Origin of the sequence: Variovorax sp. S12S4 (assembly GCF_023195515.1) — a bacterium.
Lineage (GTDB): Bacteria > Pseudomonadota > Gammaproteobacteria > Burkholderiales > Burkholderiaceae_C > Variovorax.
The window spans coordinates 4,305,145-4,361,773 of the sequence record NZ_JALPKR020000002.1; the positions used below are offsets into that span (position 1 = coordinate 4,305,145).

The following is a 56,629-nucleotide window of genomic DNA, read 5'->3' on the forward strand; positions in this document are numbered from 1 at the left end:
GGCGAGCCTTTCCTGCGCAAGATGGTCGAGGCGGCGGTGGAGATGTACCCGGAGATCCCCATCGTGATGCACCAGGACCATGGCGCCAGCCCTTCGATGTGCATGCAGGCCATTCGTTCGGGCTTTACCAGCGTGATGATGGACGGCTCGCTGATGGAAGACGCCAAGACCCCGGCAAGCTACGACTACAACGTGGGCGTGACTCGCCGCGTGGTCGAAATGGCGCATGCGGTCGGCGTCTCGGTGGAGGGCGAGCTGGGCTGCCTGGGGTCGCTCGAGTCAGGCATGGCGGGCGAGGAAGACGGCAGCGGCGCCGAGGGCGTGCTCTCGCACGACCAGCTGCTGACCGACCCGCAGCAGGCGGCCGACTTCGTGTCGCGCACCGGCGTGGATGCATTGGCCATTGCCATCGGCACCTCGCACGGCGCCTACAAGTTCAGCCGCAAGCCTACCGGCGACATTCTTGCAATCGACCGCATCAAGGACATTCACGCGCGCATTCCGAAGACGCACCTGGTGATGCACGGCTCTTCTTCGGTGCCGCAGGAATGGCTGGCCGTGATCCGCGAATACGGCGGCGAGATCAAGGAAACCTACGGCGTGCCGGTGGAAGAAATACAGGAAGGCATTCGCCACGGCGTGCGCAAGGTCAACATCGACACCGACATCCGCCTGGCCATGACGGGCGCCATGCGCCGGGCCATGGGCAGCGACCGCAGCGAATTCGATCCGCGCAAGTTCCTGAAAGAAGCGACCGCGGCCGCGCGCGACCTGTGCATCGACCGGTTCCAGGCCTTCGGTACCGCCGGCATGGCGAGCAGGATCAGGCCGGCGGCACTGTAGCGTTGCTGCCTACTGGCAGGCGAAGCTCGAGGCCGATTCGAGGGGACCGCCCAGGTAGACCGCGGTCTTCGGGTAAGGGCACAGTGGCCGCGTGCGGGTGGGCGACCAGCTGGCGGGCAGCTCGGCGTTGACCACATTGGCGCCCGCTCCGCGAGCCCTGGCGATCACGGTGGCCGGTGCCTTGCCCTGTTCGACCCACGCTACCAGCGGCGTCAGCATGTCGAACTGGTCCGTGGCCGGACCGCCGCCGCAATGGTTCATGCCGGGCACGGGAAAGAAGCGCGCAAAGCCCGACGCGTCGCCGCCGTTGGCCGCGCGCAGTTGCTCGTACCAGCGGGTGGTGTCGTCCGACGAAAACACCGCATCGCTGGTGCCGTGATAGACCATGAGCTTGCTGCCGCGATCGCGAAGCGCCGCCAGGTTGGCGGGGTCGGGCGGCGTCATGAACGACATTGCCGATTCGGTGTAGACCGCATTGCTCGCGAAGATGGTCGGCGCGTCGGCGTCCATGCTGAACCCGAGCGCGAAATCGATCCCGAAGGGGCGGCTCGGCGCCAGCGGCGGCGTGCTGAAGACGAAGCCGAGCGCGGCGGTGTCGAGGTTCTGCGAGTTGGAGAACTCCCACTGGCGCCAGTCGGCCCCCTTGATGCCGGCGTCGAACGGAAAGCTGCTGTAGAGCGCGGTGGCCGCGCTGTTTCGCGCGCCGGCAAAGATGTTGCCGAGCACGTCCTTCTGCGTGGCCGTGAGGCAGCTGCCGGTGCGCGCGCCGCTGCACGAGGGCACGTCGTTGGCGAGGTTGAAGGCCTGCTTGCACGCCTGCACATCCGCAACGATGCCGTCGGCCGCGCCGTCCAGCGCATCGCAGCGCGCAAGCACCGCCTCGGCCACGGTGCTCATTTCCGCGGGCGTGAAGGCGGTCTGGAGGTCGGGCTTGCCGGCCGGTGTGTTGGCGGTGGTGACCCGGGCGTATTGCTGTACCCCGTAAAGCTGGGCCACCGCGGCCTTCGGCAGGTTGAAGCCGGGGTTGCCGGCCAGGATGCCGTCGTACTGGCCGGCAAACCTTGCCGCGGCCACCATCGCGTGGCGGCCGCCATTCGAGCAGCCTCCGAAGTAGGAGCGGTCGGCTTCGCGGCCGTAGGCCTTGGCGATGAGGTTCTTGGCCATGGGCGTGAGCTGCGCAACGGCGTTGTAGCCGTAGTCCAGCCGCGCCTGCGGGTCGATGCCGAAGGTCGGTATCTGCGCGCCCGAGTGCCCCGCGTCGGAACTGATGACCGCAAACCCCATGTGCAGCGCCGTGGTGGTGGGCGCACCGCCGCCCACGCTGCCCGTGGCCCGCGCCACGTTGCCGTCGAGCCCGCCGTTGGCCTGGTAGAAGAACCGGCCGTTCCAGTTGACCGGCAGGCGCATCTCGAAGCCGATGGCGTAGGTCTTGCCGTCGACGCTGCTGGTGCGCTGGTTCATCTGGCCCTGCACGAGGCAGTGCTCCGGCGCGGGCGTGCTCGCGCCGGCCACGGTGAGCGCGCCCGCGGCCACTGAAGTCACGCTGGTGTACACGGTGCTGCCGAACGCCGCCTTGCCGGCGAGATCGGTGCACGACTGAAGCGTGCCCGGGCGCGCTTGCGAAGGGGCGGGGCCGCCGGGAGAGGGCGCCGGCGGAACGAACGGAAAGCCACCCCCGCCGCCCCCGCCACCACCTCCGCCGCAGGCCGCCAGCAGGGACGCCGCGGCAAGAGCCGCCCATGCCGGGCGGTACGAAGAGAACACGGATTGAACCATCGCTGTCTCCTTTCGCCGGGGCGGCCCGGCTCATCAATAAAGTTATTTCACGTAATCAATATAGTTTTGTTTGATAACTAAAAAATAGGGCAAACCCTTGCGGGGAAATCGGGCATGGCAGACTTCAGGACATTCCCAACCTTCTTGGCGGCGCTGCCGCGGCGAAAGAACCCCGATGCTTGAACTCCTGACGGATCCCCAGGTCTGGATTGCCTTTGCCACCTTGACCGCGCTCGAGCTCGTGCTGGGCATCGACAACATCATCTTCATCTCCATCCTGGTCGACAAACTGCCGCCCGAAAGGCGCGAGTTCGCACGGCGGGTGGGGCTGTTCATGGCCATGTTCATGCGCATCGGGCTGCTGCTGGTGCTTGCGTGGATCGTGGGCCTGGTCAACCCGCTTTTCTCGGTGCTGGGCAAGGGCATTTCGGGGCGCGACCTGATCCTGATCCTGGGCGGGCTGTTCCTGATCTGGAAAAGCACGAGCGAGGTTCACCAGTCGCTGGAGGGCGGGCACGAGCAGAAATCGAGCGCGGTGAAGGCCACTTTTGCAGCGGTCATCCTGCAGATCATGATCATCGACCTGGTGTTCTCGCTCGACTCCATCATTACCGCGGTGGGCATGGTGGACGACGTGCGGGTGATGATCGCCGCGGTGATCGTGTCCGTGCTGCTCATGATGCTGTTCGCCAGCCCCATCGGCCGCTTCGTATCGAACCACCCCACCATCAAGATGCTGGCGCTGTCCTTCCTGGTGGTGGTGGGCGTGGTTCTCGTCGCGGAAGGTTTCGGGCACCACGTGCCCAAGGGCTACGTGTACTTCGCAATGGCCTTCTCGCTGGTCGTGGAAATGCTCAACATCAGGCTGCGCAAGAAGTCGGACAAGGCGGTGGAACTGCATCCGCCGCACATGCCCGGCGACTGAAGGCGCAAGCGCCCGGGGCCTAGTCTGTTCCCGCTTCGGGCAGCAACTGGGGGTTGTAGACGGCCTCCCACAGGTGGCCGTCGGGGTCGGTGAAATAGCCGGCGTAGCCGCCATAGAAAGTGTCGGCCGCCGCTTTCACCACGGCGGCGCCGGCCTTTGCGGCTTGCTGCATCACAGCATCGACTTCGGCCTTGGACAGCACGTTGTGCCCGAGGGTGAATTCGAGTGGCCCGCCTGCCCGCAGCGGAAGGCCGGTATCGGCCGCAATGCTCGAGCGCGGCCACAGCGCGAGCCTGAGCCCGTGCTGCAGGTCGAAGAAGGCGACGGCGCCGTTCTCGAACTCCTTGCCGATGATGCCGGCAGTGGAAAGTCCCAGCCCGTCGCGGTAGAACGCCACGGCTCTTTCCAGGTCTTCGACCCCCAGGGTGATGACGGTGACTCTTGGTTGCATGGACCGCCTCGCTACTCCAGCGTGAAGCCGATCTTCAGCGTGACCTGCCAGTGCGCGATCTTGCCGTCCACCACGTGGCCGCGCGTCTCGGTCACGGTAAACCACTGGATGTTGCGCACCGTCTGGTGCGCCTTGGTGATGGCGGTCTGCACCGCTTCCTCGATGCTGACAGGGGACGAGCCGGTGAGCTCCAGCGACTTGTAAACGTGATTCGACATGTCTCTGCTCCTGGTAGTGGTGGAAACATCGTAGTCATCGCCGGCTGCAAGGGCAAACGAAGCAGTCGTTGTTTCGACATGCGCGAATCTTCTTTGGCGCGCGAGGCCCAATCAGTCTGCGTACACGCCGGCCGCCTTGATGATGGGCGTCCACTTGGCGATTTCGTCCGCCACGAACTTCCGGTGGCCTTCAGGTTCGATGCGCCCGTCGGTGGCCACCACTGCGCCCAGCGCTTCTTCGCGCTTGATGAAGTCGGCATCGCGCAATGCGGCCTTCATGGCTTCGTTGAGCTTTTTCAGCACCGGTGCGGGCGTGCCCTTGGGGGCATACAGGCCATGCCAGATGGTGACCTGGAAGTTCTTCAGGCCCGATTCGTCGAGCGTGGGCAGGTCTTTCAGCAGCGGCGTTGTCAGCCGCTTGGGCGTGGTGACCGCGTAGGCCTTGACCTTCTTGGCCTCGATCTGCGGCGAAGTGTTGGTGGTCTGGTCGCACAACAGATCGATCTGCCCGCCGATCAGGTCGGTAATGGCCGGTGCGGTGCCCTTGTAGGGCACGGGCGTCATGTCGGTCTTGGTGGCGCTCTGGTAGAGCAGGCCGCACAGGTGCGAGGCCGAGCCCACGCCCGCGTTGCCGATGTTGATCTTGCCTTTGTTGGCCGCAATCCAGGCGGTCAGTTCCTTGTAGTTGGCGGCTTCGATGGCGGGTTTGGAGATGAGCGTCATCGGCACGTCGTTGACGATGCCCAGGTACTCGAAATCGCTCTCGACCTTGAACGGCAGGTTGCGCACCAGCGTCGGCACGGTGGCCATTGCGATGTGGTTCAGCAGCAGGGTGTAGCCGTCGGGCTTGGCGCGTGCCACCTTGGCCGCGCCGATGGAGCTGCCGGCACCGGGCACGTTGTCGATGATCACGCTCACACCGCCCAGGGGCTTGCGCAGTGCTTCGGCCAGGTCGCGCGCCACGCGGTCGGTGGGGCCGCCGGCTGCAAAGGGCACGACGATGGTCACCGGCTTTCCGGCGGGAAAGTCTTGGGCATGCGCACCCATGGCCAAGGCCAGCGCCGCAAGGGCGAACAGTTTTTTCATGGAAGTCTCCGTCAAGTAAAAAATGGAAATCAGGGGCTCGCGCCGGCACGCGGCTCTCGAGCGCGGGCGGCTGCCAATCGGGCTTGATGTGGCAGCCGTTCTTGCCGTCGGTGTCGTAGCGCGGCGCCAGCGATGCGCAGCGCTGCGCAAGGCTTTGCGGCGTGGGCTTTTCGCCCTTGTCGATCCAGTCGAGCAGGGCGGTGAAGAGCGCGGGGTATTCCGAATCGCTCAGGTAGCTGTGCTCGCGCTCCGCGCTGAAGCTCTGCACCAGCTGGCCGCCGGTGCCGGCCGCGTCGCGAATGCGGCGGTAGGCGTTCTCGAGTTCGACGAAAGCGGTCGGGTCGTCGATGGCATGCAGCGCCAGCGTGGGCAGCGCGGTGCGACCGGTCGGCTGGCTGTCGGCCGCCAGGGCGCCCTTGGCCTGCGGATCGGCGGCGTAGCGCAGCACGCCCGCATTGAGCGCCGCATCGTCGGCCGAGCCCTGGTAGACGACGCCGATGTTGCCGAACGGATTGCGGCCACCGAGGCGCTTTTGCACCAGGTCCTGGAACAGCCAGGTGGCCCAGTTCAGGTGGCCCAGCAGCGAGCGCTCCTCGATCTTCACGACCGAGAGAATGGTCTTGAGCCGCGCGGCCTGCTCAGGCGTGCGCTGCGCGGCGGGCATGCCGACCCCGGTGCAGTCCTTGACGCGCGCGGCCAGCTCGGGCCGCGTGAGTTTTGAATCGGCGGGCAGGCCCATCCACAGCGGGTATTGCGGCTCATCGGCACGCGGATGGTTGCGGCACACGTACTGGTACACCACGCGCAGGTCGAGCCGGAAGTCATAGGCGCTGTTGCCGCCGCCGAGCACGCCGCTGGTGAGCAGAAGGCCGTCGTAGGGCGACTTTGCACCGCCCACAGGCGCATAGAGCTCGGCCGCCTTTGCCGCGACGCCCGCGCCGTAGCTCTGGCCATGCAGCAGCGTGCGCTGTGGCTGGCCGAAATGGCGCACGAAAATCTGGCGCAGCCGCTCGGTGTCTTCCGCCGCCATCGTCACGCCGTAGCCGCCGCGCCGGTAGGTGGAGCCGGCCCAGGCGTAGCCGGCCTTCACGGTGATCGCCCATCGCTTCAGGTCTTCCTGGCTGCGCTCGAGCTTGGGCGGCCCCGTCTCCGGGCCGCCGTGCGCATGCATCACGAGCACGCCGCGGTTCCAGTCTTTCGGAATCGCGATCCAGTAGAAAGAACCGTTGCCGTCTTCGCCTGTGTAGCAGCGTGCGGCCTCAGGCACGGGTGCGGGGCAGGGCGTTGATGCAGGTGCCTGCTTGGATGCGGGCGAGGCCGCTTGCGCGGAGAGCGGCAGCGCGGTGCCCAGCAGCGCGAAAGCGGCCAGCGTGGAAAGTTGTTTTTTCAATGTCGTACTCCGAGTTCCAGCGCCGCGTTCGCTCCTGCCGTGGAAGCGAATCCGAGGACGCCGCTGTTGAAGATGAAATTGCCCGGCCGGCCCGCGTCGGCCTGCACCGCGCCGAGCACAGGCGTGTCGTAGCTGAGCGATGCAGAGGTGCCGCCCAGGTTGAAGCTGCTGCCCGCCACGGTGGCTTCGCGGTTCTGGCCCGTCACGGCGGCCATGGCGTAGCTGCCGTCCGCCGTGCCGGGCGTCAGCGTCTGCTGCAGGCCGAACATCCGCAGGCCGGCATTGGCGCTCGACTCGCGCACCAGGTGCAGCGGCACCGCGGCACCGTTCACGAGCCCGATCACCATCGACCCGGTGAGCGTGCCGCCGGTGGTCACGGCCCCGCCGGTCGGCGAGGTGGTGCGCAGGTCGAAGGCTCCGCGCGCGGTGTTGTAGGTGATGTAGCCCTTCTCCGTCTGCGTGCATGTGGCGTCGTAGGTCATGAACCCGCCCGTCACCGCATCGCGGCAATACTGGAAAGTGCCCGCATTGCGCAGCCGCACCGATGAGGCATGCGCCACCGCGGCGCCGGTGCCCTGTTGCACGCCGACCGCGTTGAAGATGTTGGCCACCGGGTTGAACACCGCCGGTGCGGCCGTGTTCTCGAAGGTGTTCTGGAAGGCGACGAGCGGTGCAAAGCCGCCGCCGCTCGGCGCGTTCACTCCGCCCAGCAGCACGCCGCCGGGCGCAAAGCTGAAGACAGCCGCGCTCTCGCCGCTCGCATAGCTGCAGCTGCCTTGCGCCACCAGGAGCCGCTGCGCTGGGTGCCGGCCGCGCGCTGCACGCTGGCGTCGATGGTCACGGTGTAGGCCATGGTGGCAGGATCGATGTCGACGCGCAGTTCTTCGCCGAAGCTGTTGCCGCCCTTGTAGCTGGCAGGGGTGGCCGGCAGGTTGGGGCAGGCCAGCGGATCGCCGACCTCGGTCACGCAGCTGTAGTTGACTGCCGCATCGAGGCTGCCGCTGCCGCGGTACTTGGGCCATGCCGGAAACTGGCACAGCGGGCGCGTGCGGCCGTAAGTGCCTGCCACCGCATCGACGGCTACGCCTGTGGCAGGTGCCAGGCCCGCCTCCACCCAGCCCTCGAGCGCCGCAAGCGAGTCCCAATTCGGAATGAAGCTGCCCGTGCCATGGCCCATGCCCGGCACGGTATAGAAGCGCACGTGCTCGTCCACCGCAGCTTGGCCCACGGTGGCGATGAGCTGCTTGTAGTAGTCGATGGTCGAGTTGGGGCTGATCACCTCGTCGGCCAGGCCGTGCAGCATGATGACCCGGCCGCCGCGCGAAGAAGGGCGCGAGGTTCGGGTTGGTGGCATCGGTCAGCGCCGACACCTCGCTCACGCGCGAGGCATAGCTGCCGGGGTCCAGCGGGTCGAAGCCCAGCGAATCGAAGGTGTCGATGCGTGTGACGAAGTACTTCACCCACTGGTCGCCCGTGACATACATGTTGGCGTCGGCCGACGTGGCGGGATTGCCCGGCACCTTGCGCGTGCCCAGGTCGCGCGTGGTGAAGGGGCCCGCCACCAAGGTGCCTTCGAGGATGTTGTAGCCGCCTGCGCGCTTTACGCCGTTGGCCAGCGAGTAGGTGCTGAACTCGAGCGGCGATTCGATGGTGCGCACGGTGGCAAGCTGCGCGTCCGAAAGGCAGGTATCGCCGTTGTCCGTGCCGCCGCTGCAGCGCAGCGACGCAAGGATCTGCGTGTTCAGCAGCCGGCAGCTTTCCACGTTGCTCACGATGTTGTCTGCCGCGCCGTCGAGCTTGTCGCAGGCCTGCATTGCCGCCTTCTGCACCAGCAGCGTCTTGGCCACGTTCATCCAGCCGGCGCCGCCGTTGCTGTAGAGCGCGCGGCCCACCGCTACGTTCGACAGCCGCGTGCCGGTGTAGTTGAGCGCGGGCTCGTTGGCGATCACGCCGTCGTAGTCCTGCGGCCAGCGCTGGATGTAGCTGAGCGCATCGCGCCCGCCGGTGGAGGTGCCCAGAAAGTAGGCGTAGGCGGGCTCGATGCCGTAGCGCGCGAGCACCAGCGCCTGCGCCACGTCGCGCGTTTTCTTGAGCGAATTGCCGCCGTAGTTGGCAAGCTGCTCGTCGTTGGCGGCAAAGCGCCCGTCGGTGATGCTGCTGGACTGGTGGCCTGAATCGTCGCCGTAGGTTGCATACCCCAGCGCAAGCGGCGCGGGCTTGCCGGCGGGGCCGAAGCGGATGACCTCGGTGCCGTCGATCAGCACGCCGTCGAAGCCGCCGCCGCCGAAGTGAATGGTCTTGCGGTTCCACTTTTCGGGCAGGTTGACCGCGAAGTTGATGGCCTGCGAAGCAGGGTCCATCGGCTGGATGGTGCCGCGCACGCGGCAGTAGTCACCGAGCCGGTTGCCGGCGTCGCTTGCCGCCACCGGCACGGCGCTGGTCACGGTTGCGCCCTGGGTGGGCAGGCTGATGAGCGAGGCGGGCAGGCTCTTGCCGGCGAGATCCGCGCAAGCGACCACCGGCTGCAAGGGCGGGGGCGGCGGGTTGTCGGGTGGATCGGTGTCGGGCGCGCCGCCATGGGACGGCGGCGACGGCGGCGCGGGCGATCCGATGGGAAAGAACCCGGCACCGGCGCTGCCACCACCGCCGCCACCACCGCAGGCGGCAAGAACCAGCGAAATACCAATAGCGGCAACGAACGAACGGCAGGCGCGAAAGGGCGCATCAGGCAGTGCAGAAAGGCGCGAGTTGCGCATGGACTTGTCTCCGGAATGCGGCCTCGATGGGCCGCTTTTTTGAATGAGCGGCTGGACGATAGGTGCACGGTGACCTAGGGTCAAATAAAATAAAGAGGCACTTCCGATATCAAAAAAATATGGAGATAAGACCGCTTCGCTACTTCGTGGCCGTCGCCGAGACCGGCCACATGACGCGGGCCGCCGAACAGCTGGGCATTCAGCAGCCGCCGTTGAGCCAGGCCATCAAGGCGCTCGAACGCGAGTTGGGGGTGCTGTTGTTCCGGCGGCATCCGCGCGGCGTGGCGCTCACCGATGCGGGCCGGCTGTTCCAGGTGGAGGCGCTGCGCATGCTGCAGGACATGGCGGCCATGAAGCAGCGCATGGCGCGCGTGGCCAAAGGGCAGGCCGGCACGCTGGCGGTCGGCTTCACCAGCTCGGCCGCGGCGCACCGCTTCGTGCCCGAGGCGTTGCGTGCTTTTCGCCGCGCGCATCCGGACGTGGAGCTGCAGCTGCGCGAGGACAACGCGGCCGAACTCACCGAGGCGCTCGACGCCGGCCGCCTGCACTGCGGCCTGCTGCGCGTGCCGGTGGCGCGGCCCGAAGGCCTGCGCTTCGAAACGCTGCTGCGCGAACCTGTGCTGGTGGCAATGCCCAGCGATCACCGCTTTGCCCTCGCGCGCAGCAAGGCCTCGCGGCCGCTGCCGCTTGCGAAGCTGTGCGAGGAAGGCATCATCCTCGTGCGCCGTCCGGGCGCGCCGGGCCTCTACGCCGAGTTGCTGGCCATGTGCCATGCCAAAGGCCTGCGGCCGCGCGTGGTGGCCGAGGTGGACCGCATGATGACCAACCTGAATCTCGTCGCCGCGGGCGTCGGCCTGTCGGTGGTGCCGGCCTCGATGACGGGTGTGCATGCGCATGCCATTGCCTACACCCGGCTCGCCGACGGCGGCCAGCTCGACGCACCGCTCACGCTGGTCTCGCGCGTGGAAGAAGACAACCTGCCCGCCCAGCACTTTGCCGCGCTGCTGCGCAGGCATGCGAGCGAGAACCCCGGCTCATGAGTTTTTCGCCGCGCCGCCGCCGGCTGGTGCGTGACACCGGCATTGCGCTTGCCGCCGCCTGCGCCGTGCCGCAGTTGCTGCGGGCTGCGCCATCGCCTTCGCCTTCGACTCAATGGCCGAACAGGCCGATTCGCTTGATCGTGGTCTACCCGCCGGGCGGCGTGAGCGACGGCATGGCCCGCGTGCTGGCCGAGCCGCTGGCCCAATCGCTCGGCGTTCCGGTGCTCGTCGAAAACCGTGCCGGCGCGGGCGGCAGCATCGGCATGGATGCGCTGGCGCGTGCCATGCCCGACGGCTGCACGCTCGCGTTTTCGGCCATCAGCCCGATCACGTTGCATCCGCTGGTTGCCCGCGTGCCCTACGACCCGTTGCGCGCCTTTGCCCCGGTGGCAAGCGTGATGCGCACGCCCGTGCTCGTGGTCGGCACGCCGGCCTTTGCGGGCCGCGGCTTCCAGGAGCTGATTGCGCTTGCGCGCAGCCAGCCCGGCGCGGTGCGGTGGGCCACGTCAGGCGTGGCCACCATCGGCCACATGGTGCTTGCGCAGGTGCGCATGCAAAGCCGCACCGCCATCACGCACATTCCCTACGCGGGCGGCGGCCCGCAGCTCAACGATGCACTCGGCGGGCAGTTCGAGGTGCTGTCGACCAACGTTGCCGCGCAGCAGCTGCAGTACATAGGCGAAGGGCGGCTGCAGGCGCTCGCGGTGGGTTCAGCCGCGCGCATCGAGGCCTTGCCCGCGGTGCCGACGCTTGCCGAACTGGGCTACGAGCGGGCCAATCGCGATTCGCTCTTCGGCATCTTCGCGCCGGCCCGCACGCCCCCGGCGGTGCTGCAGCGGCTCAATGCGCAGATCAACCGGGTGCTGCGCAGCGACACCGTGCGCGCGCGGCTGCGTGGTGCGTACAACCTGCCGGTGGGCGGCGCCATCGAAGACCTTGCGCAGGAGATTGCCGTCGACCGCCGGCGCAACCGCGAGCTGGTGTCCGGAGACCGGTCGCAGTTCGACTAGCCGCACGGCATTTTCGGTTGGCTTCCGGCTGACACGCGCATAGGTACAAACCTACGCTGGAAACCAAAGTCTTCACCTTCAATGGCGCCGACGTCGAAAGGAGACTGAGGCGTGCGGTGCGTCTCGTCCTCGGCGGATCAGGAGACAGCCATGCGCACGCAGAACGAGAAGAAGAACGACGAGGCAAGCCAGACCGGCGATGACGGCGGCGGCACAGATCCCCAGCAAGCCCTGACGGGCACCACCCGACGCTCGCTCATACGCAACGCCGTACTGTTTGCGATGTTCTCGGCCAGCGGGGTGAGCCTGACAGGTTGCGGAGGCGGAGGCGGGGGAGGTGGCGGAGGCATAGGAGGGGGCATTGGCGGAGGCGGAGGCAGCCCGCCCGTGAGCACCGGCCCGGTGTTCAAGCACGGCGTTGCCAGCGGCGACCCGTTGTCGGACCGGGTGATTCTGTGGACCCGGGTGACGGCGCCCGCACCGGGCACCCTGAACGTCGAATGGCAACTTGCAAGCGACGAGCGTTTTGGCGTGATTGTTGCGCGCGGCACGGTGAGCACCGGCCCCGAGCGCGACTACACGGTGAAGGTGGACGCCACGGGGCTCCAGCCGGCCAGCACCTATTTCTACCGCTTCGTGATGGGCAGCGAGGCCTCGCCCATCGGCCGCACAAAGACGCTGCCGGTGGGCGGTGTTTCGCAGGCCCGGCTGGCGGTGGTGTCCTGCTCCAACTTTCCCAGCGGCTACTTCAATGTGTATGCCGACATTGCCAAGCGCACCGACATCGACGTGGTGCTGCACCTGGGCGACTACATCTACGAATATGGCCGCGTGGGCTATGCGTCGCAGTTGGCCATTGCCATCGACCGCGTATCGACACCCGACCATGAGATCCTGACGCTTGCGGACTACCGCGAGCGCCATGCGCAATACCGCACCGACAGCGACCTGCGTGCGCTGCATGCGCGGTTTCCCATGATTGCCGTCTGGGACGACCATGACCTGGCCGACAACGCATGGGTGGGCGGCGCCGCCAACCACGACGAATCGAGCGAGGGCAGCTTTGCGGCGCGGCGCGCGGCCGCCGTGCAGGCCTACCACGAGTGGCTGCCGACGCGGCTGCCCGACCCGGCCAACCCGCTGCTGATCTACCGCTCGTTCGACTTCGGCACGCTGGCTTCGCTGCACATGCTCGACACCCGGCTGATCGGCCGCGAGCGGCAGCTCACGCTCGACCAATACCTGGCCGGCGAGGCGGCCGCCCCCACGCGGCAACTGCTGGGTCAGCCGCAGGTGGATTGGCTCTCCGCGCGCATGGCGGCCTCGGCCGGTACCTGGCAGGTGCTGGGCCAGCAGGTGCTGATGATGCGCATGGCCATTCCCCTGAGCATTGCGACCGACTTCAGCCCCGAGACGCTGGGCGCCTATGTGGCCGCGCAGGCGCTGCCGGACGCTGCTCGCAGCGACAGCCAGAGGGCCTTGCTCGCGCAGCAGAAGGTGCCCTACAACATGGACGCATGGGACGGCTACCCGGCCGCGCGCGACACCGTGCTTGCCATGGCGCGCAACCAGGGCAAGAACCTCGTCTCGCTGGCCGGCGACACGCACAACGCCTGGGCCGGCAACCTCACCGATGTTTCGGGGCAGCGGGTGGGGGTGGAATTCGGAACGTCGTCGGTGTCGTCGCCCGGCTTCGAGCGGGCGGTGCCGCTGATTGCCAACGACCTGCTGGCCGACGGCTTCCTGCGCATGGTGGACGACCTGCGCTACGCCGAAACCAGCAAGCGCGGCTATGCCGTGCTGACCCTGACACCCGGCGAAGCGCGCTGCGAATACATCGAGATCAGCACGGTGCTGAGCCGCGACTATTCGGTAAGAACGGCCGCCACGCTGCGCGCGCTGCCGGGCACCGGCAACCTGCAGGTGCTTGCGGCCTGAGGGTGGGTTGGGCCGACGCGGTGGCAGGCGCATTTCACGGCCTGCCTGAGATTCGCGGCATTTGTGAACCAAATAGCCAATACAATTGCGAACGATTCTCATCCGTTGCGTCAACGTCGGTTCTCCAGAATTTCGCTTCATGTCCGCGGCCGGCCCTCTTGTTCCACCCATCGAAGTTCTCTACAGCGACCACCATGGCTGGTTGCTGGGATGGCTGCGCCGCCGCCTGGGCGATGCCTGCGATGCGGCCGACCTGGCCCATGACACCTTCGTGCGGCTGATGGCGTCATCGCGCACCGCCAGCCTCGGCGATGAACCGCGCGCCTTCCTCACGCACGTGGCCAAAGGGCTGGTGGCCGACCACTGGCGCCGGCGCGAGGTGGAGCGGGCCTACCTGGAAGCAATTGCGCATCTTCCTGAACCCGAGGCGCCGTCGCCCGAGGCGCGGCTGCTCATCATCGAATCGCTGGTGCGCATCGAGGCGATGCTGGCCAGCCTTCCGGGCCGCACGCGGCAGATCTTCCTGCTGGCTCAATTCGATGAACTGACGCTCCAGCAAATCTCCGAGCGCATGGCCATGCCCGTGATCACGGTACGACGCCATATCCACAAGGCGCTGGTCGCCTGCATGTCGGTCGCGTGAGCGGCAGCGGGCCCAGTGCAATGAACAGACAGCAGCCGGCCACGGCAGGGGCCAGCCCCAGTCCCGCACTCCTGAGCGAAGCCGCCGACTGGATGATGACGCTGCGCTACGGCGACAACGCGCAGGCGGGACAAGAGGCGCAGGCGAACTTCGACCGCTGGCGCCAGCAAAGCCCCGCACATGCCGAGGCCTGGGCGCGGGCGGAGGCCCTGATGGGCGTGTTCGCGCAAGTGCCGACGGGCATCGGCAAGAACGCTTTCCACGCCTTGCAGCGGCCCAATCGCCGCCGCGGCATGGGCATGCTGGGTGCGTTGCTGGTTGCGGCGCCGGCCGGCTGGCTGGCGTGGCGGCACATGCCCTGGCGCGAGTGGACCGCCGACGTCGCAACGGCCACGGGCGAGCGCAAGTCGATGACGCTGGCGGACGGCTCGCGCCTGGTGCTCAACACCGCCAGCGCCGTGGACATCGTGTTCACCGCCGCGGAAAGACGTATCCGGCTGCAGGCCGGCGAGATTCTTGTGACCACGCATGCCGATCCCTCGCCCACCTATCGGCCCTTTCTGGTACAGACGCCGCAGGGCACTGTGCGTGCCATGGGCACGCGCTTCAGCGTGCGCCGCCTGGACGAAGGCACCACCCGGGTCGCGGTGTTCGAAGATGCCGTGGAGATACGGGCGGTGCAAGGTGCATCGCGTGTGCTGCGTGCCGGCGAGCAGATCGACTTCGAGGCCGGGCGCATCGGAGCGGAGCTTCCTGTGGAGGTCAGCGCCGCGCTCTGGGAGCAGGGCATGCTGCTCGCAAGAAACATGCGGCTGGCGGATGTCGTCGCCGAAATGAGCCGCTATCGCAGCGGCGTTTTGCGCTGCCACCCCGCGGTGGCTGATCTGCGGGTGTCGGGTGCCGTTTCTCTTGCCGACACCGATGCCGGACTCGCGCTGCTGGCGCACTCGCTGCCGCTGCGCATCGAGCAGACGACCCGGCATTGGGTGACGGTGGCGCCGCGTTAGCCGGTGGGCCTGCGCTTTTCGGCGGGGCAACACCGCTCGCGCAAAAAATTTTTCATCCCGAGGTGATCACTTTTTCCGTCTCGTCCGGTGTGAGAGGGAATGACGCGTCGACACCGATGCGCGCCACCACCCTCACAGCTATTCAAGGACGCAGATAAATGACATCGCAGCAGGCCCGCCGGCACAGGCGCATCGACAAGTTCGCGGTTGCGATCACCACCACGGCCATTCGCGCCGCGCTTGGCGGAGTTGGCGCCTTGGCATTGGGCGCGGCGCCCGTGTTCGCGGCCGAGGCGGCAGGCCCGAGCGCGCGCCAGTACGCGATTGCCGGCGGTACGCTGGCCGATGTGCTGGCGCAGTACGCGGCAGCCACCGGCGTGCAGCTGGTCTTCGAGCCGGGCATGCTCGCAGGGCTGCGAAGCGGCGGGCTGCGCGGGCGCTACACGGCGCAGGAAGGCTTCGAGCAGGTGCTGCGAGGCAGCGGCTATGAAGTCGTGGGGCAGGGCGCCGGTGCCTATTCGTTGCGCAAGGCCGGTGCTCCCGCGCGCAGCAGCACCGGCGACGCCGCCACGCTCGCGCCCGTGACGGTGACTGCCGCGACCGAGCGCGAAACACCCACCGGCCGCGTCAATGGCTATGTCGCCAGGCGCAGCGCCACCGCAACCAAGACGGACACGGCGCTGGTCGAGAACCCGCAGTCCGTCTCGGTCATCACGGCGGACGAAATCGGAGACCGCAAGGCAGAGTCGCTCGACGAGGCGCTGCGCTACACGGCAGGTGTCACGCCCAACCTGAAGCCGTGGGCAGTCGACGAGTTCTCGCTGTTGCGCGGCTTCGAGCTCGGCACCGCCGGTATCTTCATGGACGGGCTGCTGACCTCCGGCCGCTCCTATGCCGCGCCCATCGAGCCCTATGGACTCGAACGGCTCGAAGTTCTGCGCGGGCCCGCGTCCGTGCTCTATGGAAAGATGCCGCCCGGAGGCATGGTCAACGCGGTGAGCAAGCGGCCGACGGCAGACACGGTGCGCGAGATCGGCATCGAGTACGGCAGCTACAACCGCAAGCAGTTGAAGGCCGATCTTGCGGGCGCACTGGACAGCCGCAACGAATGGACCTATCGCCTCACGGTGCTGGGGCGCGATTCGGACACCCGCCTGGACCACGACCGCGACAACCGCCTCTACATTGCGCCGGCCCTCACGTGGCAGCCCAATGCCAGCACCAAGCTCACGCTGCTCGGGCGCTACCAGAAAGACAACCAGGCCTATGCCTGGCAGAACCAGCTGGAGCAGCCCGGCGTGTTCGGCCAGCCGAGCCCGCGCGTGAACATCGGCGGCTACGACAACCGCTGGCGGCGCGACAACAAGATGCTCGGCTACGAGTTCGAGCACAGCTTCGACGCCACGTGGTCGGTGCAGCAGAGCATGCGCTACAGCGAGCTCGATCGCTCCGAGACCAACGTGTTTCCCCGCGGCCTGCGCTCCGACGGCTACACGATGAACCGCAGCTTCTCGCCGCGCGAGACGCATTGGAAGGGCTTGCTGCTCGACACGCGCGTGCAGGCGCGCTTCAGCAGCGGCCCGCTGGCGCACACGCTGCTGGCGGGCGTGGACTATGCCAAGTCGCGCACCACCGACGAGTTTCCGTACGACCGGCCGCTCCTGGCGCCCCTGAACCTGCTCGCGCCGGTGTACACGCACCAGCCGCTCGCGCCGGCCGCCGATCCGTATGTCGACAGGGTGCCAACCAAGCAGGTCGGCCTCTACCTGCAAGACCAGGTGAAATGGGACCGCTGGGTTCTCACCGCCGGCGTGCGACACGACAAGGCGGATGCCACGGGCACCCGCACCTTCGGCAGGACCGGCGAGAGCAGCGAGATCTACGACACGTCGGCCAGCGCCACCACCGGCCGCGTGGGCGTGGTGTACCTGTTCGAGTCCGGATGGGCGCCCTATGTGAACTACGCAACCTCCTTCTCGCCGGAGATCGGCAAGGACTTGAACGGCGATCTGCTCAAGCCTTCGAAGGGCCGGCAGGTCGAGGCCGGCGTGCGCTACCAGCCGGTGGGAAGGAACGCCAGCTACACGGCCTCGGTGTTCGACATCGTTCGCAGCAACGTGACCACGGCGGCGCCGCAGGTGCCCGGAGAAGTCATCCAGACCGGTGAAGTGAAATCGCGCGGGCTCGAGCTCGAGGCCCGTGCCGACGTGACGGACAACATCAGCCTGATTGCCCAGTACACCTATCTGGACACCCGCATCACGCGCAGCAACGACGGCGATCTGGGCCTGCCGCAGATGAGCACGCCGGAGCACAGCGCGTCGGTATGGGGCAAGTACTCGTTCCCGCTGGGCGGCTCGACGCGCGCGTTTGCCGCCCTTGGCGTGCGCTACCTCGGCAAGGCCCGCTCGGCCTGGGACACGGGCAATGCCAACATCACCAACCCGAGCTTCACGCTGGTCGATCTTGCGCTGGGCTTCGACAGGGGACCCTGGCGCTTCTCGCTCAACGTCAACAACCTCTTGAACAAGCAGTCGCTGATGGATTGCAACGGAAGCATCTGCTACCGCAGCGCGGAGCGCACGGCCAACGTGAGCGCGCTCTACCGCTTCTGATGCGGCCGGCGCGTGGCGCTGTTCGGCGCTCCCCGGGGCCACTTGTGTCGCGTATCGCGGCAGCGCTGTTCGGCGGCTACGCGCTGGCGGCGCTGACCAGCGTTGCCGCGCTGGCGCTGCCCATGGGCACGGTGGAAGCGGTGCTCACAGGCATGCAGGCCAGCTTCGTGGTGTATGCCGTCGCCGCGATCTGGGTGTTTGCGGCAAAGAGCGCGGGCAGGGCGTGGCTGGGCTTGGCCGTGGCCGCGGTGCCGCTGCTGGCGGCGGCATGCTGGGTGTGGAGGGCGGCGGCATGACGGCCACGGCAAAGAGCCTGCGCCAGGCCATGGCCGGCCTTCACACCTGGACCGGCCTGCTGTTCGGCTGGCTTCTCTATGCAATGTTTCTCACCGGGGCAGTGAGCTATTTTCGCGAAGAGATCTCCCAATGGATGCGGCCCGAAGTGCCTGCGCTCGGGCAAGCGCCGGACGCGGCCGCAAGCACTGCATCGGCCATTGCAGGCTTGCAGCTGCTCGCACCGGGCGCATCCCAATGGGTGATCGACCTGGCCGACGAACGCAGGAACTTCATTGCCGCATCGTGGCGCCTCGGCGGCGGCCACGGCAGGGCCATGCTCGACCCGTTGACCGGCAAGGCCGTGCTTGCGCGCGAAACCACCGGCGGAGAGTTCTTCTACTACTTCCATTTTTCGCTCCACTACCTGCCGCGCGCCCCGGCACGATGGCTCGTGGGGCTGGCCACGATGTTCATGCTGGTCGCGATCATCAGCGGCGTGATCACGCACAAGAAGATCTTCACGAACTTCTTCACCTTTCGTCCCGGCAAAGGCGCGCGCTCGTGGCTGGATGGGCACAACATGCTGTCGGTCTGGATGCTGCCCTTTCATCTGCTGATCACCTACACCGGCCTGATCACGCTGATGACGCTGTACATGCCGTGGGGCATCGACAGCGCGCCCGGCGCGGCACAGGCGCGCCAATCGCTCAGGGCCGAGATGACGGCGCTCATGCCGCCGGGCGCGCCGAGCGGCAGGGCCGCACCGCTGGCCGATGTACGCGCGATGGCGCGCGAGGCCGAGCGACGCTGGGGAAGCGGCGGCGTGTCGCGGCTGATCGTCGACCACCCGGGCGATGCCGCATCGCGCGTGCGGGTGGTGCGCAGCGACGCGACGCGTGTGTCCGTCAGTCCGCGTTACCTAGTGTTCGATGGTGCAGAGGGCGCGTTGCTGGAGGCCAGGGACCACTCGGAACCCGCCGCTGAAACGCGCGGCGTGCTGTATGGCCTGCACTTGGGGCGCTTTGCCGGCGTCGGGCTGCGCTGGATGTACTTTCTGGCAAGCCTGGCCGGCGCCGGCATGGTTGCGACGGGGCTCGTGCTGTGGGCCGTCAAGCGGCGCGCCCGCCGCCGCCACCTCGACGCCGAGCAGCTCGCGGTCGGACTGCGGCTCGTGGAGCGGCTCAACATTGCTGCCATTGCGGGGCTGCCGGTGGCAATGGCGGCGTTCTTCTGGGGCAACCGCCTGCTGCCGGCCGGGATCGCTGGCCGCCCGGATTGGGAGATTCACTTGTTCTTCGCCGCGTGGCTGCTGATGCTGTTTCACGCGAGCGTGCGACCCGTGCGGCGCGCATGGACAGAGCAGTTCGGGGCCGCTGCCGTGCTGTGCGCCACGCTGCCGCTGTGGAACCTGCTTGCCGGCAAGCGCCACCTGCTGGCTGCGATTCGCGAGGCGGATTGGGTGTTTGCCGGCTTCGAGCTTGCGCTGCTTGCCGCGGCCGCGATGTTCGCGGCGATTGCGATGAAGACCGCCCGGGTCGGCCAGGAGCTGGAAGCGAAGCCACGCGTCACATCAGGCGGAATCCCCGGGTGAATTGCATCGACGTCTTCGCGGAGGACTTGGGCGCACTCCCCATCTTGGCAATTTCGGCAAGGCCGTCTTCGGTGATGCGAAGCACCGTGGCCACGCGCGACGAAGCGTAGCGCGCCTTCGGGCTGAGCGGCCCGATATCGGCCTCGATCAAGCCGGTAGCCACAAGCACCGAGACATGCCGGAGCTCTTCCGGGACCACCACCCGGACCGGGAGCTGCACATGCTGCAGCCGCATCAAGAACAAAGCGCCATGCGATTCTCCGGTTGCCCGTCCGATCTGGATACGAGTCGGTCAAAAGAATCACAAGTTAGCGGCCGGTTTTTCCAAGTGCCATTGCCGCAATGTCGTGTCGCAATGTAGGCCTTAAGCTCTACAATTTGCTTGGGAGTAATCTGGCCGCGTCGCTACTCGAGGAGAAGTTATGCCGATGAATTTCCTTCGCCGCATAGAGGACGCCTCTTTCCCCCTGGCCATCCACGAAGAGGCCGACATTCAGTGCGCAGCCGTGCTGGCTGCTGCCGAGCTTATTGAGGCCAACCTCCCCGAACCTGACGATGTTTCAGGCCATCGGGGAGTGATCTTGCGCATCACCCCCAAAGGGCGGGCGGAGCTCAGCCGGTCGCGAGAGGCGCAACGCTGAAGCGCTGCTCATTTGGGTGCAGCCGGGCGTCCGTTCTGCTGCGCCGGCGCACCGCTTGCAGGAAGATTGCCTGGCCCCTCCGATGGGTCTTTGAGGCCGTAGAAGAAGAGCACGCCCACAACAACGACCGCTACGACGGCCAGCAGGGTCCACATCAATCGGCGACCGATGTCGCCCTGTTTGTGATGTTGCTTGGTTGTCATGACGCGGAGATTGACGCCCGCGAAAGCGCAATGCCATGCCGCTTTGACGTGTCTTCTTGAAGGTGGCTCTCCTACGTGGGCGCCTTGCCTTGCTCCCAAGACCTCAACGCAGGCCGATGGCCGCTGCCCTGACCGGTTCGACCGGCCAGTCGCCGCCCAGCGCCTTGAATGCACTAACCGCGGCGCGCGCCGATTCCATCTGCGCCTGCGCTCTTGCATCGGCCACGCGCAGCATGCTCTCGTCGGCCTGCAGCACTTCGATCAGGCTGACCACACCGCGCTCATAAGCCGCGAACGACGCGCCCCGCGCCCGGCCGAGCGATGCCTCTCCCTGCGCGAGCACCGCGGCCTGTTCCTCGCGCTTGACCAGCGTGGAGAACGCGTTCTCCACGTCTTCGGTCGCACGCAGTGCGGCAAGCCGGTAGGCCGCGAGCAACTCTGCGTCCTGCCCCTTGGCGAGTTCGATCTGCGCATCGATGCGCCCGAAGTCGAACAGCCGCCAGCGCAGGCCGAGCAGGGCCGCGGCTTGGCTCGCGCCCCCGTTGAACAGGTTGCCGCTGGCCACCGAGGTGGCGCTGCCGATCGTTCCTCCCAGCGACAGCTTCGGGTAGTACTCGGCCATGGCCACGCCGATGCGGGCATTCGATGCCGCAAGGCGCCGCTCGGCGGCAATCAGGTCGGGCCGGCGCCGCAGCAATTCAGCGGGCGATCCGGCGGCGCCGATGCGCGGCGCAATGGGAATGGCCGCTGCCGCCACGAGTTCGGCGCGGTGAGTGCCCGGCGCCGCGCCCAGCATCACGTCGAGCGCATTCATGGCCGCGGCCTCGCCGGCCTCGAGCGCGGGCACCGACGCACGAACCTGCGCCAGCGCGCCTTCGGCCTGGCGCAACTGCAGCTCTGCGGCCAGGCCCTTGCCGTAGCGCAGATCGATCTTCGAGACCAGCTCCTGCTGCGTTGCGACTTGCCGGCGTGCAATGTCCAGGCGGGCTTGCAGCCCGCGCAGGGTGATGTAGATGTCGGCGGTCTGCGCGGCCACGGCCAGGCGCGTGGCGGCCGCGCCGGCCTCCGATGCCTGGTAGTCGGCCAGCGCGGCCTCGCGTCCCCGGCGCAGGCCGCCGAAGACGTCCAGCTCCCAGCTTGCACCCAGGTTCGCTTCGTAGGCGCTGCCGTAGCGATCGAAGCCCGGCTGCGCGTTCAGCACCTGGCCCAGCGGCGTTTCCACCGACTGGTAGGCCCTGGCGGCCTGCGCCCCGAGATTGCCCGAAGGCAGCAGCGCAGCGTTCGCAGCGCCAAGCCCGGCCCGGGCCTGCGCCATGCGGGCGGATGCCTGCGCAAGATCGAGATTCTGTTTGAGCGCTTGTTCGACGTGGCGGGCCAGTTGCGCGTCGCCGAAGCCGGTCCACCACGCCACCAGCTCGGCATTGGCGGTGGCCGATCGCTGGTCGAGGGCGGCCTCGCCGATGAACCGGTCCGGCAGGCTCACGCCCGGCTGGGCGTAGTCGGGCCCGACGGCGCAGCCTGCAAGAAGGCTGAACAAGAGGGGCAGGGCAAGAGTGCGGTGGGGCATGGCTTTTGTTCCGTGAAGAGCGGCAGTAAGAACGGAAAGAAGGTCGTGATTTGAGTATGATTTAAGTGTGACTATAATTCAATTTCGTCACTTGTTGTCGATTGTTTGCCCGGGCGGTAAGCTCTGGGCATGAACAACGCAACTTCTTCCCCGCCGGCCACGCGGGGGCCGGCCGACCACGACGTGCGCGCGCAGATCGTCGTCGCGGCCACCGAGCATTTCAGCCAGTACGGGTACGAGAAGACCACGGTTTCAGACCTTGCCAAGGCCATCGGCTTCTCCAAGGCCTACATCTACAAGTTCTTCGAATCCAAACAGGCGATCGGCGAAATGATCTGCGCGAACTGCCTGCGCGAGATCCAGGTGGACATCCGCGCAGCGGTCGACGCGGCCGAAAGCCCGCCCGAGAAGCTGCGCCGCATGTTCAAGGCCATTGTGGATTCGGGCCTTCGGCTGTTCTTCCAGGAGCGCAAGCTCTACGAGATCGCCATCTCGGCGGCCAGCGAGCGCTGGCCGTCGGCCATTGCGCACGAGGAGTGCATACGCCAGATGCTGCTCGAGTTGCTGAAGCAGGGGCGGGAGTCCGGCGACTTCGAGCGCAAGACGCCGATCGACGAGACCGCGGCGGCCGTCTACCTGGTCGTCTACCCCTACGTCAACCCGCTGATCCTGCGGCTCAGCTCCGAACACACGGAGCGGGCCCCGGCCCAGTTGTCGGGTCTGGTGCTGCGCAGCCTTTCGCCATAGACGATTAATTTCGTTGTGACCATTGACTAAAATGGTCACTATTATCAGAATAGGGGCCCTGATCGATTCGTCAATGGGCCCCTCATGCACTCGCGTCGCCTCTTTATCTCCGCACTTGTCTGCGCCTTGCCGTTGGCATTGGCCGCCTGCGACGACAAGACCCCGCCCGATCCGCGCACCCAAACGCCGCTGGTGCGTGCAGCCACCGTCCAGGCGGCCGCGGCGGCATCGCGCTCGTTCACCGGCACCGTGGCCGCGCGGGTTCAAAGCGACCTGGGCTTTCGCGTCCCTGGCAAGGTGCTGGAGCGCCTTGTCGATGCAGGCCAGACGGTCAAGCGCGGTCAGTTGCTCATGCGCATCGATCCAGTCGACCTGAAGTTGGCGGCGCGTGCGCAGCAGGAGGCCGTGAGCGCCGCGCGAGCGCGCGCAAAGCAGGCTGGCGACGAAGAAGCGCGCTTTCGCGATCTGCGGGGCACCGGTGCCATTTCGGTCTCGGCGTACGACCAGGCGAAGGCGGCGGCGGATGCCGCCCAGGCCCAACTGAGTGCGGCGGAAGCGCAGGCCGAGGTTGCGCGCAATTCGAACCGCTATTCGGAACTCATCGCCGATGCCGACGGGACCGTGCTCGAGACGCTGGCCGAGCCTGGCCAAGTCGTCAACGCCGGGCAGCCGGTGGTGCGGGTGGCGCAGGCTGGGCGCAGGGAGGCCGTGGTGCAGCTGCCTGAAACGCTGCGCCCGGCCGTCGGCTCCGTGGGGCAGGCCACGCTGTTCGGCAAGGATGGTGCTGCCGTGCCGGTCAAGCTCAGGCAGCTCTCCGATGCGGCAGACAAGCTCACGCGCACCTTCGAGGCGCGCTATGTGCTTGAAGGCGCACTCGCCAATGCGCCCTTGGGTGCGACGGTCACAGTCGACATCGCCGACGGCAAGCAGGCACGAACAGGTGCCGTCGAGGTGCCCATCAGCGCCTTGTTCGATACCGGCAAGGCGACGGGCGTGTGGGTCATCGGCGGCGATCCGGCCGCTGTGCGCTGGCAACCGGTGGCCGTCGAGCGCCTGGACGGCGAGCGTGCCCTGGTGGCCGGCCAGCTCAAGCAGGGGGACCAGGTGGTTGCGCTCGGCGCACACCTGCTGCGCGAGGGAGAGAAGGTGCGCGTTGCTGCCGCCGCGGCCATGCCCGCGGCAGGCGGAGCCCGCCCATGAGCGAAAGCCGCTTCAACCTCTCTGCGCTGGCCGTCCGCGAGAGATCGATCACGCTGTTTCTCATCTGCCTGATCTCGCTGGCGGGGCTGGTGGCGTTCTTCAAGCTGGGCCGCGCCGAAGATCCGGCCTTCACCGTCAAGGTGATGACCATCATCACGGCCTGGCCCGGCGCCACGGCGCAGGAGATGCAGGACCAGGTTGCCGAGAAGCTCGAGAAGCGCCTGCAGGAGCTGCGCTACTACGACCGCGCCGAAACCTACACGCGGCCCGGCCTGGCGTTCACGACGCTGACACTGCTCGACAGCACGCCGCCCGCGCAGGTGCAGGAACAGTTCTACCAGGCGCGAAAGAAGGTCGGCGACGAGGCGGGCAACCTGCCGGCCGGCGTGATCGGCCCGATGATCAACGACGAGTATGCGGACGTCACCTTCGCCCTGTTCGCGCTCAAGGCCAAGGGTGAGCCGCAGCGCGTGCTGGTGCGCGACGCCGAGACGCTGCGCCAGCGGCTGCTGCATGTGGCGGGCGTGAAGAAGGTCAACATCGCCGGCGAGCAGTCGGAGCGCATCTACGTCGAGTTTGCGCACGACCGGCTGGCCACACTGGGCATCGGCCCCCAGGAGGTGTTTGCCGCGCTCAACAGCCAGAACGTGCTGAGCCCTGCCGGGTCTGTGGAAACGAGGGGCCCGCAAGTGTTCATTCGGCTGGACGGCGCATTCGACACGCTGCAGAAGATTCGCGACACGCCGCTGGTTGCGCAGGGCCGCACCCTGAAGCTCTCGGACGTGGCCACGGTCAAGCGCGGCTACGAAGACCCGGCCACCTTCATGATCCGCAACGGCGGCGAGCCTGCCTTGCTGATCGGCGTGGTCATGCGGGAAGGCTGGAACGGGCTCGACCTGGGCAAGGCGCTGGACGTGGAAGCCCGCGCCATCAATGCCGAGCTGCCCCTGGGCCTGAGCCTCACCAAGGTCACGGACCAGTCGGTGAACATCAGCGCGTCGGTCGACGAGTTCATGGTCAAGTTCTTTGCGGCGCTGCTGGTCGTCATGCTGGTGAGCTTTCTGAGCATGGGCTGGCGCGCAGGCCTTGTGGTGGCCGCCGCGGTGCCGCTGACGCTGGCCGTGGTCTTCGTGGTGATGGCCGCGACCGGCAAGAACTTCGACCGCATCACGCTCGGCTCATTGATTCTCGCGCTTGGGCTGCTGGTGGACGACGCGATCATCGCCATCGAGATGATGGTGGTGAAGATCGAGGAGGGCTACAGCCATGTGGCCGCTTCGGCCTACGCCTGGAGCCACACGGCGGCGCCGATGCTCTCGGGCACGCTGGTTACCGCGGTGGGCTTCATGCCCAACGGCTTCGCGCCATCGACGGCGGGCGAATACACCAGCAACATGTTCTGGATCGTCGGCATCGCGCTGATCGCATCGTGGGTGGTTGCCGTGGTGTTCACGCCCTACCTGGGCGTCAAGCTGCTGCCCAATTTCAAGAAGGTCGAAGGCGGCCATGCCGCCATCTACGACACGCCGCGCTACAACCGGCTGCGCCGCGTGCTTGCGCGCGTCATCGCGCGCAAGTGGCTGGTGGCGGGTGCGGTGGTCGGCCTCTTCGTGGTGTCGATCCTCGGCATGGGCGTGGTCAAGAAGCAGTTCTTTCCGATCTCCGACCGCCCCGAGGTGCTGGTCGAAGTGCAGATGCCCTACGGCAGCTCGATCACGCAAACCGGCAATGCCACGGCCAAGATCGAGACCTGGCTCTCCACCCAGCCGGAGGCGCAGATCGTCACCTCGTACATCGGGCAGGGCGCGCCGCGCTTCTACTTCGCGATGGGCCCCGAGCTGCCCGATCCGTCGTTCGCCAAGACCGTGGTTCGCACGGGCAGCCAGGAGGAACGCGAGGCCCTGAAGCACCGCTTGCGCCAGGCCATTGCCGATGGCCTCGCGTCCGAGGCGCGGGTGCGCGTGACGCAGCTGGTGTTCGGGCCGTACTCGCCGTTTCCCGTGGCCTACCGTGTGAGCGGGCCGGATGCGAACGAGCTGCGCAAGATTGCGGCCGAGGTGCGGCAGTTGATGGCGGCCAGCCCGATGATGCGCACCGTCAACACCGACTGGGGCACCCGCACGCCCACGCTGCACTTCACCCTGAACCAGGACCGTCTCCAGGCCGTGGGGCTGAGCTCCAGCGCGGTGGCGCAGCAACTGCAATTCCTTTTGAGCGGCGTGCCGGTGACGACTGTGCGCGAGGACATTCGCACCGTGCAGGTGGTCGCGCGTTCGGCCGGCAGCACCCGGCTCGATCCCGCAAGGCTCGCGGACTTCACCCTCGCGGGTGCCGGCGGCCAGCGCATTCCGCTGTCGCAGGTCGGCGAGGTCGAGGTGCGCATGGAAGAACCGGTCATGCGGCGACGCGACCGCATGCCCACGATCACCGTGCAGGGCGACATCGCCGAGGGGCTGCAGCCGCCCGACGTATCGACCGCGATCACCGCCCAGCTGCAGCCGCTGATCCAGAAGCTACCCGCGGGCTACCGCATCGTGCAGGCCGGCTCCATCGAGGAATCGGAGAAGGCGACGCAGGCGATGCTGCCGCTGTTCCCCATCATGCTGGCGATCACGCTGCTCATCATCATCTTTCAGGTGCGCTCGATCTCCGCGATGGTCATGGTATTTCTCACGAGCCCCCTGGGGCTGATCGGCGTGGTGCCCACCTTGCTGCTGTTTCAGCAGCCCTTCGGTATCAACGCGCTCGTGGGGCTCATCGCGCTCTCGGGCATCTTGATGCGTAACACGCTGATCCTGCTCGGGCAGATCCACCTCAACCAGGAGGAGGGGCTCGATCCGTTCCGCGCGGTCGTCGAAGCGACCGTGCAGCGCGCCCGTCCCGTGATCCTCACGGCGCTCGCGGCCATCCTCGCGTTCATTCCGCTGACGCATTCGGTCTTCTGGGGCGCGTTGGCGTACACGCTGATCGGCGGCACCTTCGCCGGAACCATCCTGACGCTGGTGTTCCTGCCGGCGATGTATTCGATCTGGTTCCGGATCAAACCGGGCGAAGCCGGCCATCCCGCGCACTGATGCGCCTTATCACCAGGTTCTTCCTGAGCCGTTGCTCTTCAGCGCAAACGAACGAAGGAGAACACCGTGGACAGCCTTGATCTCCTGCGCACCTTCAGCGAGGTTGCCTCTTCCGGAAGCTTCTCCCGAACCGCCAGGCATCTGGCGCTGTCGAGGGGCACGGTCAGCAAATACATCGCAACCCTGGAGCGCCGCTTCGGCGTTCGGCTGCTCAACCGGACCAGCCGTGCCGTGAGCCTGACGGATGCAGGCCTGTTGCTGCTCGACAGGAGCAGGCCCATACTGGAACTGGCCGACGCCGCGCGCGACGAACTGCAGGGCCGTGCGCGGGTGCCGAGCGGGCGGCTGCGCATTTCGGCGCCGCACGGCATGGACCTGACGGAACTGCCGGCGCTGATCAACGACTTTCTCGGGCACTACCCCGAGGTGAGCATCAGCCTTGTGCTCTCGAACCGCCAGGTCGATCTGACGGAGGAGGGCGTCGACATCGCGCTGCGCTTCGGCCCTTCGGCCAACGAGAACCTGATCGTTCGAAAACTGGTGCCCATGGAGCTCAGCGTATGCGCGGCGCCCATGTACTGGCGCAAGCACGGCATACCAGCCCATCCCACGGAGCTTGCGCAGCACCTCGCGCTGGTCAGCACGCAGTTGAGCCCAACGGCGAAATGGCGCTTCAAGGCCGACGGCCAGCCTCTCGAGGTCGAGGTTCGCGGGAGGCTGGACGCAACGGAAGCCGGCCCGCTGATCCAGGCGGCGCTGCTCGGTGCGGGCGTGGTCTATCTGCCCTCGGTGATGCTCAAGCCGTACGTGGAGAGCGGGCGGCTGGTGCCCGTGCTGCCCGAGTTCGTTCGCAGCGACATGTGGCTGTCGGCCGTTTATCTGCAGCGCCGGCACAGCACGGCGGTGCAGCGTGCGTTTCTGGATTTTCTGGCGAGCCGGCTCGGACCTGCGGGATCGCGCACCAGGATGGATTCAAAATGACAACCTGCCTCAACACCGCAGCGAACCAAAGACCGCCGACACATGATCACCCTTCACCACTGCGTCAGCGCACGCTCGTTCCGGCCTTTGTGGACGCTTGAAGAGATCGGGCTCTCCTACGAGCTCAAGATGCTGCCGTTTCCGCCGCGCGTGCTGTCGCGGCCGTATCTCGAGGTGAACCCGCTCGGCACGGTGCCGATGCTGTCCGATGGCGCCATGCGAATGACCGAGTCGGCTGCCATCTGCCAATACCTGGCCGCGCGGTTCTCGGCGGGCCAGCTGGATGTGGGCCGCGACGAGCCGGACTTCGGGCCGTACCTCAACTACCTTCATTTCGGCGAGGCGACCTTGACCTTTCCGCAGACGCTCGTGCTGCGGTATGCGCACTTCGAGCCGGCGGAGCGAAAGCAGCCGCAGGTGGCCGACGACTATGCCAAGTGGTTCCTGGCGCGCCTGCGAACGCTGGAGCCGCTGCTTGCCGCGCGCGAGTACCTGTGCGCGGGGCGCTTCACCCCGGCGGATGTGTCGGTCGGCTATGCGTTGCTGCTGGCCGAGCACCTGGGCCTGGCCGAGCGCTTCACGCCCTCGGTGGCGGCTTACTGGGAGCGGCTGCAGGCGCGGCCCGGCTTCAAGGCCGCGATGGCTGCGCAATCGGGCGCCGCCAAGGCGCAGGGCGTCTCCCTGACGCCTGCACCCGACATCAGGGCCGATCCTCCCTGAGGGGCAGTTGGCATGGCGCCGGTGCCTGCGCGTTGCTGCTCAGATGAACGGCACGCCGCCCGTCACCGGAATGGTCGCGCCCGAGATGTAGCTTGCCTGGTCGCTGGCGAGCAGCACATACACCGCCTGCAGTTCGGCCGGTTGGCCCGGTCGCTTCATCGGCGTCTGCTTGCCGAACTCCTTCACCTTATCGGGCGGCATGGTCGAGGGAATGAGCGGCGTCCAGAACGGGCCCGGCGCCACGCAATTCACCCGGATGCCTTTCTCCGCGAGGAGCTGCGCCATGCCGCCCGACATGTTCTGGATCGCGCCCTTGGTTGAGGCATAGGCGACCAGCGTGGCGTTGGGCTTGTCGGCGTTGATCGACGTGGTGCTGATGATCGAGGCACCCGGCTTCATTCGCGCCGCCGCGGCACAGGAAGAAGTTGGCGTAGACGTTGGTCCGGAAGGTGCGGTCGAACTCCTCGGGCGAGATCTCGTCGAGCGACTTGTGGCTCATCTGGAAGGCCGCGTTGTTGACGAGCACGTCGAGCCGGCCAAACGTGTCGAACGCGCGGTCCACGAGGCTGCGGCAATGCGCTTCTTCGCAGATGTCGCCGGGCACCGCAACGCAGCGGCGGCCCGCGCGCTCTATCCATTGGCGGGTGACCTGGGCGTCTTCCTCTTCCTCGGCAAGGTAGGAGATGAGCACGTCGGCGCCTTCGCGCGCAAAGGCGATGGCGACTGCGCGGCCGATGCCGCTGTCGCCGCCGGTGATGAGCGCGGCCTTGCCCTGGAGCTTGCCGCTGCCGACGTAAGACTGTTCGCCGAAGTCGGGCAGCGGCGACATCTTCGATTCGAGACCTGGCGGTTGCTGGGCGGGTGTGGAAAAAGGCGGCTGCGGGCCGGCCTGGCGGGGGTCTTCTGTCATGGCGTTTCCGGAGAGATTGGTGGTGGACGAAAGGGCGGAGTGCTGCTCGGCAGTTCAGGCGCCGGCGTCGTTCTCGCGCGGCGTGTCGCGAGCGGCGCGCCGCTTCAGCGTGTCTTCGCTGTCGGCGGCCGGGGCGGCCGCATCGCGGTCGGTGGCCTTCTTCATTCCGCGCTTCAGGCTCTGCGCGTCGCCGGTGCTGATCGCCGGCTCTTCGCCGTTCACGGCATCGGGCGCCTGCACGCGCTGGCCGCCGGATGCGGGATCGACAGGCGAGGGTGGGGCGGGTGATTTGTTCATCGGAGTGTGTGCTCGAGCGGTGGATGAGAGGCTCAAGCTTCGGCCTGTGGGCGGCGGCGCGCGCGCGAGGCTTGCGCATCCGAACGTCGGACAAGACCCACGGCATCGGTCCGCGTATTCGATGCCGGGCGGCCGCTCCAGCAATGGTTCGCTGGTCGTCGCGGCGGGGCCACTCAGCAGTGGCCGGCAGCAAGCGGAATCAACCGTTCATGAACCGCGCAAAGATGGCCTGGTGCAGCCAGCGCGGTGTCGCCCACACCATTGCCACCGCGGCCTTGTTGTTGAAGCCTGGCACGACGCTCCTCCGCCCAGCGTGCAGCGCATGAATGCCCGCCCGCACCACGGGCGCCGGCTTCATCATCAGCAGCTTGAGTCCCCAAGTGATCTTTTGCTTGGCGGCCTGCGCAAAGCCGGTGTCCGACATGCCGGGGCACAGCGAGGTCACAGTCACGCCGTCTCGCTTGAACTCACGGTGCAACGCATCGCCGAGCCGCAGTACATAGGCCTTGGCAGCACCGTAGACCGCCATGTTTTCCACGCCGAAGTAAGCCAGCATGCTGGCGACGAGCAGTATCTTTCCGTGGCCCCGCTCGCGCATGTCTTCGCCGAAGAGCCGCGTCATGACCGTCAGGCTCACCATGTCCAGCTGCAACATGTCCAGGGCGCTCTGCATAGGCGTGTCGAGCAAGGGGCCCTGCAAGCCGTGGCCTGCGTTGTTGATCAAGATCTCGACCGCGATTGCGCGCTCGCGAAGGCCGGCGTGCAACTGGTGAACGGCGCCCACGTCCGACAGATCGGCCTGCTCCACGATGACTTTGACCTTGTACTGCTGTTGCAGCGCCGCAGCCAAGGCTTGCAACCGATCGAGCCGGCGCGCGACCAGAATGAGCGGGTGGCCCTTGGCCGCGTATTGCCTGGTGAATTCTTCGCCAAAACCACTGGACGCTCCAGTGATGAGAACCCAGGAGTCGACGTTGGTAGCCATGATGTTTGCCTTTGTTGAAAAGAGGGTAAAGCTGGAGGTGGCCGGCGCCCTCGCTTTCAGGCAAGATTGGAGACCACTGGTCTGTAATTTAGCAGACCGATGGTCTTTTAGCAAGTGGAGTGTGATCACCGCATGAATTCGCCCAGCTCATACGTACGCGCCCGATCCGCCGAGCAGAAGGAAGAGCGGCGCCGCCACCTGCTGGCGACCGCTCGGGAAATGCTGAGCCAGAACCCGGCTGCCCTCGAGTTGGGAATCAACGAACTGGCGCGCCAGGCGCAGATGACCAAGTCGAACGTGTACCGGTATTTCGAGAGCAGCGAGGCCGTGCTGATGGACCTGCTCGTCGAAGAATTTGCAGCCTGGCATGCCGAACTGAGCACGGCGCTGGCGCGTGGTGGCAAGGCGGGCGCCAGTTTTGAACACATTGCCCGCGTCTTCGCCTCGACGGTTTCTGCCCAGCCCCTGCTTTGCCGGCTGACCAGCATCCTGCCGTCCATCCTCGAGCGCAAGGTGTCGTTCGAGCGCATGGTCGAATTCAAAGGCAACCTGCTGGCCGTTAGGCAGGGCGCAGCGCAGGCCTTTCACGCCCGCGTGCCCGGCATGCCGGTGCAAGCCTTCGAACAGGTGATGAAGCACACGGTGCCGCTCATCATCGGACTCTGGCCGCTCAGCAACCCGGCGGAGATGGCCGCGCAAGTGGTCGAGTTGCCCGAGTTGGCGGGTTTGCGATACGACTTCGAGCAGGACCTTGCGCATGCCCTGCTGACGTTGATGCGGGGGATGGCGCCTGCGGATTGAAGCTGGCGTGAGAAACTAGCGCATGGATGCAGCCGATGTCCACGCCAATGGTGGCAGGACCGGCGCCTTGCTCGGTAATGTTTACCGATGGTAGAGCTAAGTTGTTGATTTAAAAGAGAAAATCGTCTCCGTTGCCCCGATGATGGACTGGACCGACCGCCACTGTCGGTACTTCCATCGCCTTATGTCGCGTCACGCGCTGCTCTATACCGAGATGGTGACCACGGGCGCGCTGGTGCATGGCGACGTTCCCCGCCATCTGCGCTTCAACGCCGAAGAACATGCGGTGGCCTTGCAGCTGGGCGGGAGCGAGCCGGCCGACCTGGCGCACTGCGCCAAGCTGGGCGAAGAGTGGGGCTACGACGAGATCAACCTCAACTGCGGCTGCCCCAGCGAGCGCGTGCAGCGCGGCGCTTTCGGCGCCTGCCTCATGGCCGAGCCAGCGCTGGTGGCCGACTGCGTGAAGGCGATGGTCGACGTAGTGAGCGTGCCGGTCACGGTCAAGCACCGCATCGGCATCGACAAGATCGAGAGCTACGAGTTCGTGCGCGACTTTGTCGGCACGGTGAGCGAGGCCGGCTGCGGCACGTTCATCGTTCATGCGCGCAATGCGTGGCTGAAGGGGCTGAGCCCGAAGCAGAACCGCGAGATTCCGCCGCTGCGCTATGAACTGGTGCACCGGCTCAAGCATGACTTTCCGGAGCTGAGCTTTTCGATCAACGGAGGCATTTCGGCCAATGCCCAGGTGCACGAGCACTTGCGGCTGCTCGACGGCGTGATGGTGGGGCGTGAGGCTTATCACAACCCCTGGTGGCTCGCCGAATGGGACGCCGAGTTCTTTGGCGCCGGGCCGCAGCCGCTGACGCGTGAAGAGGTGGAGTCGCTCATGTGCGACTACATGGTTCGCGAGGCGGCGGAGCACGGCACGCCCTGGTCGTCGATTGCCCGGCACATGCTGGGTTTGCGCAACGGCCTGCCCGGTGCGCGCCGCTGGCGCCAAGTCTGGAGCGACCACCGGCTCAAGACGCGTTCGCCGCGCGAAGTGATGGCGCTGGCGCATGAGCCCGTGGCGCAGGTTGCCTAGCTGAAGCGTGCCTTGAGTGAAGCGGGCACTGCGGCGCGGAGCCGCTTGCGGCAAGGGATTCGCCGCCCAGCAACGGTGAGTGTTCCAAAATGATAATGATTGCCTGAGGACTGAAACTTTTCAACTTTTCTGCTAAAGAATCAAGAAACGCTAATAAATAAGGGGTTTCGATTCATGAATGAAGCGGGGAGCAAAGAAGAAGTCAGCGCACTGGGCCGGGGTCTGGCCCTGCTCAAGGTCATCGGGATGTCGGCGGCGCCGATGAGCAATCGGGAACTGGCCGACACCACGGGCCTTCCCAAGGCCACGGTGTCGCGCCTTACGGCCACGTTGGTGAATGCGGGGTATCTGCGGCAGTCGCAGGACAGCGAGCGCTTCAGCCTGGGCCCGGCGCTGCTCGACATGAGCAGCCGCTATCTCCGTCATTTCGACCTGCGCACGGTGGCCAGGCCCCACCTGGCGGAGTTGTCCGAATTTGCGGGCGCGAGCGTTCATGTGGCTGTGCGCGACGATCTCGACATGCTCGTCATCGATTCGCTGCGCCCGCGGTCGGCGCTGATCAGCTCGCGGCTGGACGTCGGCACCCGCATGAGCATCGTCACTTCGGCCGCGGGCCGTGCTTCCCTTGCGGCGCTGCCCGAGGCCGAGCGGGCGGCGGTGCTCGAGAAGATCCAGCAGGAAAGCGGCGAAAGCTGGGCCTCCATCGAACCCCGCCTGATGGCCGGGCTCGACGAATACGCCCGCCTGGGCTACTGCAGCTCGTTCGGCGAATGGCATCCGCACATTCATGCCCTTGGCTTCGCCTTGCAAGGGCCGCACGGTGAGCGCTACGGCGTGAGCTGCGGCGGCCCCGCCTATCTGCTGTCGAAAGACATGATGCTCTCGCGCGTTGCGCCGCGTTTGCTCGAGGTTGCCAAGCGCATCTCGGCGGAAACCGGCGTCATCGGCGCGGACTGAAACACCCGGCGGCGCCTGGGGCGGGCTCTAGACCGCGGCTTCCAAGCCGTTCCTGAAGTGCTCGCGCATGCGCGCCATGGCGGCGGTGGCGTCGCGCGCCTCGATGGCCGCCATCATCGATCGGTGCTCCGCCAGCGATTCGGCGATGCGGCCTTCCTTGAGCAGCGAGTTGTGGCGGTTGAGCTTCATCACCTTGCGCAGGTCGGCCACCATCTGGTCGCGCCACTTGTTGTTGGCAATGGCCAAAAGGCGCATGTGAAAGCGCTCGTTCAGCGCAAAGAAGTGCTCGCGGTTTTCCTTGCCCGGCGCGCCGGCGGCCTCCAGCTCGGCGTGCAGCGCCTTCAGCTCCGCGCGCTGGGCATCGGTGGCACGCTCGGCCACCACGCCGGCGGCGTCGCTCTCCAGCAGCGAGAGCAGGTGGTACACATCCGCCAGGTCTTGCTCCGACACTTCGGTGACGTAGGCACCGCGCCGCACCTTCATGGTCACCAAGCCCTCGGCTGCCAGCACTTTCAAGGCTTCGCGCAGCGGGGTGCGGCTGATGCCGTATTCCTCGGCCAGCTTGAGTTCGTCGATCCAGCTGCCGGGCTCGAGCTCGCGGCGGAAGATCCGCTGGCGCAGCAGCTCGGCCACCTCTTCATAGAGGGCGCGCGGGGTAAGGGTGACGGCGGACATGGGCCGGACTGTACCGCAAAAACGTGTTTGAATTAATAATTATGGATCGGTTAGACTCGCTGCCGGCTTGCAAATCCCTTGCAGGCGAATTTGCGACTACCCTGCAAGACACTGCAAAACGGCCCCTCATGAGCAGCACACCCCAACCCACCTTCAAGCCTGCCAACCTCGACGACTGGGCCAAGGCCGCCGCCAAGTCGGCGCCGGGTGGCGACCTGAATGCGCTCAACTGGCTCACGCCCGACGGCATTACCGTAAAGCCGCTCTATACCGCCGCCGACCTGCACGGCCTGAAGTACACCGACACGCTCCCGGGCTTCGAGCCCTACCTGCGCGGCCCGCAGGCCACCATGTACGCGGTGCGCCCGTGGACCATCCGCCAGTACGCGGGCTTTTCGACGGCCGAGGAGTCGAACGCCTTCTACCGCAAGGCCTTGGCCGCGGGCGGGCAGGGTGTGAGCGTGGCTTTCGACCTGGCGACCCACCGCGGCTACGACAGCGACCATCCGCGCGTGACGGGCGACGTGGGCAAGGCCGGCGTGGCCATCGATTCGGTCGAGGACATGAAGATCCTGTTCGACCAGATCCCGCTCGACAAGGTGAGCGTGTCCATGACGATGAACGGCGCCGTGCTGCCGGTGCTGGCGGGCTACGTGGTTGCGGCCGAAGAGCAGGGCGTGGCGCAGGACCAGCTGAGCGGAACCATCCAGAACGACATCCTCAAGGAGTTCATGGTCCGCAACACCTACATTTTTCCGCCCGCGCCGAGCATGCGGATCATCGGCGACATCATCGAGTACACGGCGCAGAAGATGCCCAAGTTCAACTCGATCTCGATCAGCGGTTATCACATGCAGGAGGCCGGCGCCAACCAGGCGCTGGAGCTGGCCTTCACGCTGGCCGACGGCAAGGAATACGTGAAGACCGCGCTGGCCAAGGGCCTGGACGTCGACGGCTTTGCCGGGCGCCTGAGCTTCTTCTGGGCCATTGGCATGAACTTCTACCTCGAAGTGGCCAAGATGCGCGCGGCGCGCCTCTTGTGGTGCCGCATCATGAAGGAGTTCAACCCCAAGAACCCCAAGAGCCTGATGCTGCGCACCCACTGCCAGACCTCGGGCTGGAGCCTCACCGAGCAGGACCCATACAACAACGTGGTGCGCACCACCATCGAGGCGATGGCCGCGGTGTTCGGCGGCACGCAAAGCCTGCATACCAACGCGCTCGACGAAGCAATTGCGCTGCCCACCGAATTCAGCGCGCGCATCGCACGCAACACGCAGCTCATCATCCAGGAAGAAACGCACATCACCAATGTGATCGATCCCTGGGCCGGCAGCTACATGATGGAGAAGCTCACGCAGGACATGGCCGATGCGGCGTGGGCCATCATCGAAGAAGTCGAAGCCATGGGCGGCATGACCAAGGCGGTGGACAGCGGCTGGGCCAAGCTCAAGATCGAGGCGGCCGCCGCCGAGAAGCAGGCGCGCATCGACTCGGGCAAGGACGTGATCGTGGGCGTCAACAAGTACAAGCTCAAGACCGAAGACGCCATCGACAGCCTCTCCATCGACAACGTGAAGGTGCGCGAGCAGCAGGTGGCCCGCCTGCAGAAGATCCGCTCTTCGCGCGACACCGCCAAGGTGCAGACTGCGCTGGATGCGCTGACCGAGGCCGCCGACAACGGCACCGGCAACCTGCTCGCGCTCAGCATCGATGCGGTGCGCCTGCGCGCCACGGTGGGCGAGATTTCCGACGCGCTTGAAAAATCATTCGGCCGCCATCGGGCCGACACGCAAAAGGTGACCGGTGTGTACGCTGCTGCCTATGACTCCGCCGAGGGCTGGGAAGCCCTCAAGACCGAGATCAACGCCTTTGCCGAAGAGCAGGGGCGTCGTCCGCGCGTGATGATCTCCAAGCTGGGGCAGGACGGGCACGACCGCGGCGCCAAGGTGGTGGCCACTGCCTTTGCCGACCTGGGCTTCGACGTCGACATGGGGCCGCTCTTCCAGACGCCCGAAGAGTGCGCGCGCCAGGCCATCGAGAACGACGTGCATGCCGTGGGCGTGAGCACCCTTGCGGCCGGCCACAAGACGCTTGTGCCGGCCATCATCAACGAGCTGAAGAAGCAGGGTGCAGACGACATCATCGTGTTTGTCGGCGGCGTGATTCCGCGGCAGGACTACGACTTTCTCTACGAGGCCGGCGTGAAGGGCATCTACGGCCCTGGCACGCCGATTCCCGCCAGCGCGAAAGACGTGCTGGAGCAGATTCGCGCGGCGGTCTCGGCCTGATCGGGACGCGAGACGTGGGCGATCTTTTGTCGCGGCTGTCGCTGCAGCCCGTTGATTCCAGCGATTTCGAAGCCATGCTGGCCTTGCGCGTCGATGCGATGCGCCCCAGCCTGGAGCGCGTCGGGCGCTTCGACCCCGCGCGTTCACGCGAACGGCTCCAGGCCGGCTTCGTCGTGCCCTACATGCATCACATCGTGCTCGACCGCGACCTGCGCATCGGCTTTGTCACGCTCAAGCCCGAAGACTCCGATGCGCTGCGGCTCGACCATCTGTACCTGCGCACCGGCTTCCAGGGCCTGGGCATTGGCGAATGGGTACTGCAATGGGCCAAGTCGCAGGCGCGCGAGCAAGGGATGGACATCAAGCTCACCGCGCTGGTGCAAAGCGACGCCAACCGCTTCTATGTGCGGCATGGCTTTGTGCTCGAGGGCGAAGAGGGCGTCGACCTGCACTACCGCTGGCGCGTGGCCTCGGAGGATGCGTGCTGAAGCAGGCCGAGGCACTCGAACGCGCCATTGCCGAGCCGGAGGGCATGGCACAGCGCCGCGCCATCGCCAAGGCCATTACGCTGCTCGAATCCACCCGCGCCGACCACCGCGCGCAAGCCGATGAACTGCTCACCGCATTGCTGCCGCGCACCGGCAATTCATTTCGCCTTGGCATCTCCGGCGTGCCGGGTGTCGGCAAGTCGACCTTCATCGAGACGCTGGGCCTGCTGCTGATCGGCAAGGGCCACCGCGTGGCGGTGCTCACCATCGATCCTTCATCCACCGTTTCGGGCGGTTCCATCCTCGGCGACAAGACGCGCATGGAACGGCTCTCGGTGCATGAGCGCGCCTACATCCGCCCGAGCCCGTCGAGCGGCACGCTGGGCGGCGTGGCCGAGAAAACGCGCGAAGCCATGCTGGTGTGCGAAGCCGCGGGCTACGACATCGTCATTGTCGAAACCGTGGGCGTGGGCCAGAGCGAAACCGCCGTGGCCGGCATGACCGACATGTTCGTGCTGATGCAGCTGCCCAACGCGGGCGACGACCTGCAGGCCATCAAGAAGGGCGTGATGGAGCTGGCCGACCTGGTCGTCATCAACAAGGCCGACATCGACAAGGATGCCGCCACGCGTGCGCAGGCGCAGATCACCTCTGCCCTGCGCCTGTTCGGCCACCAGGGCAACCCGGACCATGCGCATGCGGTGCATGACGCGCACAGCGGCGCCGAGGTTCGCTTCTGGCTGCCCAAGGTGCTGCAATTGAGCGCGCTGGCGGGTACCGGCGTCGATGCCTTCTGGGACGCCGTCACGCAGTTCAGGCAACTGCAGACCGCGAATGGCAAGCTCGCCAAGCGCCGCGAGAAGCAGGCCACGGCGTGGATGTGGGAGCGCATCGACGCCGGCCTCAAGCAGGCATTCAGGCAGCACGCGCAAGTGCGCGAGCTGCTGCCGCAACTCACCCGGCAAGTGGCAGAGGGCTCGCTTCCCGCATCGACCGCGGCGCGCCAGCTGCTTGCGGCAGCGGCCATCACCGCCAGGCCATGACAACACACGAAATTCAGGACCACAGCTTCGGAAGCACACCATGCAAGAACTGATCGAACAACTCGAAAAGCGCCGCGCTCAGGCGCGCCTTGGCGGCGGACAGAAGCGCATCGACGCGCAGCACGCCAAGGGCAAGCTCACGGCACGCGAACGCATCGAGCTGCTGCTGGACGACAACACCTTTGAAGAGTGGGACATGTTCGTCGAGCACCGCTCGGTCGACTTCGGCATGGCCGAGCAGAAGATTCCGGGCGACGGCGTGGTCACCGGCTACGGAATGATCAACGGCCGCCTCGTCTTCGTGTACAGCCAGGACTTCACCGTCTTCGGCGGCGCGCTCAGCGAAGCGCACGCCGAAAAGATCTGCAAGGTGATGGACCAGGCCATGAAGGTCGGCGCACCGGTCATCGGCCTCAACGACTCCGGCGGCGCGCGCATCCAGGAGGGCGTGGCCTCGCTCGGCGGCTATGCGGACGTGTTCCAGCGCAACGTGATGGCCTCGGGCGTGGTGCCGCAGATCAGCATGATCATGGGCCCGTGCGCGGGCGGCGCGGTGTACTCGCCCGCCATGACCGACTTCATCTTCATGGTGAAGGACTCGAGCTACATGTTCGTCACCGGACCCGATGTGGTGAAGACCGTGACGCACGAGACCGTGACGGCCGAAGAGCTCGGCGGCGCCATCACCCACACCACGCGCAGCGGCGTGGCAGATATGGCGTTCGAGAACGATGTCGAGGCGCTCATGATGTTGCGCCGCCTGTACAACTACCTGCCGCTCAACAATCGCGAAAAGCCGCCCGTGCGCCTGGGCAACAACGGCCAGGGCGACCCGGCCGACCGGCCCGACTACTCGCTGGACACGCTGGTGCCCGACAACCCGAACAAGCCCTACGACATCAAGGAGCTGATCCTCAAGGTGGTCGATGACGGCGACTTCTTCGAGCTGCAGCCCGACTACGCGAAGAACATCGTGATCGGCTTTGCGCGCATGGAAGGGCAGACGGTCGGCATCGTGGCCAACCAGCCGCTGGTGCTCGCAGGCTGCCTCGACATCAAGAGCAGCATCAAGGCCGCGCGCTTCGTGCGCTTTTGCGATGCGTTCAACATTCCGGTGGTCAGCTTTGTCGATGTGCCCGGTTTCATGCCCGGCACGGGGCAGGAGTACGGCGGCATCATCAAGCACGGCGCCAAGCTGCTCTACGCCTATGCGGAATGCACGGTGCCGAAGATCACCGTCATCACGCGCAAGGCCTACGGCGGTGCGTACGACGTGATGGCTTCCAAGCACCTGCGCGGCGACGTCAACCTGGCCTGGCCGCGTGCCGAGATTGCGGTGATGGGCGCCAAGGGCGCGGTGGAAATCATCTTCCGCGAAGACAAGAACGACCCCGAGAAGCTTGCCGCGCGCGAGGCCGAATACAAGGCGCGTTTCGCCAACCCGTACGTGGCGAGTGCACGCGGCTACATCGACGACGTGATCCTGCCGCACGAAACGCGCAAGCGCATCTGCCGCTCGCTGGTGATGCTGCGCGAGAAGAAGCTCGAGAACCCGTGGCGCAAGCACGGGAACATTCCGTTGTGAGCGGTACGAAGAAGAATATGTTCAAGAAAATCCTGATCGCTAATCGCGGCGAAATCGCCTGCCGCGTGATCCAGACCGCAAAGAAGATGGGCATCCTTACCGTCGCCGTCTATTCCGACGCCGACAAGGAAGCCCGCCACGTTGAGCTGGCCGACGAGGCGGTGCACATCGGTGCCGCGCCCAGCCGCGAGAGCTACCTGCAGGCCGATCGCATCATCGCGGCCTGCAAGCAGACCGGCGCCGAGGCGGTGCACCCGGGCTACGGTTTCCTGTCCGAGAACGAAGCCTTTGCGCGCAAGGTCGAGGAAGAGGGCATTGCCTTCATCGGGCCCAAGCACTATTCGATTGCCGCCATGGGCGACAAGATCGCTTCGAAGAAGCTTGCGAACGAGGCCAAGGTCAACACCATTCCGGGCTGGAACGACGCCATCGAAACGGCCGAGCGTGCCGTCGAGATTGCCAAGGACATCGGCTACCCGGTGATGATCAAGGCCTCGGCCGGCGGCGGAGGCAAGGGGCTGCGCGTGGCTTTTGACGACAAGGAGGCCTTCGAGGGCTTTACCTCGTGCCGCAACGAAGCGATGAGCAGCTTCGGCGATGACCGCGTGTTCATCGAGAAGTTCGTCGAGGAGCCGCGCCACATCGAGATCCAGGTGCTGGGTGATTCGCATGGCAACGTCATCTACCTGAACGAGCGCGAATGCTCGATCCAGCGCCGGCACCAGAAGGTGATCGAAGAGGCGCCTTCGCCCTTCATCAGCGATGCCACGCGCAAGGCGATGGGCGAGCAGGCGGTTCAGTTGGCCAAGGCGGTGAAGTACCAGAGCGCGGGCACGGTGGAGTTTGTGGTCGGCAAGGACCAGAGCTTCTATTTCCTGGAGATGAACACGCGGCTGCAGGTGGAGCATCCGGTGACCGAGTGCATCACGGGGCTCGACCTGGTCGAACTGATGATCCGCGTGGCCGCCGGCGAGAAGCTGCCGCTGACGCAAGCCGAGGTGAAGCGCAACGGATGGGCCATCGAGTGCCGCATCAATGCCGAGGACCCGTTCCGCAACTTCCTGCCTTCGACCGGCCGCCTGGTGAAGTTCCAACCACCGGCGGAGACCATGTTTGCGAGCGACACCGAGCGGCTGAACGGCGTGCGAGTGGACACGGGCGTGTACGAAGGCGGCGAAATTCCGATGTATTACGACTCGATGATCGCCAAGCTCATCGTGCACGGCAAGGACCGGCAGCATGCGATTGCGCGCATGCGCGAGGCGCTTAACGGCTTCGTGATCCGGGGCATCAGCAGCAACATTCCATTCCAGGCGGCGCTGCTCGCGCACCCGAAGTTCGTGGCGGGCGATTTCAACACCGGCTTCATTGCCGAGCACTATGGCAAGGGCTTCCATGCGGAAGACGTGCCGCACGCAGACCCTTCGTTTCTTGTCGCGCTTGCGGCCTATGTGCATCGCCGCTACCGCGCGCGTGCCTCGGGCATCAGCGGCCAGCTCGAAGGCCATGGCGTGAAGGTGGGCGAGCAGTTCGTGGTGGTGGAGCTGGGGCCGGAAGGCAAGCATGTCCACCACCCGGTGTCGGTGACCGACTTCCATGGCAAGACGGGCGCCAGCGCCGTTGCCGTGGGCGACAAGAGCTACAAGATCGACAGCGGCTTTGCGCTGGGCGCAATTCGCGTGCAAGGCATGGTGAACGACCGGCCCTTTACCGCGCAGGTCGAGCGCGGGGCGGGCAAGAACCCGCTGGCGCTGCGCGTGTCGCACGACGGCACGCAGTTCGAAGCGATGGTGCTCTCGCCGCTGGGCGCGCGCCTGCTCGAGTTGATGCCCTACAAGGCGCCACCCGACCTGAGCAAGTTCTTGATGTCGCCAATGCCCGGCTTGCTGGTCGAGGTGTCGGTGCAGCCGGGCCAGCAGGTGCGTGCCGGCGAGAAGCTGGCCGTGATCGAGGCCATGAAAATGGAAAACGTATTGTTTGCCACGCAAGACGGTGTGGTCGGCAAAATTTCGGCGGGCAAGGGCGAGTCGCTCACCGTCGATCAAATCATTATGGAGTTCAACTGATGGGTGCCAACGACTTGCAACAGACGATCACGCTGCACCGCCCCACCAAGGCCACGGAGCCGCAGGGGCCTTGGTCGGTCGAGGCGATCCAGGCGCTGCTCGACAAGCCGCTGATGGACCTGCTGTTCGAAGCACAGACTGTGCATCGTCAGCACTTTCCCGAGGGCGACATCGAACTGGCGACGCTGCTCTCGGTGAAGACCGGCGGCTGTCCGGAGAACTGCGGCTATTGCCCGCAGTCGGCCGAGTTCGACACTGGCGTCAAGGCCCAGAAGCTCATGGAGGTCGACGAGGTGGTGCGTGCCGCACAGGCCGCCAAGGACGCCGGCGCCACGCGCTTTTGCATGGGCGCCGCGTGGCGCGCGCCGAAGGACCGCGACGTGGAGAAGGTGGCGGTGCTGGTCGAGGCCGTGAAGGGCCTGGGCATGCAGACCTGCGCCACGCTCGGCATGCTGGAGCCGCATCATGCGCACCAGCTCAAGGCCGCGGGCCTGGACTACTACAACCACAACCTCGACACCGCGCCCGAGTACTACACCGACGTGGTCGACACGCGCACTTACCAGGACCGGCTCGACACGCTGGCCCATGTGCGCAGCGCCGGCATCAGCGTGTGCTGCGGCGGCATCGTCGGCATGGGCGAGCAGCCGGTGCACCGGGCCGGGTTGATCGCGCAGTTGGCCAACCTGAATCCGTACCCTGAGTCGGTGCCGATCAACAGCCTGGTGCGTGTGCCGGGCACGCCGCTGGCCGATTCGGAGCCGGTCGACCCCTTCGACTTCGTGCGCATGATCGCGGTCGCGCGCATCACGATGCCGACGGCGCGCGTGCGCCTTTCAGCCGGGCGCCAGCAGATGGGCGATGCGGTGCAGGCCTTGTGCTTCATGGCCGGCGCCAACTCCATCTTCTATGGCGACAAGCTGCTGGTGACCGGCAACCCCGACGTGGAGGCCGACGTGCAGCTGCTGCGCAAGCTGGGCCTGCAGTCGCGCCGCACCACGACCACTGAAAAGGTAGAGGTCTGCGCATGACAACCACGGCTTCCGCGCGTCCCTTCAAGGTGCTCGGCATCCAGCAGATCGCCATCGGCGGGCCCGACAAGATGCGGCTGCAGAAGCTCTGGGTCGACATGCTGGGGCTCGAGGTTACCGGCACCTTCAAGAGCGAGCGCGAGAACGTCGACGAGGACATCTGTTCGATGGGCAGCGGGCCGTTCAAGGTCGAGGTCGACCTGATGCAGCCGCTCGACCCGGAAAAGAAACCGGCGGTTCACACCACGCCTCTCAACCATGTGGGCTTGTGGATCGACGACCTGCCCAAGGCCGTCGAGTGGCTCACCGCGCAAGGCGTGCGTTTTGCGCCCGGCGGCATTCGCCAGGGCGCGGCGGGTTTCGACATCTGCTTTCTGCATCCGAAGGCGAACGACGAATTTCCGATTGCGGGCGAGGGCGTGTTGATAGAGATGGTGCAGGCGCCGCCCGAGGTGGTGACGGCGTTCAACGCGTTGGCCGCTACGCGTTGAGCACCTTCTTGATCGGCGGCTTCACATCGGAGCGCTGAGGCGGCAGCATCGGCTGGTGCTCGCGCGCCGGGTTCAAAATGATCGAGGTGGCCGTTTCGGTGAGGATGCAGAACTTGGTGACCACCGCATCGAGGTGGCTCACGTCGATGACCGCAATCTCGAGAATCCAGCTGTCGTCGCCGGTCACGTTGTAGGCGTTGACGCACTCTGGCGTCTGCTGAACCAGTTCGACCACGCGCGCGTAGTCGGCCCGGCCCACGCGGATGATCGCGCGGATGCCGTAGCCCAGCTTGCCGAGATTCACGGTGGCGCGGTAGCCGCTGATCACGCCCGCAGCCTCGAGCTTTTTCACGCGCTCGGTCACTGCCGGCTGGCTCAAGTGCACGCGGCGGCCGAGCTCGGCCATGGTGAGACGCGCATCGCTCTGCAGTTCGGCCAGGATGCGGGTGTCATGGGCATCCAGCGCGGGGTTGAAGGTGAAGTCCATGCAACTCCTTTAAATCGACGGTACGAAACAAGTAGAACCATGAGTTGTGCATGGCTGCGAAAGGTTTGCTTTCATACCATGGACGGCGTTCCAATACCAACAAGACAGACCTCGTATGCCGACTCTCGCATCCCCCGCCCAAGCCGCATCTGGACCCGCACGCCGCGCCTTGCCGCCGCTTCTGTGGCTTTGCCTGGCCGCCACCTGGGTGGTCTGGGGCTCGACCTATCTCGCAATCAAATATGCGCTGATCAGCTTTCCGCCGTTCTTGCAGATGGGGTCGCGCTTCTTGTTTGCGGGCGTGGTGCTTGCGGTGTGGATGCGCTGGCGCGGCGCTGCCTGGCCCTCGGCGCTGCAATGGCGCAATGCGTTGGTCGTGGGGGCGCTGATGCTGGGCGGCGGCATGGGCGGCACGGCGCATGCCGAGGTATCGATCGGCTCGGGCCTGGTGGTGGCCTTCATCGCGGTGGTGCCGCTGCTGATTGCGCTGCTCAACCTCATCTGGGGCGTGAAGCCGACCCGGCTCGAGGCCACGGGCATTGCGCTCGGGCTGGTCGGTGTGCTGATGCTCACGCAGGGCAGCGGCTTCCAGTCGTCGCCCGCGGGGCTGCTGGCCATTTCCGTGGCCTGCATCTGCTGGTCGATGGGCAGCGTGCTGAGCCAGCGCAGCCTGCCGCTCGCGCCCGGCGCGATGGGGTTCGCGAGCGAAATGATCTGTGGCGGGGCGGTGCTGATGGTGCTTGCGGCGGTGTCTCGCGAGAGCCTGGTCTGGCCGCCGGAGCCAGAGGCCGTCTGGGCCTGGCTGTACCTCGTGGTCTTCGGTTCGCTGATTGCGTTCAACGCCTACATGGTGCTGCTCGCAAGGGCTCCGGCCGCACTGGCGGCGAGCTACACCTTCGTCAATCCGGTGATAGCGATGCTGCTGGGCGTCTGGATTGCCAACGAGACCGTGACGCGCTTCGAGTGGTATGCCGTGGCCGTCATCCTGGCCGGCGTGCTGCTGTTGCTCTTCAAGCGCCCGCAGAAGGGCTGAGCCTGCGCCTGCTTCAGGTGCCCGGACGGCGCCAGAAGGCCAGCGTGGCGGCAAGCAGCCACATGCCGGCCGCGCAACTGCGGTTCAGCACCTTCAGGCCACGCCGCGAGAGCCAGCGCACGGCTTGCGTGCCGGCGGCCGCGTAGGCCAGCATCACGCAGGTGTCGAGCGCCACGAAGATCGAGCCCAGCAGCAGGTACTGCATGCCTTGCGGCTTGGTGATGTCGATGAACTGCGGCAGAAAGGCCGCGAAGAACAACACCGTCTTGGGGTTCGACAGCGCCACGAGCAGGCTGCGCACAAGCGCGATACGGCCGTGCGGGCGAACCTCGATGGCGGACTTGGCCAGCGCCTCGCCCAGGTCGGTGGCGTCGCTGCGCCACAGCTTGATGCCGAGCCATACCAGGTAGGCGACGCCCGCCACGCGAATCGCGTTGAAGAGCAGTTCCGATGCGGCCAGCAGCGAGCCGAGCCCAAGGGCGACCACTGCGATGAGCGTGACGCTGCCGAGCGATGCACCCGCAATGCCCCAGCTCGCGCGGCGCATGCCGCCATCGATGCCGTTGGACAGCGCCAGCAGCATCGTGGGCCCCGGAATCACGGCCAGTGCGAGCGAGGCGACCACGTAGATGAGCAGGGTGTCGGGTGTCATGGCTTGGCGGCGGGTGGGCGTTGCTGGGCGGCGCGGGCTCGCGCCAGGGCGGCTTCGACGATGGAGCGCTTGCGTGTGTCGGCGGCCTGTGGTTCGGCGGCGGCGGGTGCGGGTTCTTCGATTCGCTTGGCGATGCGGCGATGCTCGCCATGCAGCTGGTAGCGCTTCAGTGCCGCCTCTGCCTGCGCTTGCGACCATGCGGCCCAGCCTGTACGGCCCGGCGTTTCGACTTCGAGCGAGATGCAATCGACGGGGCAGACCGGAATGCAGAGCTCGCAGCCCGTGCAGTGCGCCTCGATGACCGTGTGCATGCGCTTGTTGATGCCGACGATGGCATCGGTGGGGCAGGCATCGAGGCAGAGCGTGCAGCCGATGCACCAGGCCTCGTCGATCACCGCCATGGCGCGTGGGCCTTCGGTGCCGAACTGGGGATCGAGCGGCACCTGTTCGCGGCCCGTGAGCTGCGCGAGCCTGGCAATGCCTTCCGCGCCGCCGGGCGGGCACTGGTTGATGCCGGCCTCGCCCTCGGCCACGGCCAGCGCATAGCCCGCGCAATCGGGGTAGCCGCAACGCGTGCACTGCGTTTGCGGCAGTGCGTTGTGAATGCGTGCGGCCAGCCCGTTCACTTCCTGCGTGCCGCGGGCTTCTTCACGGCGGCAACGGCCACCGCTTTCTTGGCTGCGACATTCTTCTTGGCGGCCACGGCAACCGTCTTCCGTCCGGGCTTGATGCGGTCTTCGGCCGGCAGGGCCTCGCGTGCGCCGGCGCGCCGCTGGGGCTGGTCGTGGGCGGCGATGAACTTCTGCACCTTGGGGTAGACCAGTTCGCGCCAGCGGCGGCCGCTGAAGATGCCGTAGTGGCCCGCGCCCTTGACTTCATAGTGCTCGCGCTGCGCGTCGTCGATGCCGGTGCACAGGCTGTGCGCGGCCTCGGTCTGGCCCGAGCCCGAAATGTCGTCGAGCTCGCCCTCGACGGTAAGCAGGGCGGTCGAATGAATGTCTTGCGGACGCACGCGCTCGATCTGACCCTTGGGGTTCTTCACGTCCCAGGTGCCGTTCACGAGCTCGAACTGCTGGAACACGGTGCGGATGGTGTCCAGGTAGTAATCGGCGTCCATGTCGAGCACGGCGTTGTACTCGTCATAGAACTTGCGATGGGCTTCGGCGCTGGCGTCGTCGCCCTTGATCAGGTCCTTGAAGTAGTCGTAGTGGCTGCTGGCATGCCGGTCGGGGTTCATCGCCACAAAGCCCGTGTGCTGCAGGAAGCCCGGGTACACGCGGCGGCCCTCGCCCGGGAAGCCCTGCGGCACCCGGTAGATCACGTTGTTCTCGAACCACTCGTAGCTCTTGTTCATCGCAAGGTTGTTCACCGCGGTGGGCGACTTGCGGGCATCGATGGGGCCGCCCATCATGGTCATGGTGAGCGGCAGCGGCTCGCCGCGGCTTGCCATGAGCGACACGGCCGCCAGCACCGGCACGGTCGGCTGGCACACGCTCACCACGTGGCAGTTGCCGTATTCGGCTTGCAGTCGGCGGATGAACTCCTGCACGTAGTTGACGTAGTCGTCCAGGTGGAACTCGCCTTCCGACAGGGGCACGAGGCGTGCGTTCTTCCAGTCGGTGATGTAGACCTTGTGGTCCTGCAGCATGGTGCGCACGGTGTCGCGCAGCAGCGTGGCGTAGTGGCCCGAAAGCGGCGCCACGATCAGCACCACGGGCTGGCTCTTGAGCGTCTTGAGGGTGTGCGGCTCGTCGGTAAAGCGCTTGAAGCGGCGCAGCTCGCAGAAGGGCTTGTCGAGCTCGACGACTTCCTGGATCACGACGTCGTCGCCGTCGACCTTCACCGACTTGATGTTGAACTCAGGCTTTTCGTAGTCCTTGCCCAGGCGATAGAGCAGGTCGTAGCCGGCAGCCATGCGCTGCGCCATGGGCAACTGGCCCCACACCGCGCCCTGGCCGTAAAGCTTGGACGCCGCTTGCGCGAAGTCCGAGAACGGTTCCATCAAGGAACGCTGGGCTTCGTAGAGTTGATAAAGCATCGCTGGTCTTGGAGTGAAATGTTGCAGTGCAATATATCAGCGCATTTGCGGCGATGCAGGAGGCCAAACCCTACGTCTGCCACAGTGCGAGGGTCTTCCGTGAAGGAGTGTGAAGGAATCGCCCGAAACGGATTCCTTCACACTTTGCTGTCACCTAGATGACTTTGGCGATCGACGCGCAGACGTAGTCGATGTTCTTGCTGTTGAGCGCGGCCACGCACATGCGGCCGGTGTCGGTGCCGTACACGCCGAACTCGCTCCGCAGGCGCACCATCTGGTCCTTGCTGAGGCCCGAGTAGCTGAACATGCCGATCTGCGTGGTGATGAAGCTCATGTCTTCCTTCACGCCCGCCGCCTTGAGGCCGTCGACCAGCTTCTGGCGCATGGCCTTGATGCGCACGCGCATTTCGCCGAGTTCCTTTTCCCAGAGGGCGCGCAGTTCGGGGTTGCCGAGCACCGCGGCCACCACGGCGCCGCCGTGGATCGGCGGGTTGCTGTAGTTGGTGCGAATGGCGATCTTGAGCTGCGAGAGCACGCGGCCGGCTTCTTCCTTGTTTTCGCACAGCACCGACAGGGCGCCCACGCGCTCGCCATACAGGCTGAAGCTCTTGGAGAAAGAGGTCGAGACGCAGAAGGTCAGGCCGGCGTCGACAAACTTGGCGACAGCGGCGCCGTCTTCCTTCAGGCCGTAGCCGAAGCCCTGGTAGGCCATGTCGAGGAAGGGCACGAGGTTCCGGGCCTTGACGGCGGCAACCACCTGGTCCCACTGCGCCGGGGTGATGTCGTAGCCGGTCGGGTTGTGGCAGCAGGCGTGCAGCACCACGATGGTGCCGGCGGGCGCCGCATTCAGGGCGGCCAGCATGCCGTCGAAGTTGACGCCGCGCTTGGCGGAGTCGTAGTAGGGGTAGCTTTCGACCACGAAGCCGGCGTTGGTGAACAGCGCGCGGTGGTTTTCCCAGCTCGGGTCGCTGATCAGCACCTTGGCGTTGGGGTTGAGCTTCTTGAGAAAGTCGGCGCCGACCTTCAGGCCGCCGGTACCGCCGATGCCCTGCACCGTGGCCACGCGGCCCGACTGCACGGGTTCGCTGTCGGCGCCGAAGACCAGGCCCTTGACGGCGTTGTCGTATGCCACGATGCCGTCGATCGGCAGGTAGCCGCGCGCCGTGGGGGCCTTCATCATGTTCTGTTCGGCGGCCTGCACGCACTGGAGCAGGGGCAGCTTGCCGTTGTCGTCGTAATAGACGCCGACGCCGAGGTTGACCTTGTTGGGGTTGGTGTCGGCTGCAAATTGCTCGTTGAGGCCGAGGATCGGGTCGCGCGGTGCCATTTCGACCGCGGTGAACATAGACATGGAGAAGGTCCTTTGGGATGAAAGCTTCGCTGGCAACCGGACTTGCGCTACGCTTTCCGGTTGCCTTGAATTTTACCGGCGCCATCGCCACCTGTCGGGAACAGCCATGCCAGAGAACAACGAAGCCATAGCAGACCTGAAGAAACTGGACCCGATCGGTCCGGCCAAGCAGGGCGAATTCATCAAGTACCCCGATTCGCCTTTCGAGCTTTTCCAGCCGTATCCGCCGGCCGGAGACCAGCCGAAGGCGATCGACGGGCTGGTGGAGGGTGTGCTCGACGGCGAGGTGTTCCAGACGCTGCTGGGCGTGACGGGCTCGGGCAAGACCTTCACCATGGCCAACGTGATTGCGCGGCTGGGCCGCCCGGCCATCGTTTTTGCGCCCAACAAGACGCTGGCGGCGCAGCTCTACAGCGAGTTTCGCGAGTTCTTTCCCAAGAACGCGGTCGAGTACTTCGTGAGCTACTACGACTACTACCAGCCCGAGGCCTATGTGCCCCAGCGCGACCTGTTCATCGAGAAGGACTCGTCGATCAACGAGCACATCGAGCAGATGCGGCTTTCGGCCACCAAGAGCGTGCTGGAGCGGCGCGACACGGTCATTGTGGCTACGGTGAGCGCCATTTACGGCATCGGCACGCCCGAGGACTACACGCAGATGCGTTTCATCATGCGGGTGGGCGACAAGATCGGCCAGCGCGACGTGATCGGGCGGCTGATTCGCATGCAGTACACCCGCAACGAGCAGGACTTTTCGCGCGGCACCTTCCGCGTGCGCGGCGACACCATCGACGTGTTTCCGGCGGAGCACAGCGAACTGGCGATCCGCATCGAACTGTTCGACGACGAAATCGAGTCGCTGCAGCTCTTCGATCCGCTCACGGGCCGCATCCGCCAGAAGATTCCGCGCTTTACGGTATATCCGTCGAGCCACTACGTGACGCCGCGCGACAAAGTGCTGGGCGCGGTGGAAACCATCAAGATCGAGCTGGCCGAGCGGCTCAAGGAATTCGTCAGCCAGGGCAAGCTGGTCGAGGCGCAGCGGTTGGAGCAGCGCACCCGCTTCGACCTGGAAATGCTGGCCGAAATCGGCCACTGCAAGGGCATCGAGAACTACACGCGCCACCTCTCGGGGGCGGCGCCGGGCGAACCGCCGGCCACGCTGACCGACTACCTGCCCAAAGACGCCCTGATGTTCCTCGACGAGAGCCACCAGATGGTCGGCCAGCTCAGCGCCATGTACAACGGCGACCGGGCGCGCAAGACCACGCTGGTCGAATACGGCTTCCGGCTGCCGAGCGCCTTGGACAACCGGCCGCTCAAGCTGGAGGAGTTCGAAACGCGCATGCGCCAGTGCATCTTCGTTTCGGCCACCCCGGCGCAGTACGAAAAGGACCATGCCGGCAACGTGGTGGAGCAGCTGGTTCGGCCAACCGGCCTGATCGACCCCGAGGTGGAAGTGCGCCCCGCCACGCACCAGGTGGACGACGTACTGGGCGAGATCCGCATCCGGGTGGAAAAGAACGAGCGCGTGCTCATCACCACGCTGACCAAGCGCATGGCCGAGCAGCTGACCGACTACCTGGGCGACAACGGGGTGAAGGTGCGCTACCTCCACAGCGACGTCGACACGGTGGAGCGGGTGGAAATATTGCGCGACCTGCGGCTGGGCACTTTCGACGTGCTGGTGGGCATCAACCTGCTGCGGGAAGGCCTGGACATTCCGGAGGTGTCGCTCGTCGCCATCCTGGACGCCGACAAGGAAGGTTTTCTGCGCGCCGAGCGTTCGCTCATCCAGACCATCGGCCGCGCAGCCCGAAACCTGAACGGCAAGGCCATCCTCTATGCCGACCGGATGACCGACTCGATGAAAAAGGCGATTGACGAGACCGAGCGCCGCCGGGCCCGTCAAATTGCCTATAACGAGGCCAACGGAATCACCCCGCGGAGCATCGTCAAGCAGGTGCGCGACCTGATCGACGGCGTGTACAGCGAAAAGACGGGCAAGGAAATGGCCAAGCTCGACCTGGAACGCGCCAAGGTCGAGGACATGAGCGAAAAAGACATCGCCCGGGAAATCAAGCGGCTCGAAAAGCTCATGCTCGAGCACGCCCGCAACCTCGAATTCGAGAAGGCGGCCCGTGTGCGCGACCAGCTGGCGCTGCTGCGGGAGCAGGCTTTTGGTGCCTCCGGCGGCGACAACATCGCGGTTCTGCCGTCGTAGGCCGGCGCGCCGGTTTCTTCAAGCGGTTTGCGCTGGGGTTTACCCGAGCAGAGTCCAGGGGCTTCTGCTATACTTGACCGAAACACTCAACAACAAAAAAGAACTTCGCGATGAAGAACCGATCCCACTGGCTGGTTCACCAGCGTCAGGGGTCGGGCAGGGCGGAGACGAAGTCACCGCGGCCCCGGGCCACGGTGTCATTTCAACGGTAAGCACTTGAAGGAGCTTGCGATGCGTCTCACTACCAAAGGCCGTTTTGCGGTCACAGCAATGATCGATCTGGCGCTGCGTCAGAACACCGGTCCGGTCACGCTGGCTGCGATCAGCCAGCGGCAGCAGATTTCGTTGTCGTATCTCGAACAGCTGTTCGGCAAACTGCGCCGCCACGAGCTGGTCGAGTCGACCCGCGGCCCCGGCGGCGGCTACAGCCTTGGCCGCAAGGCTGCGGATATCACCGTCGCAGACATCATTGTTTCCGTCGATGAGCCCATCGATGCCACGCAGTGCGGCGGCAAGGAAAACTGCCTTGGCGAAGCCGGCCGCTGCATGACGCACGAGCTCTGGGCCTCGCTCAACCAGCGCATGGTCGAGTTTCTCGACTCCGTCACGCTGCAAAAGCTGGTCGACGACCAGATCGCCAAGGGCGTGCAGATCGAGAACAAGCCGGTCGTCAAGCGCGCCATTTCCGCGCAGCCGGTGGTCAAGCCGATTCGCGTGAATGCGCCAAACTCGGTCTTTGCCCTCGGCAACGTGTTCGCGAAGTCCTGATGTCCTGAGTTGTGGCGCGCCTGAGGGCGCCGCCACCAGAAGCGCAGATCAAAGAAAACAACCCCCACGCCAGCCCGAGCCAGCCATGGACGTAACTCCTCATTTCCCGATCTATCTCGACTACGGCGCCACCACGCCGTGCGACCCGCGCGTGGTCGACGCCATGATTCCCTGGTTGCGCGAGCATTTCGGCAACCCGGCATCGCGCAGCCATGCCTGGGGCTGGGAAGCCGAAGAGGCGGTCGAGAAGGCGCGCGGCCAGGTGGCCGAGCTGATCAATGCCGACCCGCGTGAAATCGTCTGGACGTCGGGCGCCACCGAGTCGATCAACCTGGCGCTCAAGGGTGCGGCCCACTTCTACAAGGGCAAGGGCAAGCACCTGATCACCCTGAAGACCGAGCACAAGGCCGTGCTCGACACCATGCGCGAACTCGAGCGCCAGGGCTTTGAAGTGACTTACCTCGACGTCGAGGAAAACGGCTTGGTCGACCTCGACAAGTTCAAGGCCGCGATCCGCCCCGACACCATCCTGGCAAGCGTGCTGTTCGTGAACAACGAAATCGGCGTGATCCAGGACGTGGTCGCGCTGGGCAACGCCTGCCGCGAAAAGGGCGTGATCTTCCACGTCGATTCGGCCCAGGCCACCGGCAAGGTCGAGATCGACATCACGAAGCTGCCCATCGACCTGATGAGCCTGGCTTCGCACAAGACCTATGGCCCGAAGGGCATCGGTGCCCTGTACGTGCGCCGCAAGCCGCGCATCCGGCTCGAAGCGCAAATGCACGGCGGGGGCCACGAGCGCGGCATGCGCTCGGGCACGCTGCCCACGCACCAGATCGTGGGCATGGGTGAGGCCTACCGCATTGCCAAGCTCGAAATGAAGGACGACATCGCCCATGCGCGCCGCCTGCAGAAGCGTCTGCTCGACGGCCTGAAAGACGTGGAGCAGGTGTTCATCAACGGCGACCTCGAGCAGCGTGTGCCGCACAACCTGAACATGAGCTTCAACTACGTCGAAGGCGAGTCGCTGATCATGGGCATCAAGGGCCTGGCGGTGTCGTCGGGTTCGGCCTGCACGTCGGCCAGCCTGGAGCCCAGCTATGTGCTGCGCGCCCTGGGCCGCAGCGACGAGCTGGCCCACAGCAGCCTGCGCATGACCATCGGCCGTTTCACGACCGAAGAAGAAATCGACTACGCCATCTCGACCATCAAGCACAACGTTGCAAAGCTGCGCGAGCTGAGCCCCCTGTGGGAGATGTTCCAGGACGGCGTCGACATCAGCACGATCCAGTGGTCGGCCCACTGACGCCGGACCGCACCAGGCTCCACGATTGAACAAAGTTTGAGAGGTACACCATGGCATATTCTTCCAAGGTCATCGACCACTATGAAAATCCCCGCAACGTCGGCTCCTTCGAAAAGGGCGACGACTCGGTAGGCACCGGCATGGTCGGCGCACCGGCCTGCGGCGACGTCATGAAGCTGCAGATCAAGGTCAACCCCGAAACCGGCGTGATCGAAGACGCGCGCTTCAAGACCTACGGCTGCGGTTCGGCCATTGCGTCGTCGTCGCTCGTGACCGAATGGGTCAAGGGCAAGACGCTCGACGAAGCAGCCGCGCTCAAGAATGCGCAAATCGCCGAAGAACTGGCCCTGCCGCCCGTCAAGATCCACTGCTCGATCCTGGCTGAAGACGCCATCAAGGCTGCCGTGAGCGACTACAAGGCCAAGCACGGCGTCAAGACGGCGCAAGCCGAGCCATCGGCAGTCCACTGACATGGCTGTCACGCTGACTGAAGCCGCTGCGCGCCACGTGACCCGCTACCTCGGCAAGCGGGGCAAGGGCGTGGGCGTGCGGCTGGGCGTGAAGACCACAGGATGCTCGGGCCTGGCCTACAAGCTCGAGTACGTGGACGAGTTCACGCCCGAAGACGTGGTGTTCGAAGACCACGGCGTGAAGGTGCTGGTCGACCCCAAGAGCCTGGCTTATATCGACGGCACGCAGCTCGACTTCGTGCGCGAGGGCTTGAACGAAGGCTTCAAGTTCATCAACCCGAACGAGCGCGACCGTTGCGGCTGCGGGGAAAGTTTCCGCATCTGATGCGCCGTCGCTGACCGCGACAACAGCCGCCACCATGTCATGTGCTGGCGGTTTTTTCTTGATCCTTATGGGCCCCCACGTTCGGCACTTTGTGTCCTCACTGCCCCCCGAGGGGGCGCAGACCGCCTTTGGGGCGGCCCGGCAGGCAGTCTGATGAACCTCAACGACACCGACTTCCAATTGTTCGCCGTCCCGGCCACGTTCGCGCAGGACCGCGCCGCGCTCGACGCGCGCTGGAAAGAGCTGCAGCGCGAAGCGCACCCGGACCGCTTTGCCGCGCAAGGCGCCGCGGCGCAGCGCGTGGCCATGCAGTGGTCGGTGCGCATCAACGAGGCCTATCAACGGCTGAAAGACCCGATCCGCCGCGCGAGCTACATCTGCGAACTGAACGGTGCGCCGCTCAACGCCGAGAACAACACGGCCATGCCGCCCGATTTCCTGATGCAGCAGATGGAATGGCGCGAGGCGCTCGACGACGCGGACGATGTCGAAGCGGTTGAAAAGCTGCAGGCGGAGGTCGAAGCCGGCCGCACGCGCGCGCTGTCGTCGCTCGACTGGCTGATCGACGAGAAGGGCGACTACCCCGCCGCCGCGCAGCAGGTGAGAGCCCTCATGTTCATTGAGCGTTTCGGCCAGGACGTCGAAGCCAAGTTCGATCAGTTGGGACAATAAGCCCTATATATGGCTCTTCTACAGATTTCAGAACCCGGCCAGGCGCCAGATCCGCATCAGCGCCGCATTGCCGTGGGCATCGACCTGGGCACCACGCATTCGCTGGTGGCCGCGGTGCGCAACGGCGTGGCCGAATGCCTGCCTGACGACCAGGGCCGCGTGTTGCTGCCTTCGGTCGTGCGCTACTTGGGCGGCGACCGCCGGCAGATCGGCTTCGATGCCGTGGCGGCGCGCGGGCAAGACCCCGCCAACACCATCACCTCGGTCAAGCGTCTCATGGGCCGGGGGCTGGCCGACATCGCCAACCGCGAATCGATGTCGTACCGCATCGGCAGCAGCGACGGCGGCATGGTGAAGGTGCAGACGCTCGCGGGCGAAAAATCGCCGGTCGAAATCAGCGCCGAAATTCTGGCGACGCTGCGCTACCGCGCCGAAGACACCTTCGACGATGAGCTCTATGGTGCGGTCATCACCGTGCCCGCGTATTTCGACGAAGGCCAGCGACAGGCCACCAAGGATGCCGCGCAATTGGCGGGCCTCAATGTGCTGCGCCTGATCAGCGAGCCGACGGCCGCTGCCATTGCCTACGGCCTCGATAACGCCAGCGAAGGCGTCTACGCGGTGTACGACCTGGGCGGCGGCACCTTCGACATCTCGATCCTGCGGCTCACGCAGGGTGTGTTCGAGGTGATTGCCACCGGCGGCGACTCGGCACTCGGCGGCGACGACTACGACCACGCGCTTGCCGGCTTCGTGCTCGCGCAGACCGGCGCCCACGCCGAGAGCGATGGCGACAAGGCCGCATTGCTGGTCGCGGCGCGTGCCGCCAAAGAAGCGCTGACCGATTCCGAATCGACCACTTTCCGCGCGGAGGTTGCGGGTCAGGCGATTCAATTCGAAGTGACCCGCGCGCAATTCGACGCCGCCACCAAGCCGCTCACCGACCGCACCATTGCTGCTGTTCGCAAGGCTCTGCGCGATGCAAAGCTCAAGCCGGACGAACTGAAAGGCATCGTGCTGGTCGGCGGTTCCACCCGCATGCCGCAGGTCCGCCGCGCCGTCGCCGAATTCTTCGGCCGCGAGCCGCTCGTCAACCTAAACCCCGACGAAGTCGTGGCGCTCGGCGCCGCCATCCAGGCCAATCAGCTGGCCGGCAACAACGGCGCGGGCGACCTGCTGCTGCTCGACGTGATTCCGCTGTCGCTCGGCATCGAGACCATGGGTGGCCTGGTCGAGCGCATCGTGCCGCGCAACCAGACCATCCCCACTGCGATGGCGCAGGACTTCACCACCTATCAAGACGGCCAGACAGCCCTTGCGTTGCACGTGGTGCAGGGCGAGCGCGACCTGGTCGCCGATTGCCGGAGCCTCGCACGCTTCACCTTGCGCGGCATTCCGCCGATGGCCGCGGGTGCGGCGCGCATCCGCGTGACTTTCACGGTCGATGCCGATGGACTCCTGAGCGTCAGTGCCAAGGAGCAGGGCAGCGGCGTCGAGGCCAGCGTCACGGTCAAGCCGTCGTACGGGCTTTCGGACGACCAGATCGCGACCATGCTGCAGGAGAGCTTTTCCACCGCGCAGCAGGACATGCAGGCGCGGGCGCTGGTCGAGGCCCGCGTGGATGCCGAGCGCATGCTGCTCGCCACGCAGAGCGCGCTCGATGCCGACGGCGACCTGCTGACCGAAGATGAGCGTGCCGCCATCGACACTTCGATGGCAAAGCTGCGCGAAGCCGCCACGGGCACCGACGCCGCCACGATAGAAGCCGCCACCAAGGCGCTGGCCAACGACACCGAAGCCTTCGCCGCCCGGCGCATGAACGCGGGCATTGCGCGCGCCTTGTCGGGCCGCAAGGTCGAATCCCTCTAAGAACAACATGCCCACCATCAAGATATTTCCGC

51 protein-coding genes and 3 pseudogenes (2 of these 54 running past the window's edge) are annotated in these 56,629 nt (G+C 66.0%); 35 read left to right on the plus strand and 19 right to left on the minus strand.

All coding sequences use genetic code 11. The features are described from left to right. A protein-coding gene (fba, locus tag M0765_RS21220) for a class II fructose-bisphosphate aldolase (protein ID WP_258505772.1) crosses the window boundary here: on the plus strand, positions 1-843 show its 3' portion. 171 nt of this gene lie to the left of the window's left edge; the window shows 843 of its 1,014 coding nt (coding positions 172-1,014); its start codon lies off the left edge, out of view; its stop codon occupies positions 841-843. Positions 844-852: 9 nt separating this feature from the next. Here the strand turns inward: fba and M0765_RS21225 are convergent, their stop codons facing one another. After that, positions 853-2,619, minus strand: a complete 1,767-nt coding sequence (locus tag M0765_RS21225) for a tannase/feruloyl esterase family alpha/beta hydrolase (protein WP_258505773.1) — start codon at positions 2,617-2,619, stop codon at positions 853-855. A 175-nt stretch (positions 2,620-2,794) separates the two neighbouring features. On the opposite strand from M0765_RS21225, the gene M0765_RS21230 reads away from it, so the two are divergent. Beyond that, a complete protein-coding gene (locus M0765_RS21230) occupies positions 2,795-3,544 on the plus strand; it encodes a TerC family protein (protein WP_258505774.1) in 750 nt (249 codons plus the stop codon). 19 nt (positions 3,545-3,563) lie between these two features. Here the strand turns inward: M0765_RS21230 and M0765_RS21235 are convergent, their stop codons facing one another. The 6 genes and pseudogenes from M0765_RS21235 to M0765_RS29290 form a co-directional block, all read right to left on the minus strand. Continuing rightward, positions 3,564-3,995 carry a VOC family protein gene (locus M0765_RS21235; RefSeq protein WP_258505775.1) on the minus strand — a complete coding sequence of 144 codons (432 nt, stop codon included), beginning with the start codon at positions 3,993-3,995 and terminating at the stop codon, positions 3,564-3,566. An 11-nt stretch (positions 3,996-4,006) separates the two neighbouring features. After that, positions 4,007-4,213, minus strand: a complete 207-nt coding sequence (locus tag M0765_RS21240) for a dodecin (protein ID WP_258505777.1) — start codon at positions 4,211-4,213, stop codon at positions 4,007-4,009. Between the two features lie 111 nt (positions 4,214-4,324). Next, the gene (locus M0765_RS21245; protein ID WP_258505779.1) at positions 4,325-5,299 is read right to left on the minus strand and encodes a tripartite tricarboxylate transporter substrate-binding protein; all 975 of its coding nucleotides are present in this window, start codon (positions 5,297-5,299) and stop codon (positions 4,325-4,327) included. Between the two features lie 31 nt (positions 5,300-5,330). Continuing rightward, positions 5,331-6,689, minus strand: a pseudogene (locus M0765_RS21250) (hypothetical protein); the annotation flags it as partial. Then, complete coding sequence (locus M0765_RS29525; RefSeq protein ID WP_446751565.1) at positions 6,686-7,474, minus strand: hypothetical protein; 789 nt, start codon at positions 7,472-7,474, stop codon at positions 6,686-6,688. The gene M0765_RS29525 and the pseudogene M0765_RS21250, both read right to left, overlap by 4 nt. After that, a pseudogene (locus tag M0765_RS29290) lies at positions 7,387-9,445 on the minus strand (tannase/feruloyl esterase family alpha/beta hydrolase). The gene M0765_RS29525 and the pseudogene M0765_RS29290 overlap by 88 nt, the downstream one beginning before the upstream one ends. 119 nt (positions 9,446-9,564) lie before the next feature. Between M0765_RS29290 and M0765_RS21260 the strand changes: the two are divergent. From M0765_RS21260 to M0765_RS21295, 8 genes are all read left to right on the plus strand, one after another. Further along, the gene (locus M0765_RS21260) at positions 9,565-10,485 is read left to right on the plus strand and encodes a LysR family transcriptional regulator (protein ID WP_258505780.1); all 921 of its coding nucleotides are present in this window, start codon (positions 9,565-9,567) and stop codon (positions 10,483-10,485) included. Continuing rightward, positions 10,482-11,495, plus strand: coding sequence for a Bug family tripartite tricarboxylate transporter substrate binding protein (locus tag M0765_RS21265; RefSeq protein WP_258505781.1), 1,014 nt, complete (start codon positions 10,482-10,484; stop codon positions 11,493-11,495). Before M0765_RS21260 ends, M0765_RS21265 begins: the two co-directional genes overlap by 4 nt. Before the next feature lie 150 nt (positions 11,496-11,645). Then, entirely contained in the window at positions 11,646-13,433 is a 1,788-nt protein-coding gene (locus tag M0765_RS21270) for an alkaline phosphatase D family protein (RefSeq protein ID WP_258505782.1), read from the plus strand. Positions 13,434-13,572: 139 nt separating this feature from the next. Further along, complete coding sequence (locus M0765_RS21275) at positions 13,573-14,076, plus strand: sigma-70 family RNA polymerase sigma factor (RefSeq protein ID WP_258505783.1); 504 nt, start codon at positions 13,573-13,575, stop codon at positions 14,074-14,076. Positions 14,077-14,096: 20 nt separating this feature from the next. Next, positions 14,097-15,083 carry a FecR domain-containing protein gene (locus M0765_RS21280; protein ID WP_258505784.1) on the plus strand — a complete coding sequence of 329 codons (987 nt, stop codon included), beginning with the start codon at positions 14,097-14,099 and terminating at the stop codon, positions 15,081-15,083. A gap of 158 nt (positions 15,084-15,241) precedes the next feature. Next, positions 15,242-17,698, plus strand: a complete 2,457-nt coding sequence (locus tag M0765_RS21285) for a TonB-dependent siderophore receptor (protein ID WP_258505785.1) — start codon at positions 15,242-15,244, stop codon at positions 17,696-17,698. Between the two features lie 44 nt (positions 17,699-17,742). Next, a complete protein-coding gene (locus M0765_RS21290; protein WP_446751566.1) occupies positions 17,743-17,994 on the plus strand; it encodes a DUF3649 domain-containing protein in 252 nt (83 codons plus the stop codon). Further along, positions 17,991-19,565: a PepSY-associated TM helix domain-containing protein gene (locus M0765_RS21295; protein WP_258505787.1), complete on the plus strand. Its 1,575-nt coding sequence runs from the start codon at positions 17,991-17,993 to the stop codon at positions 19,563-19,565. Before M0765_RS21290 ends, M0765_RS21295 begins: the two co-directional genes overlap by 4 nt. Here the strand turns inward: M0765_RS21295 and M0765_RS21300 are convergent. Then, entirely contained in the window at positions 19,540-19,800 is a 261-nt protein-coding gene (locus M0765_RS21300) for a hypothetical protein (protein WP_258508366.1), read from the minus strand. The two genes, M0765_RS21295 and M0765_RS21300, sit on opposite strands and share 26 nt — an antisense overlap. Before the next feature lie 187 nt (positions 19,801-19,987). On the opposite strand from M0765_RS21300, the gene M0765_RS21305 reads away from it, so the two are divergent. Then, positions 19,988-20,206, plus strand: coding sequence for a hypothetical protein (locus M0765_RS21305; protein WP_157613478.1), 219 nt, complete (start codon positions 19,988-19,990; stop codon positions 20,204-20,206). A gap of 8 nt (positions 20,207-20,214) precedes the next feature. Here the strand turns inward: M0765_RS21305 and M0765_RS21310 are convergent, their stop codons facing one another. Both M0765_RS21310 and M0765_RS21315 read right to left on the minus strand, forming a co-directional pair. Further along, complete coding sequence (locus M0765_RS21310) at positions 20,215-20,409, minus strand: hypothetical protein (protein ID WP_258505788.1); 195 nt, start codon at positions 20,407-20,409, stop codon at positions 20,215-20,217. 103 nt (positions 20,410-20,512) lie between these two features. Then, on the minus strand, positions 20,513-21,976 hold the full coding sequence (locus tag M0765_RS21315; protein ID WP_258505789.1) for an efflux transporter outer membrane subunit: 1,464 nt from the start codon (positions 21,974-21,976) through the stop codon (positions 20,513-20,515). A gap of 129 nt (positions 21,977-22,105) precedes the next feature. On the opposite strand from M0765_RS21315, the gene M0765_RS21320 reads away from it, so the two are divergent. The 5 genes from M0765_RS21320 to M0765_RS21340 all read left to right on the plus strand — a co-directional run bounded on the left by M0765_RS21320 (position 22,106) and on the right by M0765_RS21340 (position 28,698). Then, positions 22,106-22,723, plus strand: coding sequence for a TetR/AcrR family transcriptional regulator (locus M0765_RS21320; protein ID WP_258505790.1), 618 nt, complete (start codon positions 22,106-22,108; stop codon positions 22,721-22,723). 84 nt (positions 22,724-22,807) lie between these two features. Then, positions 22,808-23,923 (plus strand): efflux RND transporter periplasmic adaptor subunit, encoded by a 1,116-nt coding sequence (locus M0765_RS21325; protein WP_258505791.1) that lies wholly within the window; start codon positions 22,808-22,810, stop codon positions 23,921-23,923. After that, a complete protein-coding gene (locus M0765_RS21330; RefSeq protein WP_258505792.1) occupies positions 23,920-26,997 on the plus strand; it encodes an efflux RND transporter permease subunit in 3,078 nt (1,025 codons plus the stop codon). The genes M0765_RS21325 and M0765_RS21330 overlap by 4 nt, the downstream gene beginning before the upstream one ends. Positions 26,998-27,063: 66 nt before the next feature. After that, entirely contained in the window at positions 27,064-27,978 is a 915-nt protein-coding gene (locus M0765_RS21335; RefSeq protein ID WP_258505793.1) for a LysR family transcriptional regulator, read from the plus strand. A 42-nt stretch (positions 27,979-28,020) separates the two neighbouring features. Continuing rightward, entirely contained in the window at positions 28,021-28,698 is a 678-nt protein-coding gene (locus M0765_RS21340) for a glutathione S-transferase family protein (RefSeq protein WP_258505794.1), read from the plus strand. A gap of 39 nt (positions 28,699-28,737) precedes the next feature. On the opposite strand, the pseudogene M0765_RS21345 reads toward M0765_RS21340, so the two are convergent. From M0765_RS21345 to M0765_RS21355, 3 genes and pseudogenes are all read right to left on the minus strand, one after another. Beyond that, positions 28,738-29,608 (minus strand): annotated as a pseudogene (locus M0765_RS21345) (SDR family oxidoreductase). Between the two features lie 54 nt (positions 29,609-29,662). Continuing rightward, on the minus strand, positions 29,663-29,905 hold the full coding sequence (locus M0765_RS21350; protein WP_258505795.1) for a hypothetical protein: 243 nt from the start codon (positions 29,903-29,905) through the stop codon (positions 29,663-29,665). 199 nt (positions 29,906-30,104) lie between these two features. Further along, positions 30,105-30,890 (minus strand): SDR family NAD(P)-dependent oxidoreductase, encoded by a 786-nt coding sequence (locus M0765_RS21355; protein WP_258505796.1) that lies wholly within the window; start codon positions 30,888-30,890, stop codon positions 30,105-30,107. A gap of 132 nt (positions 30,891-31,022) precedes the next feature. Here M0765_RS21355 and M0765_RS21360 point away from each other — a divergent pair, with 132 nt between their 5' ends. From M0765_RS21360 to M0765_RS21370, 3 genes are all read left to right on the plus strand, one after another. Beyond that, positions 31,023-31,691 carry a TetR/AcrR family transcriptional regulator gene (locus M0765_RS21360; protein ID WP_258505797.1) on the plus strand — a complete coding sequence of 223 codons (669 nt, stop codon included), beginning with the start codon at positions 31,023-31,025 and terminating at the stop codon, positions 31,689-31,691. Between the two features lie 121 nt (positions 31,692-31,812). Then, positions 31,813-32,775, plus strand: a complete 963-nt coding sequence (dusA, locus tag M0765_RS21365) for a tRNA dihydrouridine(20/20a) synthase DusA (protein WP_258508367.1) — start codon at positions 31,813-31,815, stop codon at positions 32,773-32,775. 174 nt (positions 32,776-32,949) lie between these two features. Further along, complete coding sequence (locus M0765_RS21370; RefSeq protein ID WP_258505798.1) at positions 32,950-33,732, plus strand: IclR family transcriptional regulator; 783 nt, start codon at positions 32,950-32,952, stop codon at positions 33,730-33,732. A gap of 27 nt (positions 33,733-33,759) precedes the next feature. Here M0765_RS21370 and M0765_RS21375 read toward each other — a convergent pair whose 3' ends face one another. After that, positions 33,760-34,407: a GntR family transcriptional regulator gene (locus M0765_RS21375; RefSeq protein WP_126747230.1), complete on the minus strand. Its 648-nt coding sequence runs from the start codon at positions 34,405-34,407 to the stop codon at positions 33,760-33,762. Positions 34,408-34,535: 128 nt separating this feature from the next. Between M0765_RS21375 and scpA the strand changes: the two genes are divergently transcribed. Genes scpA through M0765_RS21410 form a run of 7 tightly spaced genes read left to right on the plus strand, consistent with a single transcriptional unit; the run spans position 34,536 to position 43,402 of the window. Next, positions 34,536-36,698 (plus strand): methylmalonyl-CoA mutase, encoded by a 2,163-nt coding sequence (gene scpA, locus M0765_RS21380; protein ID WP_258505799.1) that lies wholly within the window; start codon positions 34,536-34,538, stop codon positions 36,696-36,698. Positions 36,699-36,712: 14 nt separating this feature from the next. After that, positions 36,713-37,186 (plus strand): GNAT family N-acetyltransferase, encoded by a 474-nt coding sequence (locus M0765_RS21385; RefSeq protein WP_258505800.1) that lies wholly within the window; start codon positions 36,713-36,715, stop codon positions 37,184-37,186. Beyond that, positions 37,180-38,229, plus strand: coding sequence for a methylmalonyl Co-A mutase-associated GTPase MeaB (meaB, locus tag M0765_RS21390; protein ID WP_258505801.1), 1,050 nt, complete (start codon positions 37,180-37,182; stop codon positions 38,227-38,229). The genes M0765_RS21385 and meaB overlap by 7 nt, the downstream gene beginning before the upstream one ends. A gap of 40 nt (positions 38,230-38,269) precedes the next feature. Further along, positions 38,270-39,814, plus strand: coding sequence for an acyl-CoA carboxylase subunit beta (locus M0765_RS21395; protein WP_258505802.1), 1,545 nt, complete (start codon positions 38,270-38,272; stop codon positions 39,812-39,814). 17 nt (positions 39,815-39,831) lie between these two features. Further along, a complete protein-coding gene (accC, locus tag M0765_RS21400) occupies positions 39,832-41,880 on the plus strand; it encodes an acetyl-CoA carboxylase biotin carboxylase subunit (protein WP_258505803.1) in 2,049 nt (682 codons plus the stop codon). After that, entirely contained in the window at positions 41,880-42,911 is a 1,032-nt protein-coding gene (gene bioB / locus M0765_RS21405; RefSeq protein WP_258505804.1) for a biotin synthase BioB, read from the plus strand. The genes accC and bioB overlap by 1 nt, the downstream gene beginning before the upstream one ends. Beyond that, positions 42,908-43,402 (plus strand): VOC family protein, encoded by a 495-nt coding sequence (locus M0765_RS21410; protein WP_258505805.1) that lies wholly within the window; start codon positions 42,908-42,910, stop codon positions 43,400-43,402. Before bioB ends, M0765_RS21410 begins: the two co-directional genes overlap by 4 nt. Here M0765_RS21410 and M0765_RS21415 read toward each other — a convergent pair. Continuing rightward, a complete protein-coding gene (locus tag M0765_RS21415; protein ID WP_258505806.1) occupies positions 43,392-43,889 on the minus strand; it encodes an Lrp/AsnC family transcriptional regulator in 498 nt (165 codons plus the stop codon). The two genes, M0765_RS21410 and M0765_RS21415, sit on opposite strands and share 11 nt — an antisense overlap. 115 nt (positions 43,890-44,004) lie before the next feature. On the opposite strand from M0765_RS21415, the gene yedA reads away from it, so the two are divergent. Next, entirely contained in the window at positions 44,005-44,922 is a 918-nt protein-coding gene (gene yedA, locus M0765_RS21420; protein ID WP_258505807.1) for a drug/metabolite exporter YedA, read from the plus strand. Positions 44,923-44,935: 13 nt separating this feature from the next. On the opposite strand, the gene M0765_RS21425 is transcribed toward yedA, so the two are convergent. The 4 genes from M0765_RS21425 to M0765_RS21440 form a co-directional block, all read right to left on the minus strand. Next, positions 44,936-45,574 carry a LysE family translocator gene (locus tag M0765_RS21425; protein ID WP_258505808.1) on the minus strand — a complete coding sequence of 213 codons (639 nt, stop codon included), beginning with the start codon at positions 45,572-45,574 and terminating at the stop codon, positions 44,936-44,938. Continuing rightward, positions 45,571-46,200, minus strand: coding sequence for an RnfABCDGE type electron transport complex subunit B (locus tag M0765_RS21430; RefSeq protein WP_258505809.1), 630 nt, complete (start codon positions 46,198-46,200; stop codon positions 45,571-45,573). The genes M0765_RS21425 and M0765_RS21430 overlap by 4 nt, the downstream gene beginning before the upstream one ends. Next, entirely contained in the window at positions 46,197-47,612 is a 1,416-nt protein-coding gene (locus tag M0765_RS21435) for a polyhydroxyalkanoate depolymerase (RefSeq protein WP_258505810.1), read from the minus strand. The genes M0765_RS21430 and M0765_RS21435 overlap by 4 nt, the downstream gene beginning before the upstream one ends. 154 nt (positions 47,613-47,766) lie before the next feature. Then, positions 47,767-48,963: an amino acid aminotransferase gene (locus tag M0765_RS21440; protein WP_258505811.1), complete on the minus strand. Its 1,197-nt coding sequence runs from the start codon at positions 48,961-48,963 to the stop codon at positions 47,767-47,769. Positions 48,964-49,069: 106 nt separating this feature from the next. On the opposite strand from M0765_RS21440, the gene uvrB reads away from it, so the two are divergent. The 8 genes from uvrB to fdx form a co-directional block, all read left to right on the plus strand. Beyond that, positions 49,070-51,187, plus strand: a complete 2,118-nt coding sequence (gene uvrB, locus M0765_RS21445) for an excinuclease ABC subunit UvrB (protein WP_258505812.1) — start codon at positions 49,070-49,072, stop codon at positions 51,185-51,187. Positions 51,188-51,418: 231 nt separating this feature from the next. After that, on the plus strand, positions 51,419-51,955 hold the full coding sequence (gene iscR, locus M0765_RS21450; RefSeq protein ID WP_093237517.1) for a Fe-S cluster assembly transcriptional regulator IscR: 537 nt from the start codon (positions 51,419-51,421) through the stop codon (positions 51,953-51,955). Positions 51,956-52,040: 85 nt separating this feature from the next. Beyond that, the gene (locus tag M0765_RS21455) at positions 52,041-53,261 is read left to right on the plus strand and encodes an IscS subfamily cysteine desulfurase (protein WP_258505813.1); all 1,221 of its coding nucleotides are present in this window, start codon (positions 52,041-52,043) and stop codon (positions 53,259-53,261) included. 50 nt (positions 53,262-53,311) lie between these two features. Next, positions 53,312-53,731 (plus strand): Fe-S cluster assembly scaffold IscU, encoded by a 420-nt coding sequence (iscU, locus tag M0765_RS21460; RefSeq protein ID WP_258505815.1) that lies wholly within the window; start codon positions 53,312-53,314, stop codon positions 53,729-53,731. A 1-nt stretch (position 53,732) separates the two neighbouring features. Beyond that, complete coding sequence (gene iscA, locus M0765_RS21465; protein WP_007828190.1) at positions 53,733-54,056, plus strand: iron-sulfur cluster assembly protein IscA; 324 nt, start codon at positions 53,733-53,735, stop codon at positions 54,054-54,056. Between the two features lie 153 nt (positions 54,057-54,209). After that, positions 54,210-54,728, plus strand: a complete 519-nt coding sequence (gene hscB, locus M0765_RS21470) for a Fe-S protein assembly co-chaperone HscB (protein ID WP_258505818.1) — start codon at positions 54,210-54,212, stop codon at positions 54,726-54,728. A 9-nt stretch (positions 54,729-54,737) separates the two neighbouring features. Beyond that, positions 54,738-56,597 carry a Fe-S protein assembly chaperone HscA gene (gene hscA / locus M0765_RS21475; RefSeq protein ID WP_258505819.1) on the plus strand — a complete coding sequence of 620 codons (1,860 nt, stop codon included), beginning with the start codon at positions 54,738-54,740 and terminating at the stop codon, positions 56,595-56,597. Between the two features lie 7 nt (positions 56,598-56,604). Beyond that, on the plus strand, positions 56,605-56,629 hold the 5' portion of the coding sequence (gene fdx / locus M0765_RS21480) for an ISC system 2Fe-2S type ferredoxin (protein ID WP_258505820.1). It continues 314 nt past the right edge of the window; the window shows 25 of its 339 coding nt (coding positions 1-25); its start codon is at positions 56,605-56,607; the stop codon falls past the right edge of the window.

Bases quoted from the DNA above. Each gene is read 5' to 3' on its own strand.
- M0765_RS21225 (WP_258505773.1), bottom strand. From the start codon at position 2,619: ATGGTTCAATCCGTGTTCTCTTCGTACCGCCCGGCATGGGCGGCTCTT.
- M0765_RS21230 (WP_258505774.1), top strand. From the start codon at position 2,795: ATGCTTGAACTCCTGACGGATCCCCAGGTCTGGATTGCCTTTGCCACC.
- M0765_RS21235 (WP_258505775.1), bottom strand. From the start codon at position 3,995: ATGCAACCAAGAGTCACCGTCATCACCCTGGGGGTCGAAGACCTGGAA.
- M0765_RS21240 (WP_258505777.1), bottom strand. From the start codon at position 4,213: ATGTCGAATCACGTTTACAAGTCGCTGGAGCTCACCGGCTCGTCCCCT.
- M0765_RS21245 (WP_258505779.1), bottom strand. From the start codon at position 5,299: ATGAAAAAACTGTTCGCCCTTGCGGCGCTGGCCTTGGCCATGGGTGCG.
- M0765_RS21260 (WP_258505780.1), top strand. From the start codon at position 9,565: ATGGAGATAAGACCGCTTCGCTACTTCGTGGCCGTCGCCGAGACCGGC.
- M0765_RS21265 (WP_258505781.1), top strand. From the start codon at position 10,482: ATGAGTTTTTCGCCGCGCCGCCGCCGGCTGGTGCGTGACACCGGCATT.
- M0765_RS21270 (WP_258505782.1), top strand. From the start codon at position 11,646: ATGCGCACGCAGAACGAGAAGAAGAACGACGAGGCAAGCCAGACCGGC.
- M0765_RS21275 (WP_258505783.1), top strand. From the start codon at position 13,573: ATGTCCGCGGCCGGCCCTCTTGTTCCACCCATCGAAGTTCTCTACAGC.
- M0765_RS21280 (WP_258505784.1), top strand. From the start codon at position 14,097: ATGAACAGACAGCAGCCGGCCACGGCAGGGGCCAGCCCCAGTCCCGCA.
- M0765_RS21285 (WP_258505785.1), top strand. From the start codon at position 15,242: ATGACATCGCAGCAGGCCCGCCGGCACAGGCGCATCGACAAGTTCGCG.
- M0765_RS21295 (WP_258505787.1), top strand. From the start codon at position 17,991: ATGACGGCCACGGCAAAGAGCCTGCGCCAGGCCATGGCCGGCCTTCAC.
- M0765_RS21300 (WP_258508366.1), bottom strand. From the start codon at position 19,800: ATGCGGCTGCAGCATGTGCAGCTCCCGGTCCGGGTGGTGGTCCCGGAA.
- M0765_RS21305 (WP_157613478.1), top strand. From the start codon at position 19,988: ATGCCGATGAATTTCCTTCGCCGCATAGAGGACGCCTCTTTCCCCCTG.
- M0765_RS21310 (WP_258505788.1), bottom strand. From the start codon at position 20,409: ATGACAACCAAGCAACATCACAAACAGGGCGACATCGGTCGCCGATTG.
- M0765_RS21315 (WP_258505789.1), bottom strand. From the start codon at position 21,976: ATGCCCCACCGCACTCTTGCCCTGCCCCTCTTGTTCAGCCTTCTTGCA.
- M0765_RS21320 (WP_258505790.1), top strand. From the start codon at position 22,106: ATGAACAACGCAACTTCTTCCCCGCCGGCCACGCGGGGGCCGGCCGAC.
- M0765_RS21325 (WP_258505791.1), top strand. From the start codon at position 22,808: ATGCACTCGCGTCGCCTCTTTATCTCCGCACTTGTCTGCGCCTTGCCG.
- M0765_RS21330 (WP_258505792.1), top strand. From the start codon at position 23,920: ATGAGCGAAAGCCGCTTCAACCTCTCTGCGCTGGCCGTCCGCGAGAGA.
- M0765_RS21340 (WP_258505794.1), top strand. From the start codon at position 28,021: ATGATCACCCTTCACCACTGCGTCAGCGCACGCTCGTTCCGGCCTTTG.
- M0765_RS21350 (WP_258505795.1), bottom strand. From the start codon at position 29,905: ATGAACAAATCACCCGCCCCACCCTCGCCTGTCGATCCCGCATCCGGC.
- M0765_RS21355 (WP_258505796.1), bottom strand. From the start codon at position 30,890: ATGGCTACCAACGTCGACTCCTGGGTTCTCATCACTGGAGCGTCCAGT.
- M0765_RS21360 (WP_258505797.1), top strand. From the start codon at position 31,023: ATGAATTCGCCCAGCTCATACGTACGCGCCCGATCCGCCGAGCAGAAG.
- M0765_RS21370 (WP_258505798.1), top strand. From the start codon at position 32,950: ATGAATGAAGCGGGGAGCAAAGAAGAAGTCAGCGCACTGGGCCGGGGT.
- M0765_RS21375 (WP_126747230.1), bottom strand. From the start codon at position 34,407: ATGTCCGCCGTCACCCTTACCCCGCGCGCCCTCTATGAAGAGGTGGCC.
- scpA (WP_258505799.1), top strand. From the start codon at position 34,536: ATGAGCAGCACACCCCAACCCACCTTCAAGCCTGCCAACCTCGACGAC.
- M0765_RS21395 (WP_258505802.1), top strand. From the start codon at position 38,270: ATGCAAGAACTGATCGAACAACTCGAAAAGCGCCGCGCTCAGGCGCGC.
- accC (WP_258505803.1), top strand. From the start codon at position 39,832: ATGTTCAAGAAAATCCTGATCGCTAATCGCGGCGAAATCGCCTGCCGC.
- bioB (WP_258505804.1), top strand. From the start codon at position 41,880: ATGGGTGCCAACGACTTGCAACAGACGATCACGCTGCACCGCCCCACC.
- M0765_RS21410 (WP_258505805.1), top strand. From the start codon at position 42,908: ATGACAACCACGGCTTCCGCGCGTCCCTTCAAGGTGCTCGGCATCCAG.
- M0765_RS21415 (WP_258505806.1), bottom strand. From the start codon at position 43,889: ATGGACTTCACCTTCAACCCCGCGCTGGATGCCCATGACACCCGCATC.
- yedA (WP_258505807.1), top strand. From the start codon at position 44,005: ATGCCGACTCTCGCATCCCCCGCCCAAGCCGCATCTGGACCCGCACGC.
- M0765_RS21425 (WP_258505808.1), bottom strand. From the start codon at position 45,574: ATGACACCCGACACCCTGCTCATCTACGTGGTCGCCTCGCTCGCACTG.
- M0765_RS21435 (WP_258505810.1), bottom strand. From the start codon at position 47,612: ATGCTTTATCAACTCTACGAAGCCCAGCGTTCCTTGATGGAACCGTTC.
- M0765_RS21440 (WP_258505811.1), bottom strand. From the start codon at position 48,963: ATGTCTATGTTCACCGCGGTCGAAATGGCACCGCGCGACCCGATCCTC.
- uvrB (WP_258505812.1), top strand. From the start codon at position 49,070: ATGCCAGAGAACAACGAAGCCATAGCAGACCTGAAGAAACTGGACCCG.
- iscR (WP_093237517.1), top strand. From the start codon at position 51,419: ATGCGTCTCACTACCAAAGGCCGTTTTGCGGTCACAGCAATGATCGAT.
- M0765_RS21455 (WP_258505813.1), top strand. From the start codon at position 52,041: ATGGACGTAACTCCTCATTTCCCGATCTATCTCGACTACGGCGCCACC.
- iscU (WP_258505815.1), top strand. From the start codon at position 53,312: ATGGCATATTCTTCCAAGGTCATCGACCACTATGAAAATCCCCGCAAC.
- iscA (WP_007828190.1), top strand. From the start codon at position 53,733: ATGGCTGTCACGCTGACTGAAGCCGCTGCGCGCCACGTGACCCGCTAC.
- hscB (WP_258505818.1), top strand. From the start codon at position 54,210: ATGAACCTCAACGACACCGACTTCCAATTGTTCGCCGTCCCGGCCACG.
- hscA (WP_258505819.1), top strand. From the start codon at position 54,738: ATGGCTCTTCTACAGATTTCAGAACCCGGCCAGGCGCCAGATCCGCAT.